General features: G+C 50.5%; 47 protein-coding genes, 2 tRNA genes, 3 rRNA genes and 3 pseudogenes (2 of these 55 only partly in view). 24 read left to right on the top strand and 31 right to left on the bottom strand.

The features are described from left to right. Both yjdN and I6L54_RS22985 read right to left on the bottom strand, forming a co-directional pair. Positions 1-110, bottom strand: partial view of a VOC family metalloprotein YjdN gene (gene yjdN / locus I6L54_RS22990; RefSeq protein WP_005132515.1) — the 5' portion only. Its footprint begins 340 nt before the window's first position; 110 of the gene's 450 nt are visible here — the first part of the coding sequence; its start codon is at positions 108-110; its stop codon lies off the left edge, out of view. Between the two features lie 139 nt (positions 111-249). Further along, positions 250-585, bottom strand: coding sequence for a zinc ribbon domain-containing protein YjdM (locus I6L54_RS22985; RefSeq protein WP_003031835.1), 336 nt, complete (start codon positions 583-585; stop codon positions 250-252). A gap of 542 nt (positions 586-1,127) precedes the next feature. On the opposite strand from I6L54_RS22985, the gene crfC reads away from it, so the two are divergent. Both crfC and I6L54_RS22975 read left to right on the top strand, forming a co-directional pair. After that, the gene (crfC, locus tag I6L54_RS22980; protein ID WP_040234027.1) at positions 1,128-3,485 is read left to right on the top strand and encodes a clamp-binding protein CrfC; all 2,358 of its coding nucleotides are present in this window, start codon (positions 1,128-1,130) and stop codon (positions 3,483-3,485) included. Continuing rightward, positions 3,482-4,375, top strand: a complete 894-nt coding sequence (locus I6L54_RS22975) for a diguanylate cyclase regulator RdcB family protein (protein WP_040234025.1) — start codon at positions 3,482-3,484, stop codon at positions 4,373-4,375. Before crfC ends, I6L54_RS22975 begins: the two co-directional genes overlap by 4 nt. Before the next feature lie 30 nt (positions 4,376-4,405). Here the strand turns inward: I6L54_RS22975 and kdgT are convergent, their stop codons facing one another. After that, the gene (gene kdgT / locus I6L54_RS22970; RefSeq protein WP_005132500.1) at positions 4,406-5,404 is read right to left on the bottom strand and encodes a 2-keto-3-deoxygluconate transporter; all 999 of its coding nucleotides are present in this window, start codon (positions 5,402-5,404) and stop codon (positions 4,406-4,408) included. Between the two features lie 701 nt (positions 5,405-6,105). On the opposite strand from kdgT, the gene proP reads away from it, so the two are divergent. Both proP and pmrR read left to right on the top strand, forming a co-directional pair. Continuing rightward, complete coding sequence (proP, locus tag I6L54_RS22965) at positions 6,106-7,608, top strand: glycine betaine/L-proline transporter ProP (RefSeq protein ID WP_040234023.1); 1,503 nt, start codon at positions 6,106-6,108, stop codon at positions 7,606-7,608. 156 nt (positions 7,609-7,764) lie between these two features. Next, positions 7,765-7,854 carry an LpxT activity modulator PmrR gene (gene pmrR / locus I6L54_RS24655; RefSeq protein ID WP_003826741.1) on the top strand — a complete coding sequence of 30 codons (90 nt, stop codon included), beginning with the start codon at positions 7,765-7,767 and terminating at the stop codon, positions 7,852-7,854. Here the strand turns inward: pmrR and pmrB are convergent. The 6 genes from pmrB to adiA all read right to left on the bottom strand — a co-directional run bounded on the left by pmrB (position 7,848) and on the right by adiA (position 16,192). Beyond that, entirely contained in the window at positions 7,848-8,930 is a 1,083-nt protein-coding gene (pmrB, locus tag I6L54_RS22955; protein ID WP_040234021.1) for a two-component system sensor histidine kinase PmrB, read from the bottom strand. The two genes, pmrR and pmrB, sit on opposite strands and share 7 nt — an antisense overlap. Then, positions 8,931-9,599, bottom strand: coding sequence for a two-component system response regulator PmrA (gene pmrA / locus I6L54_RS22950; RefSeq protein WP_005132497.1), 669 nt, complete (start codon positions 9,597-9,599; stop codon positions 8,931-8,933). Positions 9,600-9,603: 4 nt separating this feature from the next. Next, positions 9,604-11,241 carry a phosphoethanolamine transferase EptA gene (eptA, locus tag I6L54_RS22945; RefSeq protein ID WP_040234020.1) on the bottom strand — a complete coding sequence of 546 codons (1,638 nt, stop codon included), beginning with the start codon at positions 11,239-11,241 and terminating at the stop codon, positions 9,604-9,606. A 143-nt stretch (positions 11,242-11,384) separates the two neighbouring features. Then, positions 11,385-12,722 (bottom strand): arginine/agmatine antiporter, encoded by a 1,338-nt coding sequence (gene adiC / locus I6L54_RS22940; RefSeq protein ID WP_040234018.1) that lies wholly within the window; start codon positions 12,720-12,722, stop codon positions 11,385-11,387. A gap of 127 nt (positions 12,723-12,849) precedes the next feature. Beyond that, complete coding sequence (locus I6L54_RS22935) at positions 12,850-13,611, bottom strand: AraC family transcriptional regulator (RefSeq protein ID WP_040234017.1); 762 nt, start codon at positions 13,609-13,611, stop codon at positions 12,850-12,852. 313 nt (positions 13,612-13,924) lie between these two features. Continuing rightward, entirely contained in the window at positions 13,925-16,192 is a 2,268-nt protein-coding gene (gene adiA / locus I6L54_RS22930; protein WP_137378514.1) for an arginine decarboxylase, read from the bottom strand. A gap of 458 nt (positions 16,193-16,650) precedes the next feature. On the opposite strand from adiA, the pseudogene I6L54_RS22925 reads away from it, so the two are divergent. Next, positions 16,651-16,964: pseudogene (locus I6L54_RS22925) on the top strand (family 4 glycosyl hydrolase); the annotation flags it as partial. 87 nt (positions 16,965-17,051) lie between these two features. Here the strand turns inward: I6L54_RS22925 and I6L54_RS22920 are convergent. The 5 genes from I6L54_RS22920 to I6L54_RS22900 all read right to left on the bottom strand — a co-directional run bounded on the left by I6L54_RS22920 (position 17,052) and on the right by I6L54_RS22900 (position 24,016). Continuing rightward, complete coding sequence (locus tag I6L54_RS22920) at positions 17,052-17,684, bottom strand: DUF2238 domain-containing protein (protein ID WP_040234013.1); 633 nt, start codon at positions 17,682-17,684, stop codon at positions 17,052-17,054. Positions 17,685-17,831: 147 nt separating this feature from the next. Next, positions 17,832-19,478, bottom strand: coding sequence for a class I fumarate hydratase FumA (gene fumA, locus I6L54_RS22915; protein ID WP_005132487.1), 1,647 nt, complete (start codon positions 19,476-19,478; stop codon positions 17,832-17,834). Between the two features lie 96 nt (positions 19,479-19,574). Beyond that, on the bottom strand, positions 19,575-20,915 hold the full coding sequence (gene dcuB / locus I6L54_RS22910) for an anaerobic C4-dicarboxylate transporter DcuB (protein WP_040234012.1): 1,341 nt from the start codon (positions 20,913-20,915) through the stop codon (positions 19,575-19,577). 753 nt (positions 20,916-21,668) lie between these two features. Then, complete coding sequence (gene dcuR, locus I6L54_RS22905; protein ID WP_005132485.1) at positions 21,669-22,388, bottom strand: two-component system response regulator DcuR; 720 nt, start codon at positions 22,386-22,388, stop codon at positions 21,669-21,671. Further along, positions 22,385-24,016 carry a sensor histidine kinase gene (locus I6L54_RS22900; protein WP_040234011.1) on the bottom strand — a complete coding sequence of 544 codons (1,632 nt, stop codon included), beginning with the start codon at positions 24,014-24,016 and terminating at the stop codon, positions 22,385-22,387. The genes dcuR and I6L54_RS22900 overlap by 4 nt, the downstream gene beginning before the upstream one ends. Positions 24,017-24,613: 597 nt before the next feature. On the opposite strand from I6L54_RS22900, the gene I6L54_RS22895 reads away from it, so the two are divergent. The 4 genes from I6L54_RS22895 (at position 24,614) to rrf (ending at position 29,652) form a co-directional block, all read left to right on the top strand. Next, positions 24,614-26,155 (top strand): 16S ribosomal RNA (locus I6L54_RS22895). 85 nt (positions 26,156-26,240) lie between these two features. After that, positions 26,241-26,316, top strand: a tRNA-Glu gene (locus I6L54_RS22890). A gap of 219 nt (positions 26,317-26,535) precedes the next feature. Then, positions 26,536-29,442, top strand: a 23S ribosomal RNA gene (locus I6L54_RS22885). A gap of 94 nt (positions 29,443-29,536) precedes the next feature. Then, positions 29,537-29,652, top strand: a 5S ribosomal RNA gene (gene rrf / locus I6L54_RS22880). The 16S, 23S and 5S rRNA genes sit together here with 1 tRNA gene alongside, the layout of an rRNA operon. A gap of 164 nt (positions 29,653-29,816) precedes the next feature. Here the strand turns inward: rrf and I6L54_RS24430 are convergent. Next, positions 29,817-29,942: pseudogene (locus tag I6L54_RS24430) on the bottom strand (molybdopterin-guanine dinucleotide biosynthesis protein B); the annotation flags it as partial. Between the two features lie 521 nt (positions 29,943-30,463). Between I6L54_RS24430 and I6L54_RS22875 the strand changes: the two are divergent. The 6 genes and pseudogenes from I6L54_RS22875 to I6L54_RS22850 form a co-directional block, all read left to right on the top strand. Further along, positions 30,464-31,009 carry a fimbrial protein gene (locus I6L54_RS22875; RefSeq protein ID WP_005123833.1) on the top strand — a complete coding sequence of 182 codons (546 nt, stop codon included), beginning with the start codon at positions 30,464-30,466 and terminating at the stop codon, positions 31,007-31,009. A 57-nt stretch (positions 31,010-31,066) separates the two neighbouring features. Beyond that, positions 31,067-31,777 carry a fimbrial biogenesis chaperone gene (locus I6L54_RS22870; protein WP_040232926.1) on the top strand — a complete coding sequence of 237 codons (711 nt, stop codon included), beginning with the start codon at positions 31,067-31,069 and terminating at the stop codon, positions 31,775-31,777. A gap of 94 nt (positions 31,778-31,871) precedes the next feature. After that, on the top strand, positions 31,872-34,325 hold the full coding sequence (locus I6L54_RS22865) for a fimbria/pilus outer membrane usher protein (protein ID WP_245163449.1): 2,454 nt from the start codon (positions 31,872-31,874) through the stop codon (positions 34,323-34,325). Positions 34,326-34,336: 11 nt separating this feature from the next. After that, entirely contained in the window at positions 34,337-35,494 is a 1,158-nt protein-coding gene (locus I6L54_RS22860) for a hypothetical protein (protein WP_137378402.1), read from the top strand. Positions 35,495-35,587: 93 nt separating this feature from the next. Next, positions 35,588-36,217, top strand: a complete 630-nt coding sequence (locus I6L54_RS22855; RefSeq protein ID WP_137378401.1) for a fimbrial protein — start codon at positions 35,588-35,590, stop codon at positions 36,215-36,217. A gap of 176 nt (positions 36,218-36,393) precedes the next feature. Next, positions 36,394-36,840, top strand: a pseudogene (locus I6L54_RS22850) (IS1 family transposase); the annotation flags it as partial. Between the two features lie 385 nt (positions 36,841-37,225). Here I6L54_RS22850 and I6L54_RS22845 read toward each other — a convergent pair. The 6 genes from I6L54_RS22845 to aspA all read right to left on the bottom strand — a co-directional run bounded on the left by I6L54_RS22845 (position 37,226) and on the right by aspA (position 43,160). Further along, positions 37,226-37,301 (bottom strand) — tRNA-Phe (locus I6L54_RS22845). 229 nt (positions 37,302-37,530) lie between these two features. Continuing rightward, entirely contained in the window at positions 37,531-38,106 is a 576-nt protein-coding gene (locus I6L54_RS22840; RefSeq protein WP_040232932.1) for a transcriptional regulator, read from the bottom strand. Between the two features lie 36 nt (positions 38,107-38,142). Next, positions 38,143-39,852 carry a protein-disulfide reductase DsbD gene (locus I6L54_RS22835; protein ID WP_040232934.1) on the bottom strand — a complete coding sequence of 570 codons (1,710 nt, stop codon included), beginning with the start codon at positions 39,850-39,852 and terminating at the stop codon, positions 38,143-38,145. Beyond that, positions 39,828-40,175 carry a divalent cation tolerance protein CutA gene (gene cutA, locus I6L54_RS22830; RefSeq protein ID WP_003025447.1) on the bottom strand — a complete coding sequence of 116 codons (348 nt, stop codon included), beginning with the start codon at positions 40,173-40,175 and terminating at the stop codon, positions 39,828-39,830. The genes I6L54_RS22835 and cutA overlap by 25 nt, the downstream gene beginning before the upstream one ends. 131 nt (positions 40,176-40,306) lie before the next feature. Beyond that, positions 40,307-41,608 carry an anaerobic C4-dicarboxylate transporter DcuA gene (dcuA, locus tag I6L54_RS22825; protein ID WP_003025449.1) on the bottom strand — a complete coding sequence of 434 codons (1,302 nt, stop codon included), beginning with the start codon at positions 41,606-41,608 and terminating at the stop codon, positions 40,307-40,309. A gap of 115 nt (positions 41,609-41,723) precedes the next feature. Beyond that, complete coding sequence (gene aspA / locus I6L54_RS22820) at positions 41,724-43,160, bottom strand: aspartate ammonia-lyase (RefSeq protein WP_040232935.1); 1,437 nt, start codon at positions 43,158-43,160, stop codon at positions 41,724-41,726. A gap of 337 nt (positions 43,161-43,497) precedes the next feature. Between aspA and I6L54_RS22815 the strand changes: the two genes are divergently transcribed. Continuing rightward, entirely contained in the window at positions 43,498-43,977 is a 480-nt protein-coding gene (locus I6L54_RS22815) for an FxsA family protein (protein ID WP_005120978.1), read from the top strand. Between the two features lie 46 nt (positions 43,978-44,023). Here the strand turns inward: I6L54_RS22815 and yjeH are convergent, their stop codons facing one another. Continuing rightward, the gene (gene yjeH, locus I6L54_RS22810; protein ID WP_040232938.1) at positions 44,024-45,271 is read right to left on the bottom strand and encodes an L-methionine/branched-chain amino acid transporter; all 1,248 of its coding nucleotides are present in this window, start codon (positions 45,269-45,271) and stop codon (positions 44,024-44,026) included. A 275-nt stretch (positions 45,272-45,546) separates the two neighbouring features. Here yjeH and I6L54_RS22805 point away from each other — a divergent pair, with 275 nt between their 5' ends. The 3 genes from I6L54_RS22805 (at position 45,547) to I6L54_RS22795 (ending at position 48,018) form a co-directional block, all read left to right on the top strand. Beyond that, positions 45,547-45,840: a co-chaperone GroES gene (locus I6L54_RS22805; RefSeq protein WP_005120976.1), complete on the top strand. Its 294-nt coding sequence runs from the start codon at positions 45,547-45,549 to the stop codon at positions 45,838-45,840. 43 nt (positions 45,841-45,883) lie between these two features. Continuing rightward, on the top strand, positions 45,884-47,530 hold the full coding sequence (gene groL / locus I6L54_RS22800; protein WP_003025464.1) for a chaperonin GroEL: 1,647 nt from the start codon (positions 45,884-45,886) through the stop codon (positions 47,528-47,530). Positions 47,531-47,664: 134 nt separating this feature from the next. Continuing rightward, positions 47,665-48,018: a DUF4156 domain-containing protein gene (locus tag I6L54_RS22795; RefSeq protein ID WP_005120974.1), complete on the top strand. Its 354-nt coding sequence runs from the start codon at positions 47,665-47,667 to the stop codon at positions 48,016-48,018. 179 nt (positions 48,019-48,197) lie between these two features. Here the strand turns inward: I6L54_RS22795 and yjeJ are convergent, their stop codons facing one another. Continuing rightward, a complete protein-coding gene (yjeJ, locus tag I6L54_RS22790) occupies positions 48,198-49,061 on the bottom strand; it encodes a YjeJ family protein (protein ID WP_040232941.1) in 864 nt (287 codons plus the stop codon). A gap of 183 nt (positions 49,062-49,244) precedes the next feature. Then, positions 49,245-50,273 carry an EF-P beta-lysylation protein EpmB gene (epmB, locus tag I6L54_RS22785; RefSeq protein ID WP_040232942.1) on the bottom strand — a complete coding sequence of 343 codons (1,029 nt, stop codon included), beginning with the start codon at positions 50,271-50,273 and terminating at the stop codon, positions 49,245-49,247. A 40-nt stretch (positions 50,274-50,313) separates the two neighbouring features. Between epmB and efp the strand changes: the two genes are divergently transcribed. The 3 genes from efp (at position 50,314) to ecnB (ending at position 51,368) form a co-directional block, all read left to right on the top strand. Beyond that, a complete protein-coding gene (gene efp, locus I6L54_RS22780) occupies positions 50,314-50,880 on the top strand; it encodes an elongation factor P (protein WP_005120972.1) in 567 nt (188 codons plus the stop codon). Positions 50,881-50,979: 99 nt separating this feature from the next. Continuing rightward, on the top strand, positions 50,980-51,114 hold the full coding sequence (ecnA, locus tag I6L54_RS22775) for a lipoprotein antitoxin entericidin A (protein ID WP_040232999.1): 135 nt from the start codon (positions 50,980-50,982) through the stop codon (positions 51,112-51,114). A gap of 107 nt (positions 51,115-51,221) precedes the next feature. After that, the gene (ecnB, locus tag I6L54_RS22770) at positions 51,222-51,368 is read left to right on the top strand and encodes a lipoprotein toxin entericidin B (RefSeq protein ID WP_003025482.1); all 147 of its coding nucleotides are present in this window, start codon (positions 51,222-51,224) and stop codon (positions 51,366-51,368) included. Between the two features lie 30 nt (positions 51,369-51,398). Here ecnB and I6L54_RS22765 read toward each other — a convergent pair whose 3' ends face one another. Then, positions 51,399-51,998, bottom strand: a complete 600-nt coding sequence (locus I6L54_RS22765) for a LuxR C-terminal-related transcriptional regulator (protein ID WP_040232944.1) — start codon at positions 51,996-51,998, stop codon at positions 51,399-51,401. A 259-nt stretch (positions 51,999-52,257) separates the two neighbouring features. Between I6L54_RS22765 and sugE the strand changes: the two genes are divergently transcribed. Beyond that, positions 52,258-52,575 (top strand): quaternary ammonium compound efflux SMR transporter SugE, encoded by a 318-nt coding sequence (gene sugE, locus I6L54_RS22760; RefSeq protein ID WP_000118520.1) that lies wholly within the window; start codon positions 52,258-52,260, stop codon positions 52,573-52,575. Here the strand turns inward: sugE and I6L54_RS22755 are convergent. Together I6L54_RS22755 and blaCMY are read right to left on the bottom strand one after the other, a co-directional pair. Continuing rightward, on the bottom strand, positions 52,572-53,105 hold the full coding sequence (locus I6L54_RS22755; protein WP_005122149.1) for a lipocalin family protein: 534 nt from the start codon (positions 53,103-53,105) through the stop codon (positions 52,572-52,574). The two genes, sugE and I6L54_RS22755, sit on opposite strands and share 4 nt — an antisense overlap. A gap of 92 nt (positions 53,106-53,197) precedes the next feature. Further along, entirely contained in the window at positions 53,198-54,343 is a 1,146-nt protein-coding gene (blaCMY, locus tag I6L54_RS22750) for a CMY-2 family class C beta-lactamase (RefSeq protein WP_005122150.1), read from the bottom strand. A 131-nt stretch (positions 54,344-54,474) separates the two neighbouring features. Between blaCMY and ampR the strand changes: the two genes are divergently transcribed. After that, on the top strand, positions 54,475-55,350 hold the full coding sequence (ampR, locus tag I6L54_RS22745; RefSeq protein ID WP_005122151.1) for a LysR family transcriptional regulator AmpR: 876 nt from the start codon (positions 54,475-54,477) through the stop codon (positions 55,348-55,350). Positions 55,351-55,391: 41 nt separating this feature from the next. Here the strand turns inward: ampR and frdD are convergent, their stop codons facing one another. The 4 genes in view from frdD to frdA are tightly spaced (at most 10 nt apart) and all read right to left on the bottom strand, a layout consistent with a single transcriptional unit that may run on beyond the window. After that, complete coding sequence (gene frdD / locus I6L54_RS22740) at positions 55,392-55,748, bottom strand: fumarate reductase subunit FrdD (RefSeq protein WP_003025535.1); 357 nt, start codon at positions 55,746-55,748, stop codon at positions 55,392-55,394. A gap of 10 nt (positions 55,749-55,758) precedes the next feature. Then, on the bottom strand, positions 55,759-56,154 hold the full coding sequence (gene frdC, locus I6L54_RS22735) for a fumarate reductase subunit FrdC (protein ID WP_003025537.1): 396 nt from the start codon (positions 56,152-56,154) through the stop codon (positions 55,759-55,761). 10 nt (positions 56,155-56,164) lie between these two features. Beyond that, the gene (gene frdB / locus I6L54_RS22730; protein WP_008785993.1) at positions 56,165-56,899 is read right to left on the bottom strand and encodes a fumarate reductase iron-sulfur protein; all 735 of its coding nucleotides are present in this window, start codon (positions 56,897-56,899) and stop codon (positions 56,165-56,167) included. After that, positions 56,892-57,671: the final stretch of a fumarate reductase (quinol) flavoprotein subunit gene (frdA, locus tag I6L54_RS22725; protein ID WP_005122152.1), read on the bottom strand. 1,011 nt of this gene lie beyond the right edge of the window; the window shows 780 of its 1,791 coding nt (coding positions 1,012-1,791); its start codon lies off the right edge, out of view; it ends in the stop codon at positions 56,892-56,894. The genes frdB and frdA overlap by 8 nt, the downstream gene beginning before the upstream one ends.

Raw genomic sequence — 57,671 nt, 5'->3', positions numbered from 1 at the left:
ATTTCACCGAAGTTGATTTTGTAGAGCAGTTCGGCACCTAACGCCTGTTGATAATAGGCGATGGCGTCAGCGCAGTTGCCTGCAAAGGAGATGTAGGGACTTAACGGCATGATCTTTACCTCAGGTAAAAGAAACCAGTTAAGTGTAGATGCCGTGTGCAAAAATAAACCAGGCGGGAAGTATGGGCTTCCCGCCTGACAAATGAACTGGTGTAGGCCTGATAAGCGCAGCGCCATCAGGCAGGTTAAATCAGTTCTTTTTCACAAACTCAGATTTCAGCTTCATTGGGCCAAAGCCATCAATTTTGCAATCGATGTTGTGGTCGCCTTCAACCAGACGAATGTTTTTTACTTTGGTTCCGATCTTCAGCATGGAAGAGCTACCTTTTACCTTCAGATCTTTTACTACGGTAACGCTGTCGCCATCGGCGAGCAGGTTGCCGTTAGCATCTTTAACGATCAGTTCGTCGCTGTCCTGAGCGGGTTCAGCGTCGTTCCATTCGTGAGCGCATTCCGGGCAGATGAACATGCCGTTATCTTCGTAAGTGTATTCGGAGTTGCATTGTGGGCAGTGTGGTAATGACATGTGGATTTCCTCAAAAGTCAGCAGGGGCAAAAGCGCCCAAAATTGGCAGATTGCCGAAAAAGGCCGCAATTATACATAAAATCCCTGCTTTTGTCGGGGCTACAGGCCAATTATGCCCAACTATCTGTTGTAGCGTCAGGTTGCTTTCACGTCTATGAAAACCAGAAGGAATATTTTTTAAGGGAAATTGCTACGTTTAGTTATTTAAGATAAGGTGAGGCGAAACACCCGATATTCATAGGTAGCATGGCTTACAGACTAGCTAAGTCATTGTGAGTGAATACTTTGCGATCCCCTTAAATTTGGTAGGGGAATTAAGCTGGCATTTTTTAAAACTGAACTACTCTGTTTATCTTTCTTACTTAACATAGTAAGTGAGAGGCATCAGGCCAGCAGTCATACGATAAATTTTATTTTAATAATATCAGCTGGTTGTTTTAATTTTAATTATTTCCACACGTAATTATAAAAGCCGAAGATCTATAAATAAAACGATTTGGCTAAATAAAAGTAATGCTATTTGCGTTAAGGAAAGATTTTCCATGTACACACAGACAATTTATGAATTAAGTCAGGAAGCTGAACGCTTACTGATGCTCTCTCTTGAACATCTCAGGCAATTGCAGAAATTGCCAATGACCTCGGCGAATGATGTCATGCTGAAAAAAGGAGAGCATAGCGGACAGGTTGTTCAGCCCCTGCATTTCAGCGCGCGTGGCATGGATGTCCAGCAGGCAACGCTTAACAATGAACTGCGAAAGATTACCCGTCTGGAAATGGTTCTGGCGATCGTCGGTACGATGAAGGCGGGAAAGTCGACAACGATTAACGCGATTGTCGGAACTGAGGTTTTACCTAATCGTAATCGACCGATGACGGCGTTACCAACCCTTATCCGCCATACACCGGGACAGAAAGAGCCGGTGCTGCATTTTTTGCATGTCGCGCCAATTGACGCCTTAATGAAAATATTACAGCAGCGCGTGCGGGGATGCGATCGTCAGCGTCTGGCTCAGACGCTGGAAATAGATAAGGATATGAATGCCCTGCTCCAACATATTGAAAACGGCGTGGCATTTGAACGGTATTACCTTGGCGCACAGCCTATTTTCTATTTTCTCAAGAGCCTGAACGATCTGGTGCGTTTATCTAAAGCGCTGGAGGTGGAGTTTCCGTTTGCCGCCTATGCTGCAATTGAGCATATTCCGGTTATTGAGGTTGAGTTCGTGCATCTGGCCGGGCTGGCAAGTTATCCGGGACAATTGACGCTGCTGGATACTCCCGGGCCGAATGAGGCCGGGCAGCCACACTTACAGCAAATGCTCAATGAACAGCTGGCGCGGGCTTCCGCGGTACTGGCGGTGATGGATTATACCCAACTGAAGTCGATTTCGGATGAGGAAGTCCGTCAGGCCATTATGGCGGTTGGCAAGTCAGTACCGCTGTATGCACTGGTTAACAAATTCGATCAGAAAGACCGCAACAGCGATGATGAAGAGCAGGTGCGGGCGTTAATTTCCGGCACGTTGATGAAAGGCGGTATTACGCCTGAACGTATTTATCCGGTCTCCTCAATGTGGGGATATCTGGCCAACAGGGCACGTCATGAACTCGTGAATAATGGGCGCTTGCCGGATCATCAGGAGCAGCGCTGGGTCCAGGACTTTGCCGAAGCGGCACTCGGCAGGCGCTGGCGTACCACCGATCTTGATGATAAAGAACATATTCGTCATGCCGCCGATCTGCTTTGGGAAGACTCACTGTTTGAACAACCGATTCAGAAAGTGATCCATGCAGCCTACGCCAATGCCTCACTGTATGCGCTCCGCTCGGCATCGCACAAGCTATTGAACTATTCGCAAAGCGCACACGAGTATCTGGAGTTTCGCGCCCACGGCTTAACCGTAGCCTATGAGCAGTTACAGATGAACATCGCGCATATTGAAGATGACATGCAACAGTTGCAGAAAAGCCAGGCGCGGGTGGGCGACGAGGTCAGTCACGAAGTTGAGCTGGCGCTGGAGGCTGCTGCCGGCTATCTCAATCAGCAGCAGACCGAGATTCTGTACAGTATCAACTCGTTCTTTGTGAAAGAAAACGTGCTGATGATGTCACAACATGGCATGGGCGCTGCCATTACGACGGCGGAAATGGCCGGTGATATGCTGGTGTTGCATGACGAGGGGCAAGCGAAAATTGTGTTAGATAAAATTCGCTCCTCCTGTGAGGTTGTCCTGCTGGCGGCGCAGGAGAGTATCAGCCGGGACCTGGCGCTGCGTTTTGAGGCGCTTGAATCGACGTTATCCCGGGCGCTGAATGACGCTATGCGGCCTATTGAGCAGCGGGTGAAAGACGATCTGAATCATGCCGGATTTCGGGCGCGGATCCGTTTTCCAGCCTTTCATGCGGCGATGTTTAATTTCAATACCCGTCAGTTGTTTAACGAGGCTATTGAACAGGATATCCCTGCTGATAATGCCCCGTCCACCGGCGGTGTTGTGCGTGATACGTTCTCACGTTGGCTGAATCAACCCAACTGGGGATGGAATGATTACGTCGAAACAAAAACGCGTTACCTCATTGATATGGGCGCGTTGAACAAGAATCTTGTCCATTACGTCACTCAGTTTTGCCAACAAATTCGTAAAGCTTTAGTTGCTCAGGTCGATATTTCCGTTACGGCAGGCATGGCCACGTTTTTTGCTGATTTTTCACTGTGTCTGACGCAATTGCAGGCGAGCCTGCGCGAGAGTCTGACCCTGCGCCAGCAAAATGAATCGGCGGTGAATGCAATGAATGAACAATTGCAGCATCGTATTACGACGGCGGCATGGATTTATGAAGATTCCCGCTTGCTGCGTGACGATATCCACACCCTTTTTGCAACCGAGCATACATGACTAACGTGTTACTGGAAGGCCCAGGGCGGACGCTGGAGTGCGTCTACCCGAAGTTTATGGTCGATCTGGTTCAGGGAGATGAAACCAAACGTTCCGGCGGTTTTCTGCAGCAGCAGCAGCGGTTGCGTGCGCGCCTGACGCAGGAAGTGTTATCCCAGACGCAGCTGCGGGCGTGGGTGATGGCGGGGGTATCCAGCGAACACCTGGTGATGCGGCTTAAGCTGGTGGAAAAGCTGGCGGGCACTATCGATCCTGGCCATCTGGCGCTGGTACGTATTGCCGAGCGACTGGTGCTCTTACAACAAACTGAGCAGCCACGCGGACAATCAACTCCCGGCGTGATGCAGCAATTAATTTCACTGGCTGACGTGTTTGCCCAACGTAGCGCATATAAAGAGAAAGCGCTGACGCAACGTGGGCTGACCGTGCAGGCAGGCGAACACAGTGAACAGATTTTTACTCGCTGGCGGGCTGGCGCGTATGACGGCTGGTCATTACCCGGACGCTGCTTTGTGGCGCTGGAGGAACTGCGCTGGGGCGCCTTTGGTGATGCCTGTCGGCTGGCGAATGCCGATGTTGTGTCGATGCTAAAAGACAATTTACGCACGATGGCTGCCCAGACACTGGCACATAGCGTGAATGCGGCACCTACTACGCGCCATTATTATCATCAATGGCTGAGTTCACCTGCAGTTGGGGGGGCGAGCGAACATAACGATCTGCTGAGTTGGCTGGGTGACTGGTGCGATGCACAGCGCCATCCGGTGAGCTGGTCGGTGACGCAGCGTTGGCAGAATGTGGCGTTGGGGATGCCGAGACTGTGTTCGGCGAAGCGGCTGGTTGATGCGATGGTTGAGGAGATTTTCGCACCGCCCCAGCTCATCAGTTGAGCAGAGGCGGTGAGTGAGGCAAAGGCAGGCTTAGTGGTGCAGTGAGTCTGCCTGGGTCGCCGTCGTTTCGTTGGCGACCTGATTTTTATTAAAACGTTTGGCATACAACGCGGTGATAATCGGCACCAGAATGGCGGTGACAATCACGCTGGCAGCGACCAGAGCAGTTGCCGAAGCAGCAACCGGTTCAAATGCCGGGTTAATCTGGGCGATAATCACCGGGTTTGCCACCGCAGCGCCTGCGGCAGAAGAGGCGGCTACGCCCGCCGTACCGTTTCCGCCACCAATGACGCGGTCAGCAATAATCAGCGGGATACCGGTGATGATGATAACCGCGACACCCAGCAGAATGCCCAGCAGACCGGTATCAACGATGACACTCAGGTTAATCGTGTTGCCCAGCGCGAAACCGAAGAACGGAATCAGCACCGGTGTCGCTTTGCTAAAGAAGGCACGCAGGTCGTGATCCAGGTTACCCAACGCAAAACCAATCAGGAACGGTAATACCGCACCGACAAAATGGTGTGGCTCGAAAGAGGCCAGACCGGCAGAGCCCAGAATGACCATGGTCATTAACGGACCGGATTCCAGAGACATCAACACAAATGCGCCAGACTCTTCTTTCGTACCGTACTGGTTCATCAGGCTGGCGTACAAACCCCCGTTGGTCATGTCCATTGCTGAGACAATTGCCAGTACGGAAAGACCGGCAAAGAACCCGGTTTGAATGCCTGTATCAGGAATAAATGAAGCGGCAATCATTGCCACTACCCATGCCACGGCTATTTTGGTTAATACCAGCGTGCCGGATTTGCGTAATACCGTACCGGTTGCTCGCAAATCAATTGATGCACCGATACAAAAAAACCATACCGCCAGAATCGGAACTGTTCCGCTGATCATACCTTTGGTAAATGAACCGAAATACGCGCCCGTATCGGGAGCTAACGTATTTAACACTGCGCCTAATAACAGAGGAATCAACATCATTCCGCCGGGGATGCGTTCAATCGTGGCTTTAATTTTCATAAACGTCCTCATGTCTTGTCGCAGGTTATAAACGCGCAAGAAAGTAAAAATTATTTAAATTCAAAAGGTTACTTTTGAGTTTTAACAGAGAAAACGGCTATCTCTTTGTTTTATAAAATCTAACGCGGCATACGTTGAGCGTGTTGCTGCTCCCAGGGATATTGCGTCTGGAATTAGTTTGCATTCACAGGAACGTTGATTCAATCAAAATAAAACGATGTTTTAGTTATCTTCATCACATATTCTGAGCAAAGATCATTACAGGTTCCGATTATTAAAAGACCTGTGATCTTTTTGTGAAAGGATTAGGTGATTTTTTTGCTAGCAGAATAATAGTGACTGCTGTGATTGTTGATGGTGCCAGGCGATTTATTCTTGTATTTAATTGTCAGTAAATCGCAAGCATTACATGTAAAAAAGCTGACTAAAAGCGACCTGATTTACGCAGGTTGACGAAATGAAAAACTATGTGTGAAGTTGATCACACATTTAAACACTGTTAGGGTAAAGAGGTCATTAACCGCCCAATCAGGCGTCAACAGGTTCGGTTGTACTGCTCATTTTCAGTCAGTGTAAGTAAACCTGCTACGCTTGTTACAGGGATTGCGTCTGTGCAATCCCCGCTCGGCGATGACCTTAGCGCATATGGCGTTGGGAGACTCGATCTGTAGCGCGACAGGGCTAAGTCTATGAGGACTGGTATGCTAAAAAGGAAAAAAATAAAGCCAATTACGCTTCGCGACGTCACCATTATTGATGACGGAAAACTGCGAAAAGCCATTACCGCCGCGTCACTTGGTAATGCAATGGAGTGGTTTGATTTTGGTGTTTATGGGTTTGTTGCTTACGCATTAGGTAAAGTGTTCTTCCCGGGGGCTGACCCCAGCGTGCAGATGGTTGCTGCGCTCGCTACCTTCTCCGTTCCCTTTCTGATTCGACCGCTTGGCGGGTTGTTCTTCGGTATGCTCGGCGATAAATACGGTCGCCAAAAGATCCTGGCTATCACGATTGTGATTATGTCGATCAGTACCTTCTGTATTGGGTTGATCCCTTCGTATGCGTCTATTGGTATCTGGGCACCGATCCTGCTGTTGCTGTGTAAGATGGCACAGGGCTTTTCGGTCGGCGGGGAGTATACCGGCGCGTCGATTTTTGTCGCAGAGTATTCCCCGGACCGTAAGCGCGGATTTATGGGCAGTTGGCTGGACTTCGGTTCGATTGCCGGGTTTGTGCTGGGTGCGGGCGTGGTGGTTCTGATCTCAACTGTCGTCGGCGAAGATAACTTCCTTGAGTGGGGCTGGCGTATTCCGTTCTTCCTGGCGCTACCGTTAGGGCTGATTGGCCTGTACCTGCGTCATGCGCTGGAAGAGACGCCGGCGTTCCAGCAGCACGTAGATAAACTGGAGCAGGGCGATCGTCAGGGGCTGCAGGAAGGACCGAAGATTTCGTTTAAAGAAATTGCGACTAAACACTGGCGTAGCCTGCTGGCGTGCATCGGTCTGGTGATTGCGACCAACGTCACCTACTACATGCTGCTCACCTATATGCCGAGCTACCTGTCGCATAACCTGCACTACTCTGAAGATCACGGTGTGCTGATTATTATCGCCATTATGATTGGTATGCTGTTTGTGCAGCCGATTATGGGGCTGCTGAGTGACCGCTTCGGACGCCGTCCGTTTGTGATTATGGGCAGCATTGCGCTGTTTGTGCTGGCCATTCCGGCATTTATCCTGATTAACAGTAACGTCATCGGCCTGATTTTCGCCGGGTTGCTGATGCTGGCGGTGATCCTTAACTGCTTCACCGGGGTGATGGCGTCAACGTTACCCGCGATGTTCCCGACACATATTCGCTACAGTGCGCTGGCCGCCGCGTTTAACATCTCGGTACTGGTTGCAGGCCTGACGCCGACGCTGGCCGCATGGCTGGTGGAAAGCTCGCAGAACCTGATGATGCCTGCTTACTATCTGATGGTGATTGCGGTAGTGGGTTTAATTACCGGCGTGACCATGAAAGAAACCGCCAATCAGCCGCTGAAAGGGGCGACACCTGCGGCTTCGGATATTCAGGAAGCGAAAGAGATCCTTGGTGAGCACTACGACAATATTGAGCAGAAAATCGAAGACATCGATCAGGAAATTGCCGAGCTACAGGTTAAGCGTACGCGCCTGGTGCAGCAGCATCCGCGTATTGATGAGTAATCGTGTCATTGCCTGATGGCGCGAGCTTTTAGGCCTACGGGTAGCATTGTGCTTTGTAGGCCGGATAAGGCGTCAGCCGCCATCCGGCGCGTGGCCTTAAGGTTGGCTTAATATCCTTCAGGCAAACTCTCCTCCATAGTATCGGAGGAGAGTGTCATGAAAACCCGTATTTATGAAAGTTTGACCACCGTTTGCAGCGTACTGATTGTGAGCAGCTTTTTGTATGTGTGGGTGAGCTCTTACTGATCTTTCTCCAGCACCACCCAGGCGCGAGTGCCACTGGCTCCTGGGCGGTTTTGCAAAAAGAACTGCCCGTGATGTAACTGGGTAATTCGACTGACAATGCTCAGCCCCAGCCCAATCCCGCCAAAACGGCTATCCATACGCACAAATGCTTTGCTCAGTTCCCCACATTTACTTTCATCAATGCCTGGCCCTTCATCCTCAACGGCCAGAATTGCATTTTGTTCCACGTTAAGGTTAATCGTAATGTTGGTACCTTCCGGGCTGTAACGGTGGGCGTTTTCTACCAGATTTCGCAACAGCATCCGCAATAGAGTGGCGTCGCCGCGTACGATGACATCCTCTGTGCTTGCCGGCAGGAGCAACGTTTGTTGCCGCTGATCCAGCATGGCGCTGAGCTCATCGTAGGAGGGCAGTATGACGTCCTCCAGCAGTTTGACATGCTGGTAATTTCCGGCCGAAAACGACTGACCCACACGGGCGAGTTGCAACAGCTGCGACACGCTGTCCATCATTTGGTCGAGACGGGTGATGAGCGGCGTAACGTCAACATTGTGGGTTTTTGACAGCAATTCCAGATGCAGACGAACGCCGGATAGTGGCGTTCGTAGCTCATGGGCAACGTCGGCAGTAAACAGCCGCTCGTTGTCGATAGTGGTTGTTAGCCGCGTAACCAACTGATTGAGCGCCGTCACTACCGCCTGTATCTCAATGGTGGAGCTACGGATATTAATGGGAGCCAGATTATCCGCTGTGCGAGTTTCTAACTCCTGTTGGAGATCGGCAAGAGGACGGGTAATTCGTCGCACTGCCTGGTAGCAAATCAGCAGCGCCAGGCTGACCATAAAAATGCCGGGGACGATCAGGCTGGCGATAGCCTCACGGATCTCGTGCATGATATGGCGATCGTTGTTACGGTTTTCGCGTAACGCCTGTTCGAACAGCTGTATTTGCTCGGTGCTTTCATGCCACAACCAGAAGGTGCTAATCAGCTGGAAGACCAGCAGAATCAGGCCGATCGTCAGCATTAAACGCTGGCGAAGCGGGAGCGGTTGCTTTAGAAAACGCATCAAATTCACTTAGCTTTCCTCAGTAGCGGTCAGCATGTAGCCAAAACCTCGAACCGTGCGAATGCGTGATTTTCCCACTTTATCGCGCAGGTTATGGATGTGGACTTCCAGCGTATTGGTCGACGGCTCGTTATCCCAGCTGTAGATGTCGTTATACAGAATCTCCCGGTGTACCGGGCTCCCCGCTTTGAGCATCAGCCGCGACAATAGCGCGTACTCTTTTGGCGTTAAGACAATTTCTTGTCCATCCATCCACACCTGGCGGCGGCCGATATTCAATGTCAGGTTGCCAATGATAATCTCACTTTCACCCTGATTGTTATGCCGACGTAACAGCGCCCGAATGCGGGCATGCAGTTCTTCCAGCGCGAACGGTTTGACCAGATAGTCATCAGCGCCGACATCCAGCCCGGTGATGCGGTCTTTCACGGTGTCGCGGGCGGTCAGGATGAGTACCGGTACGGTGTATTTTTTCTGCCTGATGCGGGTCAGAAAATGCAGGCCATCCTCATCCGGTAAACCTAAATCCAGAACGACAAGACTGTAATGCCCCGTTTCCAGGCAATGCTCGGCGGCACGGGCCGTTGACACGCCATCGCAGGCGTAGCCCTCCGTTTGTGCGGCAAGTATCAGCCCCTGTAGTAACAGTGTATCGTCTTCAACAATCAGAATTTTCATTCGGTTAGCCTCCCTTGCATGGGTGCAGAATATCATCTGCTGACTGGTAATACTTGGTTTGTACGCCCGTTAATCCCAGCAGGGTTGAGAACAGATTATCCTGTGAGAAATCTTCTGAGCTGGCCCGTTTCTGCAAACATGTTTGAGAAATCTGGTAGCGTTGCTGATAATCTTCGGAGAGCCACAACAGCATCGGTACATGTTTTTGTGTGTCTGGCGCAATCGAATACGGTAGACCGTGCAAGTAGACGCCGTTTTCTCCTAAGGATTCACCGTGATCGGAAAGATAAACCAGGCTGGTGGTGAAATTGTTCTGATGCTCTTTCAGTATATTGATCGCTTTATCAACAATATAGTCAATGTACAGGATGGTATTGTCGTAGGTATTCACCAGTTGCTGCTGCGAACAGGTTTGAATTTCGTTGGTATCGCAGGTTGGGGTAAATTTCTTAAACTGTGGCGGATAACGGTTGTAATAGGTTGGGCCATGGCTGCCGATGGTGTGCAGCACGATCACGCCGTCGCCCTTCAGGTTATTAATGTACTCTTCCAGCCCGTGGAACAGGACTTCATCGTAGCATTCACCGTTAATACACTGTCCTGGTAAGTTCAGCGCAGTCATATCCTGATGCGGTACGCGGTCACAGGCACCTTTACAGCCGCCGTCGTTATCATTCCACAGAACGTTAATTCCCGCCCGCTGGATGATATCGAGTACGCCTTCCTGGTGGTGAGCCAGCTCTTCGTCGTAGTGCGCTCGTGGCATGTCGGAGAACATGCAGGGAACGGAAACGGCTGTCGCCGTACCGCAGGACGTTGTACGCGGGAAATAAACGACATCATCTTTTTCCAGCAACGGATTGGTCTGACGTGAATAACCTGACAGAGAGAAGTTGTCGCCGCGTGATGTTTCACCGAGCACCACAATAGTGAGGTTCTTACGTTTTCCTTTCACCATTTCTGGATTACGGTGCGCATCTTCGCCAATACGCACCAGCGGCAGGTTGGCCAGCCTCTGGTGTGAATACCAGGATGACGTTGCCACGATGCTGTTGGACGGGCTGAGGGACTTAACCAGCTCTTTGTTATTACGAAACAGCGATGCGTAATCTTTATAGAAGAAGGCGGCGACCAGCACGATAAGCAGTGCCGATATCAGGATATTCGCAGCGCGGTACAACACGCTGCGCAGCGCAGGCGTAATAGGTTTGATTCTTACCCAGCAGGCAACGATGGCGGCCAGAATGCCGCTCAGTCCCAGTGTCAGGAGCATTTGCGGCGTCATGAGGGCGAAGGTTTCAGCCGGTGTGGTATCCATCATGTTGGCGATCATCGAGCGGTCAATGATGATGCCGTAGGTCATAATGAAATACTGGGCGGACGCCCCGACCAAAATGAAAATGCACGCGACCAGGCGGTTAAGCCACAGGAAAGAGGCCAGCGTGAGCACGATATTCATGACGCTGAATGCGACAACCGGCATCGATAAGAACACCAGGATGTTGCGCAGGGAATCCAGCGGAAGGTCTTGCAGTACCTGTTTGTAGAACGCGATGTTCAGGAAGGTCGCAAGATAAAATGAGATCAGCAATAGCCAGCTGATTTGCCCGAGAGTCGGTCTTTTAAACAGGAGCTTTAACATTAAGGGGGTTCCATCGACTAAGTGGAGCGGATCCTCTCAAAGTAAAATTAAGCCAACATTAAGTTCTTAATGTTAGCAGGTACTGGTGGGGGGATGCGTAGGCCCGATGCGCTTATGTCATCGGGCAACGACGCTTACAGGCATTAATTATTGTTGGTCGGGGCATCCAGAGGATACGGGTTTTTATGGATCCGGTTGTAGTTGAGCGCATATAGTGCGGTGATTACCATCAACATCACGAACGACCACATCACTTCTTTGGCGCCAGAACCCACCACTGCCCAGATGCAGTAGACAAATGCCACGAAGGTCACCAGTAAGTACATCGGACGCGCTTTACCAAAGTGACCGTGACCCAGCAGCAGCAATGCCGCGCAGGTGTACAGATATGGCACCAGGGTGAAGATAACGGAGACCGAAGAGACCAGACCAAATTCTTTTGCGGCGTTTGGCGACATACTGCTGAACTGGAAGAGGGTCATCAGGATCCCGACGATGATTAGCCCGGCAACCGGTGTTCCCGCTTTGTTGACGCGGGCGAAAATCGGTGGGAACAGGCCGTCATCGGCTGCCGCTTTGGCAGTTTGTCCGGCAAGTAGCGTCCAACCGCCCAGAGAACCGAGGCACCCGGCAGCGGCACAGAAGGAGACAATTGCCCCGGCGGTGTCGCCCAGTGCCATTCGTGCAGCATCACCAAACGGTGAGGCTGACACCCGCAGTGCAGCGTTAGGGATCATACCCATAATCGCCGTGGTAGAGAGAACGTAGCAGACGGCGGCAATCAATACCCCGCCAATGGTGGCGATAGGGACGTTACGTTTCGGATTTTTAACCACACCGGCGGCGACGGAGGCGCTTTCAACCCCAATGAACGACCATAAGGTTACGTTTAAGGTGCTTTGGATGGCGCCGAAGGTATTCATGCCGCTGACGTTCCAGGCCGCCATATATGTTTCGCCGCGGAACCAGAACCAGCCGAAGACGGCAATACCAACAATGGGCACCAGCGCCAGTACTGTCGCAATGGCCTGCACGCGAGTGATCATTTTTGGACCGACAATATTCAGCAAGACGAAGACCCACAGTACCACGACACAGGTGAGCGTCAGAACCAACGGATCTTTTAAGATAGGGAAGAAGTAGCTCAGGTAACCCACGCCAATAACGACCATGGCGATGTTACCAATCCAGCAGGCCAACCAGTACAGCACGTTGGTCTGGTAGCCTAAAAAGGGACCGAAGCAGCGGCGCGCATAAGCGTAAGAACCACCGGGACTGGAGTCTAAGGACGACATTTTGGCGTACACCATCGACAGTGCCAGAGCACCGATAATAGTGACCAACCATCCGTAGATTGCAATCCCGCCAGTTGACGCCAGGTTTGCGGGTAGCAGGAATACACCGGAACCCATAATATTCCCCGACACCATAAGGGTGACGGGGATTAAGCCCACTTTGTGAGCATCAGCATCCGTCGACATATTTTTTAACTCCTGATAAGGATAAATGACGTCACATCATACCTCTTCAGAAGACTATTTTATGATGGTGGAACAGGGGTATCGCCAATGCTGATATTATTATGGCTCATCGCTAAATGATCAAAAATCAGGCAGCGGAGGGTTCCCGATGTTGACTGACATAATGCAGCGGCGTCATTCCATAGAACTCTTTGAATACGGAGATAAAGTATGAAGTACTGTTATATCCGCACAGCTGAGATACCTGTGAAATGTTTTTCCCGTCCATCATTAATTGATTAACGGCATAACGCATACGACACGTGGTTATTATTTGACTGTAACTTGTATTTTCATTTTTGAGCTTTTTCTTTAACAAACTGGGACTCAGACATAAGCAACTGGCGACCATGCTTAAATTCCAGTCTTTATGGATATCGCTCTCAATGATGTGGTAAACGCTGTCGCTGATGCGATTGCGTAACATATGCATAAGTAGGGAGATAAACTTTTTGCTGTCGAGAAAACGCGATAATACGGTGAACAGTAGCGAACGGGTACGCTCATTTTCGCCTTCGTTTTGCGTTTCCATCACGCTGTGTTGGGCGGCAATCCGAAAGACATCCGGCGTCAGGCAGACGGCGGTCATCACCGGATTGGCGCTACGTTGCCAGAGAGGGAACTGTGAAAGATCTTTATTTAAAAATCGTAGATAGTCTTTAATGACATCGCGACTGATATGTACGACCAGTGCATTATTAAGTGAAGAGAAGTCGATAATATTATTATCACACGCCACCAGAGCCATGTGGTTAGCTTTTAAACTGATGGCTTCTTTACCGTTAATCCTTAACCAAACATCTTTCTCCGTTAATACAACAACACAAGCTTCTTTGCTGCAAAGCCTCATACCCAAACTCCCGGAATATGAACATCAAATACCGTAACTCAGCACCTGCTGAGTAATCGCGGTTAAAAAATTGTATGATGAATCAAAACAAGCGATAAAATAGCGTGATTTTTAGTAATTACAATATCTGTAGGGATTCTTGGCATGTACATAATTTTTTACGCGAGTGGCAACGTACTATTTGCGTATAAAAAAAGCGCGGGGTGGTCCCGCGCAAAAGGTATGACAATGTTATTGTTTTGCAGCAATACTCAGGAATTACTCAACCATCACACGTCAACCTTATAAAAAATAGACTATCTAAAAAGCGACATTAGGCTTTCACGCACATGACGTGATACACACCGTCAATAATTTCCGTTCCTTCGGTTTCATGTTCAAAGCCAGGGAAATGATGATCCCAGGATTGCAACGAACGTAGATAACTAATCTGCGGGCTGTTGGCATCGCCAAAGTTTTCCCCGGACAGCAGCATTGGAATTCCCGGTGGGTAAGGAATGACGGAGTTGGCTGCGATACGGCCCGGCAGATTTTCAATAGCCACCATCTCAACGTTATCGCTGACTATTGCGTTATAAGCTTCACGCGGGGTCATTTCAGCAACAGGCAGGCCGGAGTAGGCTGCATTGAGTCGGTTACCTGGGTTATTTTCTTTCAGCCAGGCGAACATGGTGTCGCCCAGATCGTGAATACCCATGTTTGCGTAAGAGTCAGGATATTCCTCTACCAGTTCAGGCATCACCTGTGAGAGCGGGGTATTGGCATCGTAGTGGTGTTTGAAAGAGCACAGTGTGTTTATCAGCGTGCCCCATTTACCACGGGTGATCCCCATTGAGAACAAGAACATAATCTGGAAATCGGTGGTACGGGTCGGTACGATGCCGTGGCGGCCAAGCCAGGCGGTAACCAGCGCAGCCGGAACACCGGTCTGTTCCAGTTCACCATCATCACCCATACCAGGCGCCAGAATACTGACTTTAATAGGGTCCAGCATGCTCCAGTTATCTGGCAGGTCTTTAAAGCCATGCCAGGATTCACCGGGACGCATTACCCAGCAGTTCTGGTCGGTCGTCAGGAGTTGGGTTGGCGCATTGGCAAAGTCATAGGTTTTTCCGGTCTGCGGATCGGTAACCACCTCTTTGTTCCACGGTTTGAAGAACCAGTCGCCCTCAGCCGTGAATTCTTTGTACAGCCGTGCCATCGCCTGACGGAAATCGACGGCTTCATCGATCACCTCCTGGGTGAGCGACAGGCCACTGTTACCGTCCATCATGGAAACTGCCACGTCGTTTGATGCACAGATGGCATACAGCGGAGACGTGGTGGCGTGCATCATGTACGCCTGGTTAAAGCGGGAGAAATTCACCGCGCCACGGCCTTCTCGGACGTGAATGTAAGATGCCTGAGAGAGCGCATTCAGCAACTTATGGGTCGAGTGGGTGGCAAAAACGGTTGGGCCGCTATGGTCGCCAGGTGCACCACGCATAGCGTAGTGATCGGCATAAATCGGGTTGAAACGCGCATAGCCGTACCAGGCTTCATCGAAATGAATGCGATCGCTGGTCTGGGCTAGCAGGTCTTGCGCCTCTTTTGCGTTGTAGCAGACGCCGTCATAGGTACAGTTGGTTACAACGCTATATGACGGTTTCTGTCCGGTTTTGTCTTTTGTCAGCGGGCTTTCGCTGATTTTTCTCTGCAATGTTTCGGGCTGCATTTCCTGCGGGTAGATAGGCCCGATAATACCGTAGCGGTTGCGGCTTGGTACCATGTACACCGGTTTTGCCCCGGTAAGAATGAGCCCTTGTTCAATGGATTTATGGCAGTTACGATCCAGCACTACCACATCGTTGTCAGTCATGCATGCCTGCATGATGGTGCGGTTAGAGCCAGAAGTACCGACCACCACGGACCATGAACGGTCAGCGCCGAAGACACGTGCGGCATATTTTTCGCTTTCACCAAACGCGCCAGTATGGTCAAGCAGTGAACCCAGTGACGCGCGTTCAATACCCATGTCGCTACGGAATAGGTTTTCATCGTAGTAGTCATGGTAGAAACGACCGGCCGGTGTTTTAGTAAATCCCACGCCGCCCTGGTGACCAGGGGCGGCCCAGGAATATTCGTGAATGTCACTGTATTTCATCAGCGCGCTGAACAGCGGTGGTAACAGCTGTTGGCGGTAACGGGTCATCGCAGCAACGGCGCGCCCGGCGATAAAGTCAGCGGTATCTTCAAGAATCCAGGCGAATTCATCGACAAGCTCCAGCAGATCGCGATCCAGCGATGCGGTGGCTTTTTCCCGATCGCCCAGCAGGAAAACGGGGACGTTTTGCTGGCGTTCGTGGAGCTTGCCGATCAATTGCCTGACATTCAGGTGTTCATCTTGTTGTTCCATTTGATAGCTGAACATCAGGCAATCAATGGCTTCATTTGCCGCGAGGATGGCATAACCATCGTCGAATGAAGTGGACTTAATGACGGTAACATTTTGGCGACTTAAGGCATCAGCCAGACGCTCGACAGCGCTACCAACCCAGGTGTCCTGATGCAGAAACTCACTTTCAACAATTAATACTTTCATCATCTTTTACCCGGTAGTGGAGAGGTTGCAATTTATGGATTGCAGACACACCGTATGAATGTGACGCAGGCAAGTATTATCCTGACGAATTGGGCTGTAAAGTGGCTGAGAAATGAGCGTGTTTTGTTTTTATTCCTTTATAAACAAATAATTAATATTCATCGACGGCAGTTTTTCAGCACTGTTTATCGACAGGGGAATTATTTTTTTGGCTGATACTGATATTGCCGAATGGGAAGTGCTGTCAGTGGGCATATGTTTGCGCCATCCGGCGCTTATCCGGTCATCGATTGTCGATGTTGCTGGCTCAGTTTTCGCCCGAACGAAAAGGCGAACTGAGTTTTTGGGAGTACTCGGTGCAGAAGCCGGACGTTTTTCTTGCGTCCTCATGACACCATTGCGTCATCACCCCACGTTCTGGAGAGTCATGATGTCTGCACCCAAAATTACTTTTATCGGCGCGGGATCTGGATATTGATCCTGCTTCGTTGCGTTATTGTTGCGCCGGGATCAACCATATGGCGTTTTATCTGCAACTGGAGCGTAAAACGGCTGATGGGACCTATGTCGATCTCTATCCGGAACTGCTGGCAGCTTATGCAACGGGCCAGGTCCCGAAACCGAATATCCACGGCAATACTCGCTGCCAGAACATTGTGCGTTATGAAATGTTCAAAAAATTGGGTATTTCGTCACCGAGTCGTCGGAACACTTTGCTGAATACACGCCGTGGTTTATCAAACCGGGTCGTGAAGATCTCATTGACGCGCACGGCGAGTGGCTGCCGGCCTGGTTGCATCAGTAAGGTTCCTCTTGCGTCTGCCGGATGAACGTTATCGACATCCGGCAGTATGTATATTTAGTTGGCGCTTACCATCCCGTAGCGACGCAGCTGTGCACAGTGAACTCGCGCCAGTACAAGCACTGTCGTTAGCGCGCCGAGCAGGGCGCAGAACATATCCGATTGAGTATCCCATGGATCGCCCTGCGTACCCAGGAAGTCATCCGCGCCTTGCCCCATCGCCAGTGCCGCCCACCATTCAATGAGCTCATAGGTGGCGCTGATTGCCAGTGCTACGCAGCAGACTAAAAACGCTAACATCTTGCGGCCGCGGACAATATTGCCGCGGACTAAAATCTCTCTTGCCGTCAGCGCTGGCACCAGTCCCTGGAAAAAATGACCCAGTTTGTCATAGGGGTTGCGACTGAGATCCAACCACGCCTGCACTTCAAAACCAATGGGGACTTTGGCATAGGTATACATGCCGCCAACCATCAAAATGATGGCATGAAAGAAGATAAGCGTGTAGAGCATGGGAGTCAGCGGGTAGCGCTTCATGGTGGCGAGCAGCAATGGCACAACAATAATGACCGGCGTCACTTCCATCAGCCAGGTCAATTTTTCGGTGGCACAGAAGCCAGTGTAGATAAGGAGCAGCGCCAGCACTATAGCGCCAGTGTTCAGTATTACAGGATTCAGTGTGCGGAGCATGGCGAATTCACAAGTAATGGAAAATATTACTATTCACTGTGAACGGCAAAAATTCAACGCCAGTTAATGGGGGGATAAAGTTGGCCCGGGGGGATCACTGGGCTGGCCCCAAAAATTTGGTGTCAGTCCAGTGCCGGGCCGAATAGGTTACTTCGCGCAGTTAGCGCATTGTTTGCTCACGATTTGCTGGAAGAAATCGTTGCCTTTGTCATCGACCAGGATGAAAGCCGGGAAATCTTCAACTTCGATTTTCCAGATAGCTTCCATTCCCAGCTCTGGGTATTCCACGCATTCCAGATGCTTAATGCTCTGTTGCGCCAGTACAGCTGCCGGACCACCGATGCTACCTAAGTAGAAGCCGCCGTGTTTATGGCAGGCGTCGGTCACTTGTTGGCTGCGGTTACCTTTCGCCAGCATGATCATGCTGCCGCCATGGGACTGCAGCAGGTCAACATAGGAGTCCATACGACCCGCAGTGGTTGGACCCAAAGAACCGGACGGGTAACCTGCCGGCGTTTTCGCCGGGCCTGCGTAGTAGATCGGGTGATCTTTCACGTACTGCGGCAGACCTTCGCCGGACTCGATACGTTCTTTCAGCTTCGCGTGGGCGATGTCGCGACCGACAATGATAGTGCCGCTCAGCGACAGACGGGTGGATACCGGGTACTGAGAAAGCTGGGCAAGGATCTCTTTCATCGGACGGTTAAGGTCAACTTTAACCACTTCGCCTTCGCCGGCCTGGCGCAGAGATTCCGGGATGTACTGGCCTGGGTTATGTTCCAGTTTTTCAATCCAGATACCTTCGCGGTTAATCTTGGCCTTAATATTACGGTCTGCGGAGCAGGAAACGCCCATGCCTACCGGGCAGGATGCGCCGTGGCGAGGCAGTCGAATCACGCGGATGTCGTGAGCGAAATATTTCCCGCCAAACTGGGCGCCAAGGCCGAGTTTCTGGGCTTCTTCCAACAGTTCCTGTTCCAGTTGCAGATCGCGGAATGCCTGACCGTGAGCGTTACCTTCAGTCGGCAGCGCATCATAGTAGTGTGTGCTGGCCAGTTTCACCGTTTTGAGGGTGCTTTCTGCTGACGTACCACCAATCACAAATGCGATATGGTACGGCGGGCAAGCTGCAGTCCCCAGCGTACGCATTTTCTCAACCAGGAAGTTTTTCAGTTTGCCGGGAGTCAGTAGTGCTTTCGTTTCCTGATACAGATAGGTTTTGTTGGCAGAACCGCCGCCTTTTGCCACGCACAGGAATTTATATTCGTCGCCGTCCACGCTGTACAGGTCGATTTGCGCAGGCAGGTTAGTGCCGGTATTCACTTCTTTGTACATATCCAGCGCCGCGTTTTGCGAGTAGCGCAGGTTATCTTCAATATAGGTATTAAATACGCCTCTGGAGAGCGCCGCTTCGTCACCGCCGCCGGTCCAGACACGTTGACCTTTTTTACCCATGATAATGGCCGTGCCGGTATCCTGACAGGTTGGCAATACGCCTTTGGCGGCAATCTCGGAGTTTCTCAGGAATTGCAGCGCAACGTACTTATCGTTTTCGCTGGCTTCAGGATCATGGAGTATGGAGGCGACTTGCTGTTGGTGTTCAGGGCGGAGCATGAAGGAGGCATCGTGGAAGGCTTGCTGGGCCAGTAGCGTAAGTGCTTCAGGCGCTACTTTCAGGATTGACTCGCCTTCAAACTCGCCGACGCTGACGTGATCGGATGTCAGCAGGTAGTACTCAGTTTTGTCTTCCCCCAGTGGGAAAGCCGCCTGGTAAGTGAATTCAACATTTGACATTTGCTTCCAGCCTTTTCATTTTTCTCAGGAATTTTAAAATTCTCTGTGTCTTAACGGTGGCGTGCCGCACCATAGCGGACGGCACGCGAAGTGTGCTTACAGGAAACCGTACATTGCGGCGAAGACCCAACCAAAGACACAGGATACGCTTACGCCGATCAAACCAGGCAGAATGAAGCTGTGGTTGATAACGAAACGGCCAATGTGGGTGGTACCTGAACGGTCAAACTGAATAGCAGCCAGATCGCTCGGGTAGGTCGGCAGAATGTAGTAACCGTAACATGCCGGAGCAGAAGCAACGATGTACGCTGGATCAACCCCGATAGCCAGTGCGACCGGGACGATAGCGGCCAGCGCTGCAGCCTGAGAGTTTACAAACTTGGAGACCAACAGCAGGATAACCGCATAGGCCCACGGATATTCTTTCACCATCTCGCCCAGTACGCCCTGAATTTCAGACATATGCGCACCGAACATGGTTTCCGCCATCCAGGCAATACCGTACACCGCAACAATCGCGATCATACCTGAACGGAAGACTTCATTTTTTGAGATAGATGCGGGATTCGTTTTGGTTAAGATGATAATCAATGCGCCAGTCAGCAGCATGAACATCTGGATAACCAGTACCATTGACAGCGGTTTGCCACCAAAAGAAGGGCGCAGTTCAGATACCGCACCGAGCACGGCAACAACGGCGATGGCAGCGAGGAAGATCCACATTGCCAGCCAGTTACTTTTCGGCAGTTTTTTGTCTAACAGTGTTGCCGTGTCGCCATACACATAGTGATGGTTTTCAGGTACGGAAATAAACTTCTGAAACTCTTCGTCTTTATCCAGATCTTTACCACGGAACCAGCTGAAAATACCGATAGCCAGGATACCCAGCAGGGTAGATGGAATGGTGATGCCGAGCAGGTCAAGGAATTCGAGGTGCTTGCCTTCAAATGTCACGTTACCCAGCATCGCAACCAGAGAGACAACGGCGACGGAAACCGGACTGGCGATAATCCCCATCTGTGCACCGATAGAACTCGCCGCCATTGGGCGTTCCGGGCGAATATTGTTCTTAATGGCGACGTCATAAATGATCGGCAGAATGGTGTACACCACGTGGCCGGTACCGCACAGGATAGTCAGGGTACAGGTAACAAATGGTGCTACGATAGAAACGTATTTTGGGTTACGACGCAGCAGCTTTTCAGCAATTTGCAGCATAACGTCAAGACCGCCGGAGGCTTGCAAGGTTGCAGAAGCGGCCACCACGGCAATAATAACCAGCATTACATCAACAGGGGGTTTACCCGGCTGGAGATGGAACACGAAAACCAGAATAACCAGGCCGATACCGCCTAACAAACCCAGCGCGATACCGCCCTTTCTGGCACCATAAAACAAACATATTAATATTATGAGAAGTTGTATACTAAATAACATTTTATTTACCCTCGCGAAAAACCCAGTCAATTTTTTGAAAAATGGATCTGTAGCACATTCTTTTTTGCCGGAATAAGCATCAAAAAATGGTCAGTATTCGATATGTCCGTATTTGCGATTAATGTTTAAATGTCTGGCTAGAATGTATTTATAACTTTTTGGAAATATTTAGCTTTTTTCTATGGCATTGATCAGAGGAGAGAATCCTCAGGCGATGGGAAGTTGGGCTGGTTATGAAGCGCTGCGGCTGACGCTGTAGTTTGGCTGGCTTACACCGGTTTTCCGGGGGCTGACCGTCGGTTCTACATTGTCCGCTATTACGTGAAACACCGATATACCAGGTGAGTGTGTTCTTTATGTGATCGCGGTCACGCCATGTCATGTGGTAATGAATCTGGCGTACGGATACGTTTATTTGCTCACAAAAATGTACGGTGTCCATAGTACGTAGCATGGTCTCCATTGCTACCAGTCTAGATTTTTATGTCTGATGAAATTCAGACTAATCCTTTAGGAGTAAAAATACACACTCTGTGGGTTAGTTAATACTTAATTAACTTTTGTTAGCGATTTTGAAATTAAAAACAGTGTGATGTTTATCAATAACAAAATAATAAATTTAACATGTTTGATACAAATATATTTGATCTAACGCAAATTCACTATTTATCTGTTTTAGCGGGATAAAAAGGGATTTTTCATTATTTTAATAATTGTTACTTTTATATAACGAATAATCCCCGGGGGAGCGTTTTATTGGCAGTATTGTTTAAGTAATGAGTAATGCTCAGCCTGAACGCGGTAGCGGTAAACCGGCCGGCCAGTAACACCATAATGGATACTGGTAAATAAGATATGACAATTGACGAGCCAGATAAGGTATTTACGGCATGAGACCCGGGAGATATTGACCTCGTTCGCCAGTTCATCCGTGGAGAACTCCTGGTCCTGGTGCTCATCAATCCACTGGCACAGCGTACGTAACGTTTGTGGTGTCAGCCCCTTGGGTAAGCGCCGCGTTTCCTGCTCGCTGGAAGAGCTACCATGAATCAGTTGGTCAAGCTCTGACTGTTCATAGTACTGGTGCTTCTCCATATCCGTTTTCTTCTGCAGCCAGTTGGTTAAGGCCTCTTCGAAGCGTGAGGCCTGAAACGGTTTGATCAGATAATCAACGACACCGTAGTGGAGTGAGTCTTTAATTGTTGTCGCATCGGCGGCGGAGGAGATGACGATGACATCACATTTACAGCCTTCGCTGTGCAGAATGGGTAACAGGTCCAGACCGTTTTCTTTCTGCATATAAATATCCAGTAGAATCAGGTCAATATGATGTTCGCCATGAAAGATGATCTCTTTGGCTTTTTCGAGAGTAGAGGCCGTTCCGCAGCAATGAAAACCAGACAGCTGCGCGACATAACGGCGGTTTAACTCCGCAACCATTGCATCGTCATCGACAATTAAGACATTGATCATCTGCTGGCCCTCTCACCATTCCACGGTAACTGTACAAAAAATTGGGTGAAGACCCCAGGTTCGGATTCGACGGAAATATTGCCGCCAACGTTTTCAACCTGCTGTTTCACAAGTGCTAAACCGACGCCTCGTTCGGTTCCTTTTGACGAGACGCCCTTCTCAAAGATGTGGTCAATGCGTTCGGGGGCGATCCCCGGACCATCGTCATTCACTTCGCAATGCAACCAGCCGTGTCGATAATGCAAGGATACGCTGATCTCGCCCCCAGATTCTTGACCTAGCGCCTCCAGGGCGTTTTCAATTAAATTGCCCAGCACGGTGATCAACACCGCCACCTGATCTTCATTACTGTTTTCCGGCAACTGGCTTTCATTACTAATGATCAGACTATGACCTAAATCAGATGTGCGATTAATCTTACTGAGTAAAAAGCCCGCGATCACCGGTGATTTTATTTTGCCTAACAGTGAGCCAATCTCTTCCTGATAATTGTTGGCCGTCTTAATGATATAATTTTCCAACTGCTTATAACTTTTCAGGTGCAATAATCCCAGAATCACGTGTAACTTGTTCATGAATTCGTGGGATCGTTCACGAAGTGCATCGGCATAGTTGACCATACCGTCCAGACGCTGCATCAGTTTTCGGACTTCAGTCTTGTCTCTGAAGGTTGAAATAGCCCCGATGATTTTGCCATTGCTGAGTACTGGAACGGTGTTGATTAAAAGCAGCCGGTCCTTCACCATGATCTCCTCATCACGGCGTGGCGTTCCATCACGTAGCACCTGCGAAAGATCAACTACCTGAGACCATGCATGGCTGAGTGTGGATAGCTGGGCATCATCCTGTGACTTACGGTAATCCAATAGCTCTTGGGCGGCCTGGTTTATTAGCGTGACCTCACCACTATCATCAACGGCAATGACCCCCTCCTTTATAGAGTGCAGCATTGCCTGGCGCTGTTCGAACAGATTGGAAATTTCATAAGGCTCCAGACCAAACAGAATGCGTTTGAGAACCTTCACCAATACCCAGGTACCTAATAACCCAACCAGAACGCCAAATAAGATGGACCAAAAGATACTGCCGCGGCTGTTATTGATCTGCTCGGTGACCCTGCTTAACTCGAGACCAATCGACACAACCCCAATCTGCTGGTGATGTTCGTTATAAATGGGGGTGAAAACGCGTAGCGCTTTAGCCAGAAAGCCGCGATTAATGGCAACGTTCTCTTTGCCCTGTAACGCCAACAGGATGTCGTCGCCTTTAAACGGTTGGCCGATACGTTGTGCTTCAGGGTGCGAATAACGAATGCTTTTCATATCCGTGACAACGATGAATAAAAAATCGTTGCGCTTATTTACCGCTTGAGCAATTGCCTGGATACCACTGTCCTCAGGCTTTTTCTTGAGCCCCTCGCGGATTTCAGGAGAGTTTGCCAACGTTCGCGCGACCGCAAGCGCTTTGTCTGCTAATGCATCACGTGTCGTGTTGCTGATTTGCGAGAAGTAAATCAAATGAACGACGAGCAGCACAGAGAAGAGGACCGCGCTGACCATGAGGATCACGGTTGTGCCGAGTTTCATCGGGCGTTTGCGTATCGTAGTTCGTTGCAGAGGGTGTCTCATCGCAGTCCTGGAATCACTGTTTGTGCGGGTATTATTGCCCGATGAGGTACGTAATTCAAAGGTAGTAGGGATTATGGAGCTTAAGTTGTCAGCCCTTCTTCTTTATATAGCGTAGAGTGAATTTCTTTCTATATAGAGGTTTTCATACCGGTTCTCTCCTTTTTCAGGGACGCTGACAGATAATTTGCTTACGATTGTGGATAACTCTGTGCGTAAATGGGTATAAGGCGGTGTTTTGCTGTGGAATGCAGCAGTCAGTCATTTTTCTGTCATTTAAGGGTTGCGGGCTGAGGGAAACTCCCTATAATGCGCCTCCATCGACACGGCGGATGTGAATCACTTCACACAAACAGCCGGTCCGGTTGAAGAGAAAAACCTGAAATTCAGGGTTGACTCTGAAAGAGGAAAGCGTAATATACGCCACCTCGCGACAGAGCGCTAAAGCGCGTCGCAACTGCTCTTTAACAATTTATCAGACAATCTGTGTGGGCACTCGAAGATACGGATTCTTAACGTCGCAAGACGAAAAATGAATACCAAGTCTCTGAGTGAACATACGTAATTCATTACGAAGTTTAATTCACGAGCATCAAACTTAAATTGAAGAGTTTGATCATGGCTCAGATTGAACGCTGGCGGCAGGCCTAACACATGCAAGTCGAACGGTAGCACAGAGGAGCTTGCTCCTTGGGTGACGAGTGGCGGACGGGTGAGTAATGTCTGGGAAACTGCCCGATGGAGGGGGATAACTACTGGAAACGGTAGCTAATACCGCATAACGTCGCAAGACCAAAGAGGGGGACCTTCGGGCCTCTTGCCATCGGATGTGCCCAGATGGGATTAGCTAGTAGGTGGGGTAACGGCTCACCTAGGCGACGATCCCTAGCTGGTCTGAGAGGATGACCAGCCACACTGGAACTGAGACACGGTCCAGACTCCTACGGGAGGCAGCAGTGGGGAATATTGCACAATGGGCGCAAGCCTGATGCAGCCATGCCGCGTGTATGAAGAAGGCCTTCGGGTTGTAAAGTACTTTCAGCGAGGAGGAAGGCGTTGTGGTTAATAACCGCAGCGATTGACGTTACTCGCAGAAGAAGCACCGGCTAACTCCGTGCCAGCAGCCGCGGTAATACGGAGGGTGCAAGCGTTAATCGGAATTACTGGGCGTAAAGCGCACGCAGGCGGTCTGTCAAGTCGGATGTGAAATCCCCGGGCTCAACCTGGGAACTGCATCCGAAACTGGCAGGCTAGAGTCTTGTAGAGGGGGGTAGAATTCCAGGTGTAGCGGTGAAATGCGTAGAGATCTGGAGGAATACCGGTGGCGAAGGCGGCCCCCTGGACAAAGACTGACGCTCAGGTGCGAAAGCGTGGGGAGCAAACAGGATTAGATACCCTGGTAGTCCACGCCGTAAACGATGTCGACTTGGAGGTTGTGCCCTTGAGGCGTGGCTTCCGGAGCTAACGCGTTAAGTCGACCGCCTGGGGAGTACGGCCGCAAGGTTAAAACTCAAATGAATTGACGGGGGCCCGCACAAGCGGTGGAGCATGTGGTTTAATTCGATGCAACGCGAAGAACCTTACCTACTCTTGACATCCAGAGAACTTAGCAGAGATGCTTTGGTGCCTTCGGGAACTCTGAGACAGGTGCTGCATGGCTGTCGTCAGCTCGTGTTGTGAAATGTTGGGTTAAGTCCCGCAACGAGCGCAACCCTTATCCTTTGTTGCCAGCGGTTCGGTCGGGAACTCAAAGGAGACTGCCAGTGATAAACTGGAGGAAGGTGGGGATGACGTCAAGTCATCATGGCCCTTACGAGTAGGGCTACACACGTGCTACAATGGCATATACAAAGAGAAGCGACCTCGCGAGAGCAAGCGGACCTCATAAAGTATGTCGTAGTCCGGATTGGAGTCTGCAACTCGACTCCATGAAGTCGGAATCGCTAGTAATCGTGGATCAGAATGCCACGGTGAATACGTTCCCGGGCCTTGTACACACCGCCCGTCACACCATGGGAGTGGGTTGCAAAAGAAGTAGGTAGCTTAACCTTCGGGAGGGCGCTTACCACTTTGTGATTCATGACTGGGGTGAAGTCGTAACAAGGTAACCGTAGGGGAACCTGCGGTTGGATCACCTCCTTACCTTAAAGAAACGTTCTTTGTAGTGCTCACACAGATTGTCTGATGAAAAGTAAATAGCAAGGCGTCTTGCGATTGAGACTGACACGTCCCCTTCGTCTAGAGGCCCAGGACACCGCCCTTTCACGGCGGTAACAGGGGTTCGAATCCCCTAGGGGACGCCACTTGCTGGTATGTGTGAGTGAAAGTCGCCGACCCCAATATCTCAAAACTTACCTTCGGGTGACGTTTGAGATATTTGCTCTTTAAAAATCTGGATCAAGCTGAAAATTGAAACGACACACTGTTTCATTTCTCCGTAATAAGAAATGAAAAGCGGTGTGTTCGAGTCTCTCAAATTTTCGCAACACGGTGGTGTTTTACGAAACATCTTCGGGTTGTGAGGTTAAGCGACTAAGCGTACACGGTGGATGCCCTGGCAGTCAGAGGCGATGAAGGACGTGCTAATCTGCGATAAGCGTCGGTAAGGTGATATGAACCGTTATAACCGGCGATTTCCGAATGGGGAAACCCAGTGTGATTCGTCACACTATCATTACGTGAATACATAGCGTAATGAAGCGAACCGGGGGAACTGAAACATCTAAGTACCCCGAGGAAAAGAAATCAACCGAGATTCCCCCAGTAGCGGCGAGCGAACGGGGAGCAGCCCAGAGTCTGAATCAGCTTGTGTGTTAGTGGAACGGTCTGGAAAGTCCGACGGTACAGGGTGATAGTCCCGTACACCAAAATGCACAGGCTGTGAACTCGAAGAGTAGGGCGGGACACGTGGTATCCTGTCTGAATATGGGGGGACCATCCTCCAAGGCTAAATACTCCTGACTGACCGATAGTGAACCAGTACCGTGAGGGAAAGGCGAAAAGAACCCCGGCGAGGGGAGTGAAAAAGAACCTGAAACCGTGTACGTACAAGCAGTGGGAGCCTCTTAATGGGGTGACTGCGTACCTTTTGTATAATGGGTCAGCGACTTATATTCTGTAGCAAGGTTAACCGTATAGGGGAGCCGAAGGGAAACCGAGTCTTAACTGGGCGTTAAGTTGCAGGGTATAGACCCGAAACCCGGTGATCTAGCCATGGGCAGGTTGAAGGTTGGGTAACACTAACTGGAGGACCGAACCGACTAATGTTGAAAAATTAGCGGATGACTTGTGGCTGGGGGTGAAAGGCCAATCAAACCGGGAGATAGCTGGTTCTCCCCGAAAGCTATTTAGGTAGCGCCTCGTGAACTCATCTTCGGGGGTAGAGCACTGTTTCGGCTAGGGGGTCATCCCGACTTACCAACCCGATGCAAACTGCGAATACCGAAGAATGTTATCACGGGAGACACACGGCGGGTGCTAACGTCCGTCGTGAAGAGGGAAACAACCCAGACCGCCAGCTAAGGTCCCAAAGTCACAGTTAAGTGGGAAACGATGTGGGAAGGCACAGACAGCCAGGATGTTGGCTTAGAAGCAGCCATCATTTAAAGAAAGCGTAATAGCTCACTGGTCGAGTCGGCCTGCGCGGAAGATGTAACGGGGCTAAACTGTGCACCGAAGCTGCGGCAGCGACACTATGTGTTGTTGGGTAGGGGAGCGTTCTGTAAGCCGTTGAAGGTGTGTCGTGAGGCATGCTGGAGGTATCAGAAGTGCGAATGCTGACATAAGTAACGATAATGCGGGTGAAAAACCCGCACGCCGGAAGACCAAGGGTTCCTGTCCAACGTTAATCGGGGCAGGGTGAGTCGACCCCTAAGGCGAGGCCGAAAGGCGTAGTCGATGGGAAACAGGTTAATATTCCTGTACTTGGTGTTACTGCGAAGGGGGGACGGAGAAGGCTATGTTAGCCGGGCGACGGTTGTCCCGGTTTAAGCATGTAGGCGGAGGTTCCAGGTAAATCCGGTACCTTATTAACGCTGAGGTGTGATGACGAGGCACTACGGTGCTGAAGTAACAAATGCCCTGCTTCCAGGAAAAGCCTCTAAGCATCAGGTAACACGAAATCGTACCCCAAACCGACACAGGTGGTCAGGTAGAGAATACCAAGGCGCTTGAGAGAACTCGGGTGAAGGAACTAGGCAAAATGGTGCCGTAACTTCGGGAGAAGGCACGCTGATATGTAGGTGAAGTGATTTACTCATGGAGCTGAAATCAGTCGAAGATACCAGCTGGCTGCAACTGTTTATTAAAAACACAGCACTGTGCAAACACGAAAGTGGACGTATACGGTGTGACGCCTGCCCGGTGCCGGAAGGTTAATTGATGGGGTTATCCGTAAGGAGAAGCTCTTGATCGAAGCCCCGGTAAACGGCGGCCGTAACTATAACGGTCCTAAGGTAGCGAAATTCCTTGTCGGGTAAGTTCCGACCTGCACGAATGGCGTAATGATGGCCAGGCTGTCTCCACCCGAGACTCAGTGAAATTGAACTCGCTGTGAAGATGCAGTGTACCCGCGGCAAGACGGAAAGACCCCGTGAACCTTTACTATAGCTTGACACTGAACACTGGTCCTTGATGTGTAGGATAGGTGGGAGGCTTTGAAGTGTGGACGCCAGTCTGCATGGAGCCAACCTTGAAATACCACCCTTTAATGGCTGGTGTTCTAACGTGGGCCCGTAATCCGGGTTGCGGACAGTGTCTGGTGGGTAGTTTGACTGGGGCGGTCTCCTCCTAAAGAGTAACGGAGGAGCACGAAGGTTAGCTAATCCTGGTCGGACATCAGGAGGTTAGTGCAAAGGCATAAGCTAGCTTGACTGCGAGAGTGACGGCTCGAGCAGGTGCGAAAGCAGGTCTTAGTGATCCGGTGGTTCTGAATGGAAGGGCCATCGCTCAACGGATAAAAGGTACTCCGGGGATAACAGGCTGATACCGCCCAAGAGTTCATATCGACGGCGGTGTTTGGCACCTCGATGTCGGCTCATCACATCCTGGGGCTGAAGTAGGTCCCAAGGGTATGGCTGTTCGCCATTTAAAGTGGTACGCGAGCTGGGTTTAGAACGTCGTGAGACAGTTCGGTCCCTATCTGCCGTGGGCGCTGGAGAATTGAGGGGGGCTGCTCCTAGTACGAGAGGACCGGAGTGGACGCATCACTGGTGTTCGGGTTGTCATGCCAATGGCATTGCCCGGTAGCTAAATGCGGAAGAGATAAGTGCTGAAAGCATCTAAGCACGAAACTTGCCCCGAGATGAGTTCTCCCTGAGACTATAAGTCTCCTGAAGGAACGTTGAAGACGACGACGTTGATAGGTCGGGTGTGTAAGCGTAGCGATACGTTGAGCTAACCGATACTAATGAACCGTGAGGCTTAACCTTACAACGCCGAAGATGTTTTGGCGGAATTGAGACGATTTTCAGCCTGATTACAGATGACATCGACATGCCAGGGCGTGTTGATAAACAGAATTTGCCTGGCGGCTGTAGCGCGGTGGTCCCACCTGACCCCATGCCGAACTCAGAAGTGAAACGCCGTAGCGCCGATGGTAGTGTGGGGTCTCCCCATGCGAGAGTAGGGAACTGCCAGGCATTAATTAAAGTGAAGAAGCCCATCCTGACGGATGGGCTTTTTTGCGTCTGTGCGGGGTAAAAACCGCCGGATGCAGCGTCCCGCCTTATCCGGCCTGCGCCGGGCTGAACGTATTTTGTAGGCCTGATAAGCGCAGCGCATCAGGCTCATCACAACACCACAGTTACCATCTTATCCATTGCGTAACAAAATCAGCAAGTTGCTGTATATCGTTGATATCTAACAATGGCACATCCACCGCCAGCGGAACATCACTGGCAACTGCGATAACATATTCGTCTATCAGAAGCTATAAAAGCAAAAACCCAGCTATAGGCTGGGTTCTGTAAATTTTTGTGCCGGACTCGGAATCATATCCACAATTAACACGCTGTTTGTTATTAGTTTTGTCGGTATTTCTCGTAAACAGCGCCCCACGAAGGGGAAAGTGACTCAGGTAACACGAGAGTAGTTGTGATTTTCAATAATCATCAGCCACATCAATCAGAGCTGGGAACGCTCTCATCAACAGCCGTCAAAAAAACAATGAAAAATACCAATAAAAAAAATATATATGAAAATAAATAATTCAAAATGCACATGCAATAAATATTGTTTATATTAATTTAGTTGTAAAATATATAATCTGTTGGTTTTTATAATTAAAATATATTTATATTTTCTTAAAAATTACCATCGCACTTTTTATTGATAGCAAACAAAACCAACTTGATGCAAAGTCTTATGGATTAATATTATCGTATTAATCAATATATTAATATCAAATAGGGATTGTTTATGTTATCCAAAAAACGAGTATTAGCTATATGTATGGCTACGAGCCTTACCGCGCTGATCTGCAGTAATGCACAGGCTGTCGATAGTGGCACCATCACCTTTAATGGACTTATCCTTGCTGACAGTTGTGCCATTGATGTCAACGATTCAGGTAGCAGTACCGCAACCGTTAAAATGCCAGGAACTTACATCACAGATTATACCGGGCCGGACACCGTCGGTGCGGAACAGTCTTTTACGATCAAAGTGTCTGGTTGCGATATTCTGGCAAACCAGATTGCGTTGAATTTTGCTGGCACCACTGATGTCCGAGGCGCGGCAAACGAAGTACTGCAAACAACCGGTACCGCAACCAACGTAGGTATCCGTCTTGCTGACACTACCGGTGGTCGTTCTACTGCCGATGGTAAAATTGTGTTCAATACTGCCAACGCTTTCTGGCAGGACAACAACAATAAGCTGGCAACACCAACCGAAAACGTATTTAACTACACCGCACAAACGGTACAGGTCGGGGATGATGCGCCAACAACCGGGACCTACGCCGCAACCGCAACATTTAAAGTCGCTTATCAGTAACCCGTAAATAAATGGCGGTGCTATACCGCCATTTATTTTGCTTAAGAGAAAAATAATATGAAATATCTTTCTGCTGCTGTCTGCGCCATGGCATTTTTTTCTGTTGCTTCTTTCTGCCACGCAGGTGTTATTTTCGGCGGAACAAGGATTATATACCCGGCAGATAAAAATGAAGTTCAGTTGCCTATCAAGAATAAGGATGATGATACCCGCCATCTGGTTCAGTCCTGGGTATCGCAACCGGACGGTACGAAAGCGCCTTTTATCGTTACGCCGCCGCTTTTAAAGCTCAACGAAAAACAAGAAACGATTCTTCATATTGTTTATACCGGCCCTAAAGAGTTGACTAACGATCGGGAAAAGCTGTTTACGCTGAATATCAAAACCGTCGCTAACGTACCGGAACAATTGCAAGATAAAAGCCGTCTGCAAATTGCCATTCATTCACAGGTCAAATTATTTTTCCGTCCACAAACCTTTACCCAGCACGACGCGGATACGGCATGGGAGAAAGTCACCTTTAGCCGTGAGGGCAATATGCTCCGGGTCAAAAATCCGACACCGTTTTTTATCTCGTTTACTTCGCTAACCGTCGGCGGCAAAAAGACGATGCCGATTGATAAAACACTGACTCCGGCACAGGCGTTGATGGTTTCCCCGCTTTCGAACATGACGATGGTCATCCCGACGGGAGCCACTGGTTCCGTGAAATGGAGCGCTATCAACGATTATGGCGGCACTACAACAGAAAAAATGCAGCCGCTTTAAATGAATGGAACGTCAGGAGGTGTATATGTGCGTAACCAGAGATAGCAATTCATGTTATTTATCATTGATGCTGTCTACGCTAACGTTATCATTGATGGCTGTCATACCCGCCGCAGATGCCCGTGATGAATTCGATATCAACGCATTAGGATTTGGTACGCCGCTGGAAAACAGCGCCACATTGCAAAACTTTATCGATAATAACGCCTTGCTGCCCGGCAGTTGGCTAACGTCCGTTTACTTCGGTGAAGATCTTATCGATAAACGCGTCATTACCTATACCATTAGCGCCGACAAGAAACGTCTTGAACCACAGTTGAGCGTGGCGGATTTGCGTCGCTATGGCGTCAGAACCGATGCGGTCACTGGATTAAAATCGCTCCCGGATGATGCGATAGTCGGCAATATTGCCGACTATATTGATAAAGCCAGTTATTTTATTGACACCGGTTATCAAACGCTGAGCCTGCGCGTTCCCCAACTTTACCTCGACCAATCTGTCCGAAATGGCATCTCCCCGGAACTGTGGGATGATGGCGTTCCGGCAACCTGGCTGAGCTACGATTACCATGGCGGCACGCAGCACACCAGCTATTACGGCGATGATACCTCACATTTTATGAATCTGACCTCCGGGGCCAATTTCGGTCCCTGGCGGCTGTACAATAACAGCACCTGGAGCAATAGCAACGGTTGGGATTCTATTAACACCTGGCTGCAGCGTGCGATCAAATCATGGCAAAGCCAGCTTTACATGGGACAGACCTGGAGCGACGGCGAACTGTTCGATAGCGTCTCTTTTACCGGCGTGAAGCTGGAGACCGATACCGATATGCTGCCCTACAACCTGCAGGGTTTCGCTCCAACGATCTCTGGCATCGCCAACAGCGACGCCCGCGTCACAGTCAAGCAAAACGGCTATGTCATTTATCAAACCTGGGTTTCCGCCGGGCCTTTTGAATTAAAAGATATCAGCCAGGTAACGTCCGGTGGCGATCTGGAGATCACGGTCCGCGAAGCAGACGGCAGCGAGCGCAGCTGGATACAGTCCAGCAGTTCGGTACCGATGATGCTGCGTCAGGGGGCATACAGGTTCAGTTTTTCCGGCGGTCAATATCGCGATAATAATGGCGGCGATGCCGAAGAACCCGGTTTTGTGCAGGGTACCGTTATCTACGGCTTACCCTATGGTTTTACAATTTACGGTGGACAGCTCGCCTCAAATATCTATCTCGCCAGCTTGCTGGGGATGGGTATCGATCTGCATCAGTTCGGCTCCGTCTCCTTTGACGTAACTGGCGCACGTTCCGAAACTCACAAAAACGACAACAGTACGGAACAGGGGTTGTCATGGCGCGCACAGTACGCCAAAAGCTTTGAACCCACCAACACCACCGTCTCGTTGGCCAGCTACCGTTACTCGACCTCCAGCTTCTATACCTTCCAGGAAACGCTGGATCAGCGAGCAAACTACACCGAGGATGAGGATGATATATACAGCTACCGGCGGATGTATAACCGCCGCAGCCGTTGGCAGATTAATATCAACCAGTCATTAGTGCAGTGGGGGTCTCTCTATATCAACGCCTCACAGCAGGATTACTGGGATCTCGATGGTCATGAGCGCACCTTTTCGCTGGGCTACAGCAATTCGCTGGGGCAAGCCACCTATTCGCTCAACTACAGCCAGACATCAACACCCGGTAGCGATACCGATAAGCAGGTGGCATTTACGCTATCCGTACCGCTGGATGCCTGGATGCCAAACGCTTACGCCAGCTATAGCATCAATCAGAGCCGACACGGGCCAACTAACCACCAGGCGGGGATTAACGGCACGCTGCTGGAAGGCAATAACTTAAGCTATTCCGTGACGCAGAGCTACCAGGACGAGCCGTCTCTGTACAGCGGCAGCAGCTCGCTTAACTATCGCGGAGCCTGGGGAGAAGTCGGTGGCGGTTACAACTACAGCGACAACAACAGTCGCCAGTATAACTGGAGTGCCCGCGGCAGCGTCGTGGCGCACCCTCACGGAGTCACCCTCGGGCAACCGCTGTACGGGGCGTTGGCCATTGTGCATACCGAGGGTGCCAGCGGCATCCAGGTACTGAATGGGAGCGGCATCACTACCGACATGTTCGGCAACGCTATCGTACCGTCGCTGCGAAACTACCGCAATAATCGTATTTCACTAAACAGCGGAACGGCGGAAAACGTCGATATTACCCGCGCGGTGGTACAGGTCGTTCCCACCGATGGCGCCGTCCTCATGGCGACATTTGATACTAAAGTTGGTACACGCGTGCTGGCGACGCTACGGCATCGTGGCAAGCCAGTGCCGTTTGGTGCCATCGTGACCCAGACGAACGATACCGCATCGGAAGGCAGTATCATCGGCGATGCGGGTGAGGTGTATCTCTCAGGCATTAACGACAAGGCAACGCTGAAAGCACAGTGGGGAGCCGGGGACGATGCGTCCTGCATCGCACAGCTTTCCATACCCGAAGAGAGCAACACCATCGTGCAAACCGCCCTGGCCTGTGAATAAGCAAGGAGAAAATGATGATACGTAACACTCTACACCGTGCAGCGTCCCCTCTCGCTCTGCTTACGCTGCTGCTGCCCCTGAGCATGGTCCAACAAGCCTGGGCTGCGCCCTGTACAGTCAAGACCAGGTCGCCAGATCAGACCTTAAACGTTAGCAAAACGAGCCTCATTGGTGAAGATTCCACGGGTTCCGACCGGGCGCCTTTTACTGCCGATAACTTTTACGCGAGCGGCAGCTACGAGTGTCCCGAGGCTCAGAATTCCTATCGGACAACAATGGCCAGCACAACCGCACGGGAACGCACTGAGGAGCCAGGGACGTACTGGTTAGACGACCAGAATACGTTCTATATTAGAGTGCTATGGGTTCTGCCTAACGGTGAGAGGTATCCTGCCGACAAGGGTGACAGCGATATGAAGCAGAAGCATTTCCGTGAGTACCCTGCAGGCAGCAGCGCCGGCCCTAACCTTGAAACGCAAATATACACTGCCAAACCCGTCGTCCCTGGTAGCACATATAGTATTAATAAGATGATTAAGGTGGTTTACCAGATCATGGACCCTCAAGGTGATGGAAAAACCTGGATAAACATGGGCTACAACACCATTAATATTGGTGAGATCAAAGTTCAGGGATGGTCATGTGATCCGGATTTGGATCAGCCGACGCGAGATCTCGGTTCAGTCATCATTGATTTTGGTATGGAGACCATGAATCAGGGCGGGGAGGAGTACTACAACTATACAGATCAAAGTGCGGTATATGATGGGGGAAATTTGACGGAGTTGCAAGTAGGAATAAAGAATTGCAGCTTCGGCCCCCCCGACAGAAGCCGCGGCCAGGGTTATGGCTATAGCCCCATGGTCTACTGGGATATATATGCGGATGCAGCTCATGTTTCGCCAGCAGATCCCTCTCTGCTCCTTCCTAACAGCAACAGCACCACCAAAGGATTAGGATTCCGGTTTAGTCCGAGGGGGTCTTCCAAGATGATCAATTTATTGAAACAGGAACCTACTGTCAATGTTAATGATTGGATGGATCTTGTGGGAGAGGGGGGCGCTTGGGCTATGCGTATAACACCCTACATCGCCCCCCTCGGCAACGGCGAGACGCCACAGCCAGGAATACTGAACGGAACGCTCTTTTTCAAGGTTGTATATTACTGATTTTCATGACCCAGGATGACGTGCCCGCGCCAGGCGATTTACCGGTGTTTTTATCACTGTGGTGTCAATATCGTCGATTAATGTCAAGGAGCTATGATGTTAAAAAATAAAACCTTATTTAGGCTAATAGCCGGTGTGCTTATCACCCTTTTTAGCCTGGCGGCGCAAGCCTCCGATACCTTCAAGATAGATATAACCGCCCGTATCTACGAGGAGAGTTGCAGTCTTAACGTCAATGGCAGCGGCAGTAACCAGGGTACCGTCGCAATGGCACTCTCTTCCACCTCAGATTACACCGGCCTGTGGTCAGGGGGCGCAGATACAGACTTTTATATCCAGATTAAGGGCTGTGACCCAAGCTTAAACGCATACAAACTTAACTTCTTCAATGGCTGGTACCATGGCAGTGCGTACCCAGACCCAGGTTTAAGTATGCCCGTATGCAGGTCCGCACTACCACAATGTTATTTAGTGTTGCAATCCACCAATCCAGGTATCGGAATTGCGTTCTTTTACGTCTCGTCTGATAGCGAGGTGGCGAAGTGCAACGATGCTCAGAAAGTAGGATGGATGGAGGCCGATAACGAGGGCACAAGTTGCCCGCAGACGATTGACGACGCAGCCATGCTCCACTACCGTGTTAAAGCCGTTCAGGTTACCGATGACAAGCCGCAGCCCGGCCCGTACCAGGCTACGGTTATGTTTACTGTACATTACATGTAAGCGTTACTGGCAACCATACTGCGATCGCAAAGGCCGGTATTGCTGATTGGAATACTATGGCCCGGTCAGGGCACCAAATTTAGAGAAACCTGCTTTCGGGCAGGTTTTTGCTTTTCCCGGTAAGGCTTCCAATGGGTTGAGTAGTCATGAATAACCTGGGGTTTTAGGGGGCTTCTGTGGCCACTATCATCGTTCATTGTCCTCGCTGTCAGTCAGCTCTGGATTATCGTCATGGTCAGAACCCTAAAGGGATTGACCGCTTTCGATGTCGCGAATGCCATCGGGGATTTCTGCTCACTTATTCTTCTGAGGCAAGAAAAGAAAGCCCGGCGTTAAAGAGCACATTACCGATGGCTTTCAACGGTATAGGCGTTCGGGATACCACAGGAGTGCTGCAAATCGGCATCAATACCGTTATCCACACTTTAAAAAAATCTCGCCGAAACGAATAACGTCTTCGCCCGTCACATCATGCTGATGTGGCTCTCATCTGCGAACCTGATGAGCAATAGGGTTTTGTGGGCAGCAAAGCCCGACAACACTGGCTCTGGTACGCATATAACACCAAAACAGAACGCGTGTTAACTATACGCCAGAACAGAAAGCGATTACCCAGGACAGATATAAGCAAGGTGGTTCCCCGCATGATATCGCCCGAAGTGTCTGAGTCTATACAAATAAAATCAGGTAAATGCAGAAGGGGACCTGACCAGATTCACCTGCTTCGTATATATGAAAGGAGGAGATGGAGTGTGTTTCTTAAGACCGGACAAAGACCGGATGCAAACTGTCATGATGAATTTACCAAAATGTATACATGACGGGGTTAATGCTCATTGTTACTTTGTAGCTCACTGTGTAAAGCCACAGTGACCGGAGGCGACTGAAGAGAAATACTCATGCTGGATGGCAGAAGCACGGTAATGACATCAACTGTCAAAGCGACCAGAAATCTACCGGAACCCCAGAAAGCAAAAAACCAGCCGTTAAGCTGGTTTCTTTAAATAGTGGTGCCCGGACTCGGAATCGAACCAAGGACACGGGGATTTTCAATCCCCTGCTCTACCGACTGAGCTATCCGGGCAACGGGGCGCATTAAACCGTATTCACGCATGCCAGTCAATCAAATTTCTGGAAAAGCTGCTCAACCGCTTAATATTACGGCAATCTGTGTGTTTTTGCCTGACGTTTGCACAAACTTTCCTGATAATCCAGGTGGAAGGGGGGATGGTAAGACAAGGTGAATAACAGGGTATTTCGCACCACCGTGAAGATGGTGCGGTTTTAGCCGTGCGCAGGAAAGGAATGCTCGTTTAGGTCAGCGCCCCGCCCATACGACACTGAGCAAAACGCAGGATATCCTCGGCCAGACGATGTGCTGTTTCTACATCAGCATGGCTGCGATTAACCAGCATACGACTCAGGCAGCCCTCCAGCACCAGTTCCATCTGTTTGGCGACCATTGCCGGGTCATCAACTTCCAGCGTCGTCAGCAACTCATGGGTGAAGTCATGCGCCGCCTTTTTTTGCTGATCGGCCAACTGATGGACAGGATGGCCTGGATCGGGGTAAAACGTGCAGGCAGCGATAAACAGGCAACCGGGATAGCGATTATTGCTCACGCATTCGGACAGCGCGTTGTAGCGCGCCAGTAATTTCTGTTCAGCACTCAGGGTATCATCCAGCAAAAGCTGACGCCGCCAGATATCTACCCGCTGGCTGAGGTAACGTAACGCATCGTACAGAATGGCCTCTTTATCGGGCCAAAAGCGTTGTAGTTCATCAAGAGGATAATTGATACGTTCGGCCACCATTTCCAGCGTGGTATTGGCTATCCCTTGAACCTCAAGTAATTTCAGGGCTTCTCCCAGGACATCTTCACGTTGCACGGTATTCTCCTCCGTATTTCCTGTTGCAAGTGTCGCTCACGGTTGGCGATCGCGCAAATGTGCGCTGAAGGCTGCGGCATCCATAAAGCCCGTTACCCGAGCCTCCGGGTGCTCTTTCCCCTCAGCGTCAAAGAACAAAATAGTCGGCAAACCTAAAACCTGTAAATGCTTCAGCAGAGCAACATCCTGGGCATTGTTTGCCGTCACATCCGCCTGCAAAAGCACTGTGTCGCCGAGCACTTGCTGAACCTGCGGGTTGCTGAACGTATACTTCTCAAACTCTTTGCAGGCCACGCACCAGTCGGCATACAGATCCAACATAACGGGCTTGCCTTTAGCTTGTGCCAGCGCCTGATTTAGCGCATCTACCGATGCTACCGGCGTAAAGTTAAGATGCGTCTGGTTTTGAGCATGCGGCGCACCGAACGCCCAGTCCTGCAATGGTCGTACGCTGACCAGCGCGGCGGCTAACAGAATGATCTGCACGATACGCATCCAGCCTTGTTTTGCCTGCAGACTGGTGATGAACGCCCAGGCAAAGAATGCTACGCCAAGCAGTGACCACAGGCGAATGCCCCACTCATCACCGATAATCCGCTCGAGTAAAAAGACGGGAAGCGCAAGGATGACGAAACCAAAAGCGGTCTTGACGTGTTCCATCCATGGGCCACTTTTCGGCAGCAGACGGTTACCAAATACGGTAATCAGCATCAGGGGTAATCCCATCCCCAATGCGTACAGATACAGCGTACCGCCTCCCAGCCACATATTCCCGCTCTGAGCGATATACAGCAAAATCGCGCTCAGTGGTGCCGTGGTGCAAGGGGAACAGATCAGTCCAGCAATCGCCCCCATTGTAAATACGCTGCCCGGAGAACCGCCCTGCTGGCGGTTACTCATCAATGTCAGACGCGTTTGCAGTGAGGAAGGGAGTTGTAATGTGAACAAGCCGAACATCGACAGAGCCAGCAGCGTAAAGACAATGGCAAGCCCAATCAATACATAGGGATGCTGTAGCGCGGCCTGAAACTGTAGCCCGGCAGCCGCAACGACCAGGCCCAGAGCAGTGTAGGTGAGCGCCATTCCCTGGACGTAGATAAAGGTCAGCAGCAGAGCCCGCCCGGTTGATAAGCGCTGCTTGCCGCCGAGTACGATGCCGGAAATCAGTGGATACATCGGCAGTACACAGGGGGTAAAGGCAATGCCAATCCCGATCAGCAATGCCCACAGTGCGGAAAAGGGGAGTTGGGCGGCTGGCTGTGATTGTTCTTCCGGGGCGACTGTATCAGGTGTTGGTGTAGGCATCGCATCTGTATGAGCCATGACTTCACTGAGTGGAACGGTTTTGGTTTCCGGCGGATAGCAAAATCCGGCGTTGGCACAGCCCTGGTACGTGACCGTTAATGTGGCGCCAGATTTTGCCTGATTGACCGTGACCGGGATGGTCAACTGTTTACGGTAAATCTCACTTTTGCCGTAAAACTCATCTTCATGCCAGACACCCGGCGGAAGTTTTACCTCAGCGATATCGGCCTGAGATGGAGTAATGCTTATCTGTTTGCGATACAGATAGTAGCCGTCTTTTACCTGCCATGAGAGGTTCAGGTCATGTTGATTTTGCTGAAAATCAAAAATAAATGCCCGGTCGGCAGGGACAAACTGCGAGCGGCCAGGCGAATCAAATAATCCGGCAAAAGTGGATGTGCTGCATAGCAGCAGGATCAGCGTAAGGATGCGTTGAGCCATGAGCGGTAATCAAAGTCTCCGTGAGTGACGGGTAAAACCAGAAGTTCAGGGGTTTGATACGGATGATGAGACTTCAGGCAATCGAGAAGCGCTTGCTGGTGTGTGACGGTAGTTTTTAAAATCATCTGGACTTCATATTCCTGCTCCAGCTTACCCTCCCAATAATAGAGAGATGTTGCACCGGGCAGCAGCGTCACGCAGGCGGCCAGTTTTTCTGCCAGTACTTTTGCAGCCAGATCCTGGGCTGTTGCTTCATCCGGGGCGGTACAGAGCACCACAACGGTATCGGGGATGGAGATATCCTGACTCTTAACATCAAGCATAAACACCTCGAAAGAACAGAGTAACCAGCTAAAGAGTGGTCACTATACAACGGACGAGGGAAGGATGTTAGCTAAAGCAGGGTGATGAAGAGGAGGAACTGCAGGGCGCGAAGGCACCCTGCAGTAAAGTCTTACAGCATGAAGCTACCCAGCAAGAAGCCGAAGCAGACAGCCAGAACCACACCCAGAGTACCCGGGATGAAGAACGGATGGTTAAAGACGAATTTACCGATACGGGTAGTACCGGTGTCATCCATCTGAACCGCAGCAACCAGAGTTGGGTAGGTAGGCAGAATGAACAGACCAGAAACCGCAGCGAAAGACGCTACAGCGGTCAGCGGAGAAACGTTCAGTGCCAGAGCCATCGGCATCAGTGCTTTAGCCGTTGCAGCCTGAGAATACAGCAGAGCAGAAGCAAAGAAGAAGATGACGGCCAGCAGCCACGGATGACCCTGAATTACGCTACCTGCAGTATCTTTGATCCAGTCAATGTTGTGAGATACGAAGGTATCACCCAGCCATGCAACACCCAGGATACAAATACAGGCGCTCATACCGGCTTTGAAGGTGCTGGAGTTCAGGATGGAGTCAGTTTCAACGCGGCAGACGATCGTTGTCAGCGTCGCGACGCTCAGCATGATGATCAGGATTGCGTTGGTGGTGTTCATCAGCGGTTTAGCGACCAGGCCAAGGCTTGGGCTGTTGATGATGGCGTATACAACTACGCAAACCACGCCCAGCAGGAACAGCCAAACGGAGGTTTTCGCACCGGCTTTGATTTCAACTTGTCTTTCACCGCGCAGTTCAACCAGGCCTTCTTCCAGACGCTTACGATAAATCGGGTCGTCAGACAGTTTGGAGTTGAACAGTGCAGTGATCAGGAAAGACATCACCAGAACGGCCAGCAGGGTGGACGGAATGACCACGGACAGCAGGTGAATGTAGCTGATGCCATGACCTTCCATGACGGAAGACATGTAAACTACGGCCGCAGAGATAGGTGATGCGGTAATCGCAATCTGTGCAGAAACCACGGCAGTAGAGAGCGGACGGCAAGGTTTGATCCCTTGCTCCTTCGCGACTTCAGCGATAACTGGCAGCGTTGCCAGAGAGATGTTGCCGGTACCCGCGAAGATAGTCAGGAAATAGGTCACGATCGGTGCAAGGATCGTGATGTATTTCGGGTTCTTACGCAGCAGTTTTTCAGTTTGATGGACCAGATAGTCCAGACCACCTGCAATCTGCATGGCAGAGATAGCAGCGATAACCGCCATGATAATGGAAATAACATCGAACGGAATATTACCCGGTTTTACGCCAATAGCGGCGAGAACCAGAACACCCAGCCCACCTGCAAATCCAATACCGATACCCCCAAGTCTGGCACCTAAAAAGATTGCCAGCAAAACGATGATAAGTTCTAAAACTATCATATTAGCCTTCCTTGTTGTTTAACAAGTTGATATTAAATTGTTGTTTTTAAGTAACTTGGTGCAAGAAAAAAGGCACGTCATCATGACGTGCCCTCTCTGGTACTACCCTACACGATTACTGTTCGCTTTCATCAGTATAACGTTTTGCTTTATAAGCCGGGTGCATCAGGTTCTGTGCAGAGAAGATATCGTCCAGTTCTGCCTCGGTCAACAGACCGCGCTCCAGGACAACTTCACGCACGCTCTTACCGGTTTCGGCACAAATTTTACCGACGATATCGCCGTTGTGGTGACCGATGAACGGGTTGAGGTAGGTGACGATACCGATGGAGTTATAAACGAATGCTTCACACACTTCTTTGTTAGCAGTGATACCGCTAACGCATTTTTCCAGCAGGTTGTAGCAAGCGTTGCTCAGGATGTGGATAGATTCGAACATTGCCTGGCCGATAACAGGTTCCATTACGTTCAGCTGCAGCTGACCTGCTTCAGATGCCATGGTAACAGTGACGTCGTTACCGATGACTTTAAAGCACACCTGGTTTACAACTTCTGGAACAACCGGGTTCACTTTTGCTGGCATGATGGAAGAGCCCGCCTGCAGTTCCGGCAGGTTGATCTCATTCAGGCCGGCACGTGGGCCAGAGGAGAGCAAACGCAGGTCGTTACAGATTTTGGACATTTTCACAGCCAGACGTTTCAGTGCACTGTGCACCATAACGTATGCGCCGCAGTCGGAGGTGGCTTCAATCAGGTCTTCTGCCGGAACGCAGGCGAAACCGGTCACTTCAGCCAGTTTTTGCACTGCCAGCGGAGAGTACTCTTTCGGTGTGTTCAGACCCGTACCGATTGCAGTTGCGCCGAGGTTAACTTCCAGCAGCAGCTCAGCGGTACGACCAATGTTTTTCACTTCTTCTTTCAACAGTACGCTGAAAGCACGGAATTCCTGACCGAGGGTCATCGGTACAGCATCCTGCAGCTGGGTACGACCCATTTTCAGGATGTCCTGGAATTCAACTGCTTTTTGCTCGAAGCCTTCACGCAGCTGGTTCAGAGCATCAATCAGTTTGATGATGGATGCGTAAACAGCGATACGGAAACCGGTCGGGTAAGCGTCGTTGGTAGACTGACATTTGTTGACGTGGTCGTTCGGGTTCAGGTACTGATATTCACCTTTCTGGTGACCCATCAGTTCCAGACCGATATTGGCCAGCACTTCGTTGGTGTTCATGTTGACGGAGGTACCCGCACCACCCTGGTAAACATCTACCGGGAATTGATCCATGCATTTTCCGTTATTCAGGACTTCATCACACGCCGCGATGATGGCATTTGCCACACTCTTAGGAATAGTTTGCAGCTCTTTGTTGGCCAGTGCCGCTGCCTTTTTAACCATTACCATGCCGCGAACAAATTCAGGAATGTCACTGATTTTGTTGTTGCTAATGTAGAAGTTTTCAATCGCTCTCAGAGTGTGAACACCATAGTAAGCGTCCGCTGGAACTTCCCTGGTACCCAACAAGTCTTCTTCGATACGAATGTTGTTTAACATGTGAACCTTCTTTTTCAAGCTGCCAATGATTTGACTAAACACACAGGATATATGTGATTTCGATTGTTTCTCGACCGACGATTATCCCCTGCATCGGTCTGATACCCGAGATCATATGCTGGTTCAGGATTTCTACCGTAATCTGGATCACTTAAAGCGTGGAATTTACCCCTTATTTATTATTCTGTGAAATAGATCACCCCTTTAGGATTAACACCAAATATTAGTGTACAAGTAGCTTGAAATTTTGCTAATCACCACAATATTAGAGTGATGCAAGTCACACAATTTTCGAACAGTTGTTGGTGAAAACGACTGTTTTCAACAGGAGAGCCCTTTGCGCTGGATACCATTACTTGCCATTTTTCTCTATGTTTACATAGAGATATCTATTTTTATCCAGGTCGCCCATGTGCTGGGTGTCCTGATGACCCTGATTTTGGTTATTTTTACCTCGGTTATCGGTATGTCTCTGGTTCGTAACCAAGGGTTTAAGAACTTTTTACTGATGCAACAGAAAATGGCAGCAGGTGAAAGTCCGGCTGCAGAAATGATCAAGAGCGTGTCGCTGATTATCGCCGGCTTGCTGTTGGTGTTACCTGGTTTCTTCACCGATTTCCTCGGTCTTCTTCTTTTATTACCCCCGGTGCAGAAACATTTGACCATGAAGTTACTGCCGCATTTGCGTTTTTCTCGTATGCCAGGTGGTGGATTTAGTGCCGGAACCGGTGGCGGTGATACCTTTGACGGTGAATTTCAGCGCAAGGATGACGATCGTAACCGCCTTGATCATAAAGATGACGATCGCCGTGACTGACCCGGTAGGCCCGGTAAGCGTTCGCGACACCGGGCTTTTTTACTGATTATTTGGCCTCCGCCATTTTCCGGTTCGGTAAAAACAGCCACAGCCCCATCAGCATAATCAACGCATACAGACTCTTCCAGCCGACCATCGCCAGCAGCAGTAGGCACAGCAGCCCCCCCACTGTAGCCAGTACGCGATAGTGCCCTTTTAGCAATCGACACCCTGCCAGCATGCATAGCAGATAAATCATAATAAAGATGCCGTTAGCGTAGACAATTAACGCATCGAGATTGATTTGTAGCATATAGATGCACAAGGTACTGACGACGCAGCAACCCAATACCGCGTTTAGCGCATTGGCCGGAAGATGGCGAGGGGACAGGCGAGCCAGATAGCTCTCAGGTTTATATTGTGCTTGCGACCACACCAGACGGGCGAAACTTTGGATATAAATGTTCAGGCTGGCAAAGCAGGCCAGATAACCAATGATGCAGGCAACCCACAGGGCGTGAACGCCAAACAGTTGGACGACGATTTCAGGCAGCGATGCCGCCGCTGCCATCTGTTCACCATAGGCATCAAAATGTAGCACAACGACGGTACATGCCCAGTACACGGAACCGGCCAGTAGCAGGCCAATCATCAGGGCGCGCGGGAAATCCCGTTCCGGATTTTTGAATTCAGAGGCCAGGTGTGCGAATGCTTCAAGGCCAACAAAGCACCAGAACATCACCGACAGCGCGGCAAAAAGCCCGGGAAACTCAATCTTGTCGATGGCAGGAAAGGGGATCTCACTCGGTTTCAACTCGCCAGCCCACCAGATGGCGACAATCAGCGCGACGATCAGTCCGGCAATTACCGTTTGCAGGTTTGCGCTGGAGCTGGCACCCCGCGAACCGATGTACCAGACCAATACCAGCGTGCCGAGCTCTGCCAACAGAAGCTGCCAACCATGCCAGCCAAACATCGCCTGGCCAAATCCGGCGGCAATATGTAATGCCGCTGGTAACCCCACTGGGATCACCGACAAAAATAACCATCCGGTGACGCGCTCAAGCCGTGATCCAAAGGCCATGCCGACAAAATGCGCCACGCCGCCTGCGCTGGGAAAATGGCGACCGAGTACGGCAAAGACAATCGCCACCGGAAAGACTAAAACGATCAGCACTGGCCATGCCCACAGGCTGTTGTTGCCAGCAACCAGCGCGGCCAGTGCGGGGACGGCAAAAACGCCTGTACCTAACAATGATGTCGACAACAGGCCAACGCCTTGAGCCAGCCCCAGCTCTTGTTTTAGTCCGCTCATAAGTTGTTATCCGGTTATGCCCATGTACCGGGCTACAGCGCAGATTTTCGATGGTATCACAATCGGATTTGCTTATGACGACGTGGCTGAAATCGTTATGAAATGTGAGGCGTGTCGGTGTTTTGACGGGATTTTCTGCTGATAAAAATTTTTTTTCGCTTGCCCCCTTGAAGGCACAAAAGCCCATCCCCATCTCTCTGGTCACTAGCCGGGATACCGTTTACGGGCCGGCGTCACCCATAACTGATAAAGACTTTCTCAAAGGAGAGCTATCAATGAGTATTCGTCCGTTACATGATCGTGTGATCGTCAAACGTAAAGAAGTTGAATCCAAATCTGCTGGTGGCATCGTACTGACCGGTTCCGCTGCAGGTAAATCAACTCGTGGCGAAATCATCGCTGTCGGTAAGGGTCGCATCCTGGACAACGGTTCTGTACAGCCGCTGGACGTGAAAGTCGGCGATATCGTTATTTTCAACGATGGCTACGGTGTTAAATCTGAGAAGATCGACAATGAAGAAGTGTTGATCATGTCTGAAAGCGACATCCTGGCAATTGTTGAAGCCTAATCCGCGAACGACACTGAACATACGAATTTAAGGGAAAGAGAAAATGGCAGCTAAAGACGTAAAATTCGGTAACGACGCTCGTGTGAAAATGCTGCGCGGCGTAAACGTACTGGCAGATGCAGTGAAAGTTACCCTCGGTCCAAAAGGCCGTAACGTAGTTCTGGATAAATCTTTCGGTGCACCGACCATCACTAAAGATGGTGTTTCCGTAGCACGTGAAATCGAACTGGAAGACAAGTTCGAAAACATGGGTGCGCAGATGGTGAAAGAAGTTGCCTCTAAAGCGAACGACGCTGCAGGTGACGGTACCACCACCGCAACCGTACTGGCTCAGTCCATCATCACTGAAGGTCTGAAAGCCGTTGCTGCGGGCATGAACCCGATGGATCTGAAACGTGGTATCGACAAAGCTGTCGCTGCTGCTGTTGAAGAACTGAAAGCACTGTCCGTACCGTGCTCCGACTCTAAAGCTATTGCTCAGGTTGGTACTATCTCCGCTAACTCCGACGAAACCGTAGGTAAACTGATCGCTGAAGCGATGGACAAAGTCGGTAAAGAAGGCGTGATCACCGTTGAAGACGGTACCGGTCTGCAGGACGAACTGGACGTGGTTGAAGGTATGCAGTTCGACCGCGGCTACCTGTCTCCTTACTTCATCAACAAGCCGGAAACTGGCGCAGTAGAACTGGAAAGCCCGTTCATCCTGCTGGCTGACAAGAAAATCTCCAACATCCGCGAAATGCTGCCGGTTCTGGAAGCTGTAGCGAAAGCAGGCAAACCGCTGCTGATCATCGCTGAAGATGTTGAAGGCGAAGCGCTGGCAACTCTGGTTGTTAACACCATGCGCGGTATCGTGAAAGTCGCTGCGGTTAAAGCACCTGGCTTCGGCGATCGTCGTAAAGCAATGCTGCAGGATATCGCTACCCTGACCGGTGGTACCGTTATCTCTGAAGAGATCGGTATGGAGCTGGAAAAAGCAACTCTGGAAGATCTGGGTCAGGCGAAACGCGTTGTTATCAACAAAGATACCACCACCATCATCGATGGCGTGGGCGACGAAGCTGCAATCCAGGGTCGCGTGACTCAGATTCGTCAGCAGATCGAAGAAGCAACTTCCGACTATGACCGTGAAAAACTGCAGGAGCGCGTAGCGAAACTGGCAGGCGGCGTTGCGGTTATCAAAGTTGGCGCTGCGACTGAAGTTGAAATGAAAGAGAAGAAAGCCCGCGTTGAAGATGCCCTGCACGCTACCCGTGCTGCGGTAGAAGAAGGCGTGGTTGCTGGTGGTGGTGTTGCGCTGATTCGCGTAGCGTCTAAAATTGCCGGCCTGAAAGGTCAGAACGAAGACCAGAACGTAGGTATCAAAGTTGCGCTGCGCGCAATGGAATCCCCACTGCGTCAAATCGTACTGAACTGCGGCGAAGAGCCGTCTGTAGTGGCTAACACCGTGAAAGCCGGTGACGGTAACTACGGTTACAACGCTGCAACTGAAGAATACGGCAACATGATCGACATGGGTATCCTGGATCCAACCAAAGTAACGCGTTCTGCTCTGCAGTACGCGGCTTCTGTTGCGGGTCTGATGATCACTACCGAGTGCATGGTTACCGACCTGCCGAAAGGCGATGCGCCTGACTTAGGTGCTGCTGGTGGTATGGGCGGCATGGGCGGTATGGGCGGCATGATGTAATCATGTTGTTCTGAACCTCTCAGAATTGAGAAACCCTCGGGCAGAAATGTCCGGGGGTTTTTCTTTTGGTCATCTTTTTAGTATATGATTCAGCTATGGACATAAGGTCCAGCTCATTGATTATGGGGAATAACATGCACGTGAAATATTTAGCAGGGATCGTTGGTGCCGCGCTACTGATGGCGGGTTGTAGCTCCAGCAACGAACTGAGTTCAGCCGGACAAAGCGTTCGCTTTGTTGAAGATAAGCCAGGTGCTGAGTGTCAGTTGATCGGCACTGCGACCGGTAAACAGAGCAACTGGCTTTCTGGCCAGCATGGCGAAGAGGGCGGCTCTATGCGTGGCGCGGCGAATGATCTGCGTAACCAGGCCGCTGCAATGGGCGGTAACGTGATTTATGGCGTCAGCAGCCCATCCCAGGGAATGCTGTCCAGCTTTGTACCGACTGCCAGCGAGATGAATGGCCAGGTTTATAAGTGCCCTAACTGATTACACTTCATCCTTCAACCAGCCCCTTTGTTGGCTGCGCTGTGAAACCCCAGTCACATAGTTATCTATGCTCCTGGGGATTTTCTTCGCTTGCCGCCGCGATGCAGATTGAATGATTTTGTGTAATAAAGTGGCCTGGACAGGCTCATGCAATCGTAGGCCTGATAAGCGCAGCGCCATCAGGCATTCTGAGTCTTATGCGCAGACTGAACGCGTAAATGATGCAGCGCGCGCAGGCACTGATCCTGATTGAGCTTTTGCGTCTTATCACCCGTCAACGTTCTGACAAACACCTGGCACGGTACACCGGCAAGTTTTTTCAGCCGTGGGCTGAAATCGAGCAGACGGCGAGTAATGGCTTCGGCCTCTTTGCTGCCGGAAAGAGCGCGAGTTTTTACTACCGAACCACAGTACTGGGCTTTTCCTTTATCATCCGTATAGCGGTAAATAATCGCCAGATAATGATTAAACAGGTTATGTTTCCATTCGGGTTGTGTATAAGAATCGTATTCCAGATTGTCGTTTTGCTGGCAATCCACATCGTACAGCGGCAGAAAATCCAGCAGCGATGTAATTCGTAGCGCTAAATCCCGCATGCCAGCATTATTTATTGCATGAATAATTGCATGCGCCAACACCTGAATCTGTAATTCATTAATCAGTAATTCATCTGTTTTCCCGTCATGCAGCGTCAGAGAAAATGCTAAGTTCTCCCCTTTATCATCCACTAACGTCAGTGAATTTATGCGACGGTTAATATCCGCATTCTTTAACTCATCTTCCTGAATTAAGGGAATATTTTCGTGCATCTTTTTGCTGGCTTTCTCGCATTCTTTCTCATATTGCACACGCTCGTCTTCGCTTAGTTGATGTTTGGCGTATAGCTTGCTTTCCAGAGCAATAAACAAGTCTCTTAGCCCAAGCGGAGAAAGAAAAAACAGCGACTCTTTATTTCTTGGTTCTTTTATCTTTAATGCCAAAGCAACAAATTCATTCTTCTGACGAATAACGCCGGTATTAATACCTTTAATACTGATAGCCATCAAAGGTTCTCCCTAACCATATATTTATTGATGTTCTGCATTTGAAACTTTTGATAAAATTTACGAATGAATGATTTTACAGCGCTAATTAAAATAGCACAGATTAAAAGTGTGGCTCCACTTGTTGGAATTTAAATGATAAGTAATCGTGTCGAGTGTCCGAAATCGGACACTCAATAATGACTATTGTTGGCGTAACTGCAAATCCAACGGCGTTTTACTGGGCTCACCGCCAATTTCGCGCGCCAGTTTTGGGACCATATAGCCTGAAATCAGCGTCAGCAGCTCTCGCATGATTTTCCGCGCCTCATCGTCACTCACCATAAAGTGAGCGGCTCCTTGCACTTTATCCAAAACATGCAGGTAATAGGGCATTACGCCCGCATCAAACAGTGCATTGCTCAGGTTTGCCAGCGTTTGTGCGTTGTCGTTCACGCCACGCAGCAGGACGCTTTGATTAAGCAATGTGACACCCACTTTACGCAAGCTGGCCATTGCCTGACGAAATGTCTCATCAATTTCGTTCGCGTGGTTAATGTGATTCACCAGCAGAATTTGCAGGGAAGATCGCGCAAAACGATCGACTAACCCTTCGGTAATACGAGCTGGGATCACAATTGGCAAGCGGCTGTGAATTCGCAGACGCTTAATGTGTGAAATGGCCTCCAGTTGCGTGAGTAACCAGTCAAGCTCGTGGTCCTTAGCCATGAGGGGATCGCCACCGGAGAAAATAATCTCATCCAGCTCAGGGTGCGCGGCGATGTAATCTAACGCCACCTGCCAGTTACGTTTATTCCCCTGGTTCTCGGCATACGGGAAGTGGCGACGGAAGCAATAGCGGCAGTTTACCGCACATCCGCCTTTTACCAGCAGCAGCGCCCGGTTGCGATATTTGTGCAGCAATCCAGGAACGACGCTGTGCTGCTCTTCCAGTGGATCGGTAGAGAATCCGGGGGCGGCAACGAATTCATCCTGCGAGGTAAGCACCTGACGCAGTAGCGGATCGTTGGGGTTGCCTTTCTCCATGCGTGCGATAAACGATCGTGGCACGCGAAGGGCAAAAAGACGTTTTGCCTCACGACCAGCGAGCAAATTTTCATCAGCGTCTATATTCAAAAGACGTAATAGTTCATCCGGATCGGTGAGAACATCGGCAAGTTGTACTAACCAATCTTCTCTGGATGGGGTGTTTAGGGTTACAATATGCGCCATTTTGTGGCTTAGCTACCAGTTAACAATTTCAGAGGGCCTTATGGCGACTTACTATAGCAATGATTTTCGTGCCGGTCTTAAAATCATGATGGATGGCGAACCTTATGCGGTTGAAGCCAGTGAATTCGTTAAACCGGGTAAAGGCCAGGCATTTGCACGCGTTAAGCTGCGCCGCCTGCTGACCGGTACTCGTGTAGAGAAAACCTTCAAATCCACCGACTCCGCAGAAGGCGCAGACGTTGTCGATATGAACCTGACTTACCTGTACAACGACGGTGAGTTCTACCATTTCATGAACAACTCCACTTTCGAACAGCTTGCTGCTGACGCGAAAGCGGTAGGTGATAGCGCTAAATGGCTGCTGGATCAGGCTGAGTGCATCGTGACCCTGTGGAACGGTCAGCCTATCTCCGTGACCCCACCGAACTTCGTTGAGCTGGAAATCATTGAAACTGACCCAGGTCTGAAAGGTGACACTGCAGGTACTGGTGGTAAACCAGCGACGCTGTCCACCGGTGCAGTGGTTAAAGTTCCGCTGTTCGTACAGATCGGCGAAGTCATCAAAGTGGATACCCGCTCTGGCGAATACGTATCCCGCGTGAAGTAATATTCTTCATCTTTCAGGCTGCATCAGGCGGCCTGAATGATTTTGCGTATTTCTAAGATGTTGGTGCAGATTGCTGCGCCATACTTTTCCAGGGCAGGAATGATGAAACGTCTTCTCGGTCTTGTAATGCTTATCCTTTTCACCAGCACCCTCCTGGCGGGCTGTAATACGGCGCGCGGCTTCGGTGAAGATATCAAACATCTCGGTAATTCAATTTCTCACGCTGCCAGCTAGTCCCCTCATATTGTCTTAAAAATGGTCGTTTATCCGTCACCCCCCCGGATCTTGTCTATTATTAAGTAGCTATACACAAACAATATTGGCTAGAAAAGGAAGGCGTTATGGTTAAGAAGACAATTGCTGCTATCTTTTCTGTGTTGGTACTTTCTTCCGTATTAACGGCGTGTAATACGACGCGAGGCGTAGGTCAGGATATTTCTGAGGGCGGTAGTGCCATTTCTGGTGCAGCGACAAAGGCTCAGCAATAACTATGAACGGTACGACGCACCGTCGTACCGTTAATTCATCTTCTCAGGTAGAGAGAGAAACGGTGAAAAGCGATTCCCCAGGTGCAGCTTCATACGGATATTTCGCTTATAGGTGTATACCGTCTTACCATGAATGCAGAGCGCGGCGGCTATTGCATTGTTATCAACGCCATCCATCCACAACGACAGTACCTTCTCTTCCTGTGGTGTAAGCAGCGGTGTGGCATTTTTGGGTGTATCCAATACGGGACGGATCTGTAGTGCATTCTGGATCGTGTGCGAAAGATCATGCAACGCGATGTGTTTGGACAATGTCGAGTGAACGGCAGAGTGAAGGGGATCGATGGGGTTATGCGATCGGTCGCCTGATTGTAGTAAAATCAGCGGGATGGCGCCGCAGCTCATAAAAAATGGTGCGATGGGGGGGCTGGAGTGAATATCGCTGAGAAAACTACATAAATCTGCGATTACCAGATGAGGCTTCCACTGCAAAATATGCTCTTTAGCCAACATCAGATTATTAATCCCTGACACCAGAAATGAAGAGTTGAACATACCAGAATGATTAAGCAAGGCCTCTATCCCTGTGCGGGTAAAGTGGCACCGGTCAATCACTAAAATTTTAAGCATAAACCTTTCGCATTCAGAAGAGGATAAAATGGCTTTCTGAGTTCAGAAAGCTCTTCATCATAGAGAAGTCCAATGTGAGCCAAATGCGGGAACTACGCCTCTAATTGGGCTTAATTCTTGCTTTAAGTAAGCAATGAATAAAAAGGTTGAAATTCATTTTCTCCCGGGCAAAAATGCCATTTCATACATCCGCTTTGCAGGACGACCTGCAAACGCATCTTTCACCCGGGGACGGCCCCATCGTGTACTGGAGCCTGTTATGTCCTGGATCGTTTTACTTATCGCGGGCCTGCTTGAAGTTGTCTGGGCGATTGGTCTGAAATATACCCACGGTTTTACCCGTTTAACGCCAAGTATTATCACCATTGCGGCGATGATCGTCAGTATCGCTATGCTTTCCTGGGCGATGAGAACGCTACCGGTTGGTACGGCTTATGCCGTCTGGACCGGGATTGGCGCGGTAGGGGCAGCCATTACCGGCATTCTGCTATTGGGCGAATCAGCCAGTCCGGCGCGTCTGCTCAGCCTGGGGTTGATTGTTGCCGGCATTATTGGCCTGAAGCTCAGCACCCACTAAGCGCCGGGTTGTTTTACCCAAATCAACTTGTTCACTTCAAACCCCTCCCGGGTCGCGACTGCCAGCATCTGCTGTTTCATCTCATCTGAAATCGTTGGGGTACGAGAGAGGATCCACAGATAGTCGCGATCCGGGCCGCAGACCAGCGCGTGACGATATTCCCTATCGAGCGCAATCACGTTATACCCGCCATAGAAAGGGCCGAAGAACGAGACCTTGAGCGCAGCGCGGTTTGGATCGCCGGTGAAATAGGCTTTACCCTCGGTTTTCTGCCACATTTCCCTGTCTGGGTTATAGCCCTTGTTGATCACATTGATGCCGCCGTCGTCGCGCAGGCTGTAGGTTGCGGTCACTTTTTCCAGTCCACGCTCGAATCGATGGTCGAAACGTGCAATTTCATACCAGGTGCCCAGATAGCGTTTGGCATCAAAGTTATTCACCACGGTAACGCCTTTCGGCGGTGTAGGGGAACTGCAAGCAACAACCAGAAATGCAGCCGTAACTGCAGCAACGACGGGCAGAATGCGCATAGTGTTTTCCTTGCTGTTTTTTGTTAAGTGTAGATGACAGCAGGAAAAAAAGATCAAGAATGGAGGCCCGATTTACCGGACCTCTTTGTCAGTTATTGCAACTTTTCCAGGATGCGCCAGGCGGCCTCTACGCGAGCCGGGTTAGGGTAGCTTTTGTTTGCCAGCATCACGATGCCAAGATTTTTTTCTGGCACGAAGGCAACGTAACTGCCAAATCCGCCAGTAGACCCTGTTTTATGCACCCATGAGGCTTTCACGGCCGGGGCTGGCGGATTTACCTCAACGGCGGGCAGCGCTGCCAGCGCCACTTTGCTGTCGCTACCGCTGATTATCGAGTCGGCTTTCACTGGCCAGTTCAGCATCTCCCAGCCCAGTCCCTGATACATATCGCCAATACGCCAGTAACGTGACTGCGCAAGCTCAATGCCCTGCTGGAGTGTTTTCTCCTTAACCTGGTTGGCGTCCATGTTGGCCTGAACCCAACGGGTCATATCGATGATGCTGGATTTCACGCCATAGGCTTCGGCATCAAGTTGGCCGGGGAAAACATGCACTGGCTTTCCTTCATGATAGCCCCAGGCATAATCTTTTTGTTCTCTCTGTGGAACCGTAATCCAGGTGTGTGTGAGTTTTAATGGTTGCAGGACGCGTCTGGTCAGTGCCTCTTCATAGCTCATCCCTGAAGGTTTCGCCGCCAGTGCGCCAAACAGACCAATGCTGGAGTTAGCATAGAGACGTTTAGCGCCCGGAGCCCACTGAGGTTGCCAGTTTTGATAAAAGTGCAGCAATGCGGTTTTATCCGTCACCTCGTCGGGGATCTGAAGCGGCAGGCCACCTGCCGTGTATGTGGCTAAGTGCAGCAGACTAATGTTCTGCCACTGTTTGCCTGTGAGTTCCGGCCAGTACCGAGTGACCGGATCGCTGAGTTTGATTTCGCCGCGGGCGATCGCATCGCCGCCCAGCACGCCATTGAAGGTCTTACTGACTGAACCGAGTTCGAACAGTGTGTTCTGTGTGATCGGACGATTATTGGTGATATCAGCTTTACCCCAGGTAAAGTAATACGGTTTTCCCTGGTAGATAACGGCCACGGCCATACCCGGAATAGCCTGTTCCTTCATCAGCGGTGTGATGGTGCGGTTAACGATATCGGCAATGTGTTGTTCTGTCTTAGGGGCGGCAAACGTGGAGAAAGGGGCGGCCAGCAGTAGCGCGCAGCATAACGATTTTTTCATCATGAAATCATTTCCGTAATAAAAAGCGAAAGGGTGTCCGGGCCCATCAGACGCGACCAGTTTGTTTGATTTGTACCGTGTTGACAAACGGTTAAATTTAGCAGCAGATATAAGTTTTTCTAACGGGTTAGATGATGACGCGTAGCTATATCCCACTTAATTCTCTACGGGCTTTTGAAGCGGCCGCCAGGCATCTCAGCTTTACCCGCGCAGCAATTGAGCTGAATGTAACGCATTCTGCCATCAGCCAGCATGTGAAAGCGTTGGAGCAGCAGTTGAATTGTCAGCTCTTTATTCGCGTTTCACGAGGCCTGATGCTCACGACAGAAGGTGAGAGTCTGTTACCTGTACTTAATGATTCTTTCGATCGTATGGCGGCGATGTTAGACCGCTTTGCCGGTAACCAGGCTCAGGAAAAACTGAAAATTGGTGTGGTGGGCACTTTTGCGGTGGGGTGCCTTTTCCCACTTCTGCACGATTTTAAACGGAGTTATCCGCATATCGATTTACAGCTTTCCACGCATAATAACCGTGTTGATCCTGCTGCAGAGGGGCTGGATTATACCATTCGCTATGGTGGTGGAGCCTGGCACGATACCGATGCGCAATATTTATGTAGCGCGCTGATGTCTCCGCTTTGTTCGCCCGCGCTGGCCTCTCGGATTCAGACTCCTGCAGATATCCTGAAATTTCCGCTATTACGATCGTATCGGCGTGATGAATGGGCGCTGTGGATGCAGGCCGCCGGAGAGGCTCCCCCTTCACCAACGCACAATGTGGTGGTGTTTGACTCGTCGGTCACTATGCTGGAAGCTGCGCAGGCGGGAATTGGCGTGGCAATCGCCCCGGTCAGAATGTTCACGCATTTGCTCAGTAGTGAACGTATCGTACAACCGTTTTTAACGCAGATTGATTTGGGAAGTTACTGGATTACGCGATTGCAATCCCGTCCGGAGACGCCTGCGATGCGTGAGTTTTCCCGCTGGTTGATCGGCGTTGTGCACAAATAAAAAGGCCCGCCAGTGGCGGGCCCAATAGGTAACAGCTGCGATTAGATAGTCAGAATGCCAATCGCTGTTACAACGGTCAGGATAGCAGCCAGGCCGTAGAATACCCATTTGCCAGCAGGCACGTGGATTTTCAGGTCATGCATCGCGTGGTGCATACGGTGTAAACCACACCACAGCGGCAGAACGATCATCAGGAACAGAAACGCACGTCCGATGAAGCTCTGAGCGAATGCCAGTACGCGTTCATAGCTGAAAGCATCAGGAACAAAGCCCAGCGGCAGCATAATGCCTACCAGCAGGATCATTACCGGCGCAATGATTGCGCTCCACATACCGCCTGCACCAAACAGGCCCCAGAATACGGGTTCGTCAGAGCGTTTTGGATTTGGATTAATCATTCCGGACTCCTTACCAGAACAGGGCAACAAACAGTATGACTACTGTAGCAACCACAGTGACTGCCCAGAGACCTTTGATGATCGGCTCTGGCCCCATTTTTTCGTCTTTTACGATGATGTTGGCGGCTTTCGGCGCCAGCTCAAACCAGGTTTTGGTATGCAGCAGCGCTGCTGCCAGGGCGATAATGTTAAGGATTACCACCACCGGGTTTTGCAAAAAGGCGACAAAGCCCATCCAGGACTCTGCACCATGCTTGAGTGCAAACAGGCCGATAATCAGTTCAATGCTGAACCAGACTGCCGGGACTGCCGTGCCTTCACGCAGCATGTAAAAACGATAAAATGGCAGCTTTTTCCACCAGGTGGACGTCATTGGCCGCACATAGGCTTTACGTTTAGTCGTCATCGTGCACTCCTTAGCGTGGTTTCAGGGTAGCGATAAGAAAGTCTTTTGAACTTTCAACTTTACCCTGCTGAATGGCCGCAGCCGGATCGACGTGTTTCGGGCAGACTTCGGAGCAGTAGCCCACGAAAGTACAGGTCCAGACGCCGTTCGGGCTGTTCAATTGAGCCATACGCTCCTTCTTACCGTGGTCGCGGCTATCTTCGTTGTAACGATGCGCCAGCGTAATCGCAGCCGGTCCAATGAACTCAGGGTTCAGGCCGAACTGCGGGCACGCGGCGTAGCACAGACCACAGTTGATGCAACCGGAGAACTGATGATACTTCGCCATTTGCGCCGGAGTCTGGGTGTTTGGACCCTGATCCGGTGTACGCGGGTTACCGATGATGTACGGTTTGATCGCTTCCAGGCTTTCGATAAAGTGCGTCATGTCGACGATCAGATCGCGCTCAATCGGGAAGTTGCCCAGCGCTTCAACTTTCATACCGTTGGTGTAATCACGCAGGAAGGTTTTGCACGCCAGTTTTGGCACGTTGTTGACCATCATGCCGCAGGAGCCGCAGATCGCCATACGGCAGGACCAGCGGTAGCTCAGATCCGGTGCCAGGTTATCCTTGATGTAGCCCAGCGCATCCAGCAGTGACGTGGTTTCATCATAAGGAACTTCGTAGAAAGCACTGTGCGGCGCGGTATCGGTTTCCGGGTTATAGCGCACCACCTCAACTTTCAGGTTTTTCATCTCAGCCATTCGCCTTCTCCTTCTTATCGGCTGCTTCCGCTTCGCCACCGTAAACACGTTTAGCCGGTGGCAGAGTGGTGATTTTCACGTCGCTGTATTCCAGGCGAGTCGTGCCGTCAGCATCGCGGAAGGCGAGGGTGTGTTTGAGGAAGTTCACGTCGTCACGCTCGGTGCAGCCTTCATCCAGACGCTGGTGCGCGCCGCGGGATTCTTTACGTGCCAGAGCGGAGTGCGCCATACATTCAGCAACGTTCAGACCGTGACCCAGTTCGATGGTGTACAGCAGGTCGGTGTTGAAGACGCTGGAAGTATCAGTGATACGTACGCGCTTGAAGCGCTCCTGCAGTTCCGCCAGCTTATCAACGGTTTTCTGCATCAGTTCCGGCGTACGGTAGATACCGCAACCTTCTTCCATGGAAATGCCCATTTCGTCACGGATCTTAGACCAGTTTTCGTTACCTTGCTGGTTAACCAAGTCTTTCAGACGTTTTTCAACGCCAGCAACCTGTGCATCCAGAGCGGCACTGTTTGCAGCGCCAGCCGTTGCAGCGCGTTCCGCAGCTTGTTCACCGGCCATACGACCGAAGACCACCAGTTCCGCCAGGGAGTTAGAACCCAGACGGTTAGCGCCATGCAGACCAACAGAGGAACATTCGCCGACAGCGAACAGACCTTTAATGCGGGTTTCACAGTGCTGATCGGTTTCGATACCGCCCATGGTGTAGTGCGCGGTCGGACGTACCGGGATCGGTTCTTTAACCGGATCGACACCCACGTAGGC

Source organism: Citrobacter pasteurii (assembly GCF_019047765.1).
GTDB lineage: Bacteria > Pseudomonadota > Gammaproteobacteria > Enterobacterales > Enterobacteriaceae > Citrobacter > Citrobacter pasteurii.
This window is presented reverse-complemented; position numbering and strand designations above follow the sequence as displayed.

Bases quoted from the DNA above. Each gene is read 5' to 3' on its own strand.
- I6L54_RS22985 (WP_003031835.1), bottom strand. From the start codon at position 585: ATGTCATTACCACACTGCCCACAATGCAACTCCGAATACACTTACGAA.
- crfC (WP_040234027.1), top strand. From the start codon at position 1,128: ATGTACACACAGACAATTTATGAATTAAGTCAGGAAGCTGAACGCTTA.
- I6L54_RS22975 (WP_040234025.1), top strand. From the start codon at position 3,482: ATGACTAACGTGTTACTGGAAGGCCCAGGGCGGACGCTGGAGTGCGTC.
- kdgT (WP_005132500.1), bottom strand. From the start codon at position 5,404: ATGAAAATTAAAGCCACGATTGAACGCATCCCCGGCGGAATGATGTTG.
- proP (WP_040234023.1), top strand. From the start codon at position 6,106: ATGCTAAAAAGGAAAAAAATAAAGCCAATTACGCTTCGCGACGTCACC.
- pmrR (WP_003826741.1), top strand. From the start codon at position 7,765: ATGAAAACCCGTATTTATGAAAGTTTGACCACCGTTTGCAGCGTACTG.
- pmrA (WP_005132497.1), bottom strand. From the start codon at position 9,599: ATGAAAATTCTGATTGTTGAAGACGATACACTGTTACTACAGGGGCTG.
- eptA (WP_040234020.1), bottom strand. From the start codon at position 11,241: ATGTTAAAGCTCCTGTTTAAAAGACCGACTCTCGGGCAAATCAGCTGG.
- adiC (WP_040234018.1), bottom strand. From the start codon at position 12,722: ATGTCGACGGATGCTGATGCTCACAAAGTGGGCTTAATCCCCGTCACC.
- I6L54_RS22935 (WP_040234017.1), bottom strand. From the start codon at position 13,611: ATGAGGCTTTGCAGCAAAGAAGCTTGTGTTGTTGTATTAACGGAGAAA.
- adiA (WP_137378514.1), bottom strand. From the start codon at position 16,192: ATGAAAGTATTAATTGTTGAAAGTGAGTTTCTGCATCAGGACACCTGG.
- I6L54_RS22920 (WP_040234013.1), bottom strand. From the start codon at position 17,684: ATGCTCCGCACACTGAATCCTGTAATACTGAACACTGGCGCTATAGTG.
- fumA (WP_005132487.1), bottom strand. From the start codon at position 19,478: ATGTCAAATGTTGAATTCACTTACCAGGCGGCTTTCCCACTGGGGGAA.
- dcuB (WP_040234012.1), bottom strand. From the start codon at position 20,915: ATGTTATTTAGTATACAACTTCTCATAATATTAATATGTTTGTTTTAT.
- dcuR (WP_005132485.1), bottom strand. From the start codon at position 22,388: ATGATCAATGTCTTAATTGTCGATGACGATGCAATGGTTGCGGAGTTA.
- I6L54_RS22900 (WP_040234011.1), bottom strand. From the start codon at position 24,016: ATGAGACACCCTCTGCAACGAACTACGATACGCAAACGCCCGATGAAA.
- I6L54_RS22875 (WP_005123833.1), top strand. From the start codon at position 30,464: ATGGCTACGAGCCTTACCGCGCTGATCTGCAGTAATGCACAGGCTGTC.
- I6L54_RS22870 (WP_040232926.1), top strand. From the start codon at position 31,067: ATGAAATATCTTTCTGCTGCTGTCTGCGCCATGGCATTTTTTTCTGTT.
- I6L54_RS22865 (WP_245163449.1), top strand. From the start codon at position 31,872: ATGGCTGTCATACCCGCCGCAGATGCCCGTGATGAATTCGATATCAAC.
- I6L54_RS22860 (WP_137378402.1), top strand. From the start codon at position 34,337: ATGATGATACGTAACACTCTACACCGTGCAGCGTCCCCTCTCGCTCTG.
- I6L54_RS22855 (WP_137378401.1), top strand. From the start codon at position 35,588: ATGATGTTAAAAAATAAAACCTTATTTAGGCTAATAGCCGGTGTGCTT.
- I6L54_RS22835 (WP_040232934.1), bottom strand. From the start codon at position 39,852: ATGGCTCAACGCATCCTTACGCTGATCCTGCTGCTATGCAGCACATCC.
- cutA (WP_003025447.1), bottom strand. From the start codon at position 40,175: ATGCTTGATGTTAAGAGTCAGGATATCTCCATCCCCGATACCGTTGTG.
- dcuA (WP_003025449.1), bottom strand. From the start codon at position 41,608: ATGATAGTTTTAGAACTTATCATCGTTTTGCTGGCAATCTTTTTAGGT.
- aspA (WP_040232935.1), bottom strand. From the start codon at position 43,160: ATGTTAAACAACATTCGTATCGAAGAAGACTTGTTGGGTACCAGGGAA.
- yjeH (WP_040232938.1), bottom strand. From the start codon at position 45,271: ATGAGCGGACTAAAACAAGAGCTGGGGCTGGCTCAAGGCGTTGGCCTG.
- I6L54_RS22805 (WP_005120976.1), top strand. From the start codon at position 45,547: ATGAGTATTCGTCCGTTACATGATCGTGTGATCGTCAAACGTAAAGAA.
- groL (WP_003025464.1), top strand. From the start codon at position 45,884: ATGGCAGCTAAAGACGTAAAATTCGGTAACGACGCTCGTGTGAAAATG.
- I6L54_RS22795 (WP_005120974.1), top strand. From the start codon at position 47,665: ATGCACGTGAAATATTTAGCAGGGATCGTTGGTGCCGCGCTACTGATG.
- yjeJ (WP_040232941.1), bottom strand. From the start codon at position 49,061: ATGGCTATCAGTATTAAAGGTATTAATACCGGCGTTATTCGTCAGAAG.
- epmB (WP_040232942.1), bottom strand. From the start codon at position 50,273: ATGGCGCATATTGTAACCCTAAACACCCCATCCAGAGAAGATTGGTTA.
- efp (WP_005120972.1), top strand. From the start codon at position 50,314: ATGGCGACTTACTATAGCAATGATTTTCGTGCCGGTCTTAAAATCATG.
- ecnA (WP_040232999.1), top strand. From the start codon at position 50,980: ATGATGAAACGTCTTCTCGGTCTTGTAATGCTTATCCTTTTCACCAGC.
- ecnB (WP_003025482.1), top strand. From the start codon at position 51,222: ATGGTTAAGAAGACAATTGCTGCTATCTTTTCTGTGTTGGTACTTTCT.
- I6L54_RS22765 (WP_040232944.1), bottom strand. From the start codon at position 51,998: ATGCTTAAAATTTTAGTGATTGACCGGTGCCACTTTACCCGCACAGGG.
- sugE (WP_000118520.1), top strand. From the start codon at position 52,258: ATGTCCTGGATCGTTTTACTTATCGCGGGCCTGCTTGAAGTTGTCTGG.
- I6L54_RS22755 (WP_005122149.1), bottom strand. From the start codon at position 53,105: ATGCGCATTCTGCCCGTCGTTGCTGCAGTTACGGCTGCATTTCTGGTT.
- blaCMY (WP_005122150.1), bottom strand. From the start codon at position 54,343: ATGATGAAAAAATCGTTATGCTGCGCGCTACTGCTGGCCGCCCCTTTC.
- ampR (WP_005122151.1), top strand. From the start codon at position 54,475: ATGACGCGTAGCTATATCCCACTTAATTCTCTACGGGCTTTTGAAGCG.
- frdD (WP_003025535.1), bottom strand. From the start codon at position 55,748: ATGATTAATCCAAATCCAAAACGCTCTGACGAACCCGTATTCTGGGGC.
- frdC (WP_003025537.1), bottom strand. From the start codon at position 56,154: ATGACGACTAAACGTAAAGCCTATGTGCGGCCAATGACGTCCACCTGG.
- frdB (WP_008785993.1), bottom strand. From the start codon at position 56,899: ATGGCTGAGATGAAAAACCTGAAAGTTGAGGTGGTGCGCTATAACCCG.